Origin of the sequence: Streptomyces sp. NPDC012935, assembly GCF_042900345.1 — a bacterium.
Classification (GTDB): domain Bacteria; phylum Actinomycetota; class Actinomycetes; order Streptomycetales; family Streptomycetaceae; genus Streptomyces.
The window spans coordinates 227,640-282,771 of record NZ_JBIBBC010000001.1 but is presented as its reverse complement, the minus strand read 5'-3'; the positions used below and the strand labels follow the sequence as shown (position 1 = coordinate 282,771).

51 protein-coding genes and 2 pseudogenes (2 of these 53 only partly in view) are annotated in these 55,132 nt (G+C 70.8%); 26 read left to right on the top strand and 27 right to left on the bottom strand.

What is annotated here, in order from left to right; genetic code table 11:
* The 4 genes from ACFY5C_RS01155 to ACFY5C_RS01140 form a co-directional block, all read left to right on the top strand.
* On the top strand, positions 1 to 902 hold the 3' portion of the coding sequence (locus ACFY5C_RS01155; protein ID WP_389439095.1) for a glycosyltransferase family 2 protein. 175 nt of this gene lie to the left of the window's left edge; only the last 902 of its 1,077 coding nucleotides appear in the window; its start codon lies beyond the left edge, outside the window; it ends in the stop codon at positions 900 to 902.
* A gap of 89 nt (positions 903 to 991) precedes the next feature.
* A complete protein-coding gene (locus tag ACFY5C_RS01150; protein WP_389439093.1) occupies positions 992 to 1,444 on the top strand; it encodes a YbhB/YbcL family Raf kinase inhibitor-like protein in 453 nt (150 codons plus the stop codon).
* A 43-nt stretch (positions 1,445 to 1,487) separates the two neighbouring features.
* Positions 1,488 to 1,736: a hypothetical protein gene (locus ACFY5C_RS01145; protein WP_389439091.1), complete on the top strand. Its 249-nt coding sequence runs from the start codon at positions 1,488 to 1,490 to the stop codon at positions 1,734 to 1,736.
* A 3-nt stretch (positions 1,737 to 1,739) separates the two neighbouring features.
* Positions 1,740 to 2,381, top strand: coding sequence for a phosphoribosyltransferase (locus ACFY5C_RS01140; protein WP_389439090.1), 642 nt, complete (start codon positions 1,740 to 1,742; stop codon positions 2,379 to 2,381).
* On the opposite strand, the gene ACFY5C_RS01135 is transcribed toward ACFY5C_RS01140, so the two are convergent.
* Complete coding sequence (locus tag ACFY5C_RS01135; RefSeq protein WP_389439088.1) at positions 2,302 to 3,468, bottom strand: CapA family protein; 1,167 nt, start codon at positions 3,466 to 3,468, stop codon at positions 2,302 to 2,304. The two genes, ACFY5C_RS01140 and ACFY5C_RS01135, sit on opposite strands and share 80 nt — an antisense overlap.
* Positions 3,469 to 3,520: 52 nt before the next feature.
* Positions 3,521 to 3,976 carry an archease gene (locus ACFY5C_RS01130; protein WP_389439086.1) on the bottom strand — a complete coding sequence of 152 codons (456 nt, stop codon included), beginning with the start codon at positions 3,974 to 3,976 and terminating at the stop codon, positions 3,521 to 3,523.
* Positions 3,977 to 4,079: 103 nt separating this feature from the next.
* Between ACFY5C_RS01130 and ACFY5C_RS01125 the strand changes: the two genes are divergently transcribed.
* From ACFY5C_RS01125 to ACFY5C_RS01115, 3 genes are all read left to right on the top strand, one after another.
* Positions 4,080 to 4,535, top strand: coding sequence for a TIGR03668 family PPOX class F420-dependent oxidoreductase (locus ACFY5C_RS01125; RefSeq protein ID WP_389439084.1), 456 nt, complete (start codon positions 4,080 to 4,082; stop codon positions 4,533 to 4,535).
* A 165-nt stretch (positions 4,536 to 4,700) separates the two neighbouring features.
* The gene (locus ACFY5C_RS01120; protein ID WP_389439082.1) at positions 4,701 to 6,038 is read left to right on the top strand and encodes a gluconate:H+ symporter; all 1,338 of its coding nucleotides are present in this window, start codon (positions 4,701 to 4,703) and stop codon (positions 6,036 to 6,038) included.
* A 36-nt stretch (positions 6,039 to 6,074) separates the two neighbouring features.
* On the top strand, positions 6,075 to 7,403 hold the full coding sequence (locus tag ACFY5C_RS01115; protein ID WP_389439080.1) for an enolase C-terminal domain-like protein: 1,329 nt from the start codon (positions 6,075 to 6,077) through the stop codon (positions 7,401 to 7,403).
* Positions 7,404 to 7,417: 14 nt separating this feature from the next.
* Here the strand turns inward: ACFY5C_RS01115 and ACFY5C_RS01110 are convergent, their stop codons facing one another.
* A complete protein-coding gene (locus ACFY5C_RS01110; protein ID WP_389439078.1) occupies positions 7,418 to 7,861 on the bottom strand; it encodes a PaaI family thioesterase in 444 nt (147 codons plus the stop codon).
* Between the two features lie 127 nt (positions 7,862 to 7,988).
* Here ACFY5C_RS01110 and ACFY5C_RS01105 point away from each other — a divergent pair, with 127 nt between their 5' ends.
* The 3 genes from ACFY5C_RS01105 to ppk2 all read left to right on the top strand — a co-directional run bounded on the left by ACFY5C_RS01105 (position 7,989) and on the right by ppk2 (position 9,866).
* The gene (locus ACFY5C_RS01105; RefSeq protein ID WP_389439076.1) at positions 7,989 to 8,417 is read left to right on the top strand and encodes a MarR family winged helix-turn-helix transcriptional regulator; all 429 of its coding nucleotides are present in this window, start codon (positions 7,989 to 7,991) and stop codon (positions 8,415 to 8,417) included.
* A gap of 28 nt (positions 8,418 to 8,445) precedes the next feature.
* A complete protein-coding gene (locus ACFY5C_RS01100) occupies positions 8,446 to 8,910 on the top strand; it encodes an SRPBCC domain-containing protein (RefSeq protein WP_389439074.1) in 465 nt (154 codons plus the stop codon).
* A gap of 74 nt (positions 8,911 to 8,984) precedes the next feature.
* Positions 8,985 to 9,866 (top strand): polyphosphate kinase 2, encoded by an 882-nt coding sequence (gene ppk2, locus ACFY5C_RS01095; RefSeq protein ID WP_389439072.1) that lies wholly within the window; start codon positions 8,985 to 8,987, stop codon positions 9,864 to 9,866.
* A 3-nt stretch (positions 9,867 to 9,869) separates the two neighbouring features.
* Here ppk2 and ACFY5C_RS01090 read toward each other — a convergent pair whose 3' ends face one another.
* From ACFY5C_RS01090 to ACFY5C_RS01070, 5 genes are all read right to left on the bottom strand, one after another.
* Complete coding sequence (locus ACFY5C_RS01090) at positions 9,870 to 10,256, bottom strand: luciferase family protein (RefSeq protein WP_389439070.1); 387 nt, start codon at positions 10,254 to 10,256, stop codon at positions 9,870 to 9,872.
* Between the two features lie 87 nt (positions 10,257 to 10,343).
* On the bottom strand, positions 10,344 to 11,264 hold the full coding sequence (locus tag ACFY5C_RS01085) for a YceI family protein (protein WP_389439068.1): 921 nt from the start codon (positions 11,262 to 11,264) through the stop codon (positions 10,344 to 10,346).
* Between the two features lie 88 nt (positions 11,265 to 11,352).
* Entirely contained in the window at positions 11,353 to 12,435 is a 1,083-nt protein-coding gene (locus ACFY5C_RS01080) for a maleylacetate reductase (protein WP_389439066.1), read from the bottom strand.
* A complete protein-coding gene (locus ACFY5C_RS01075; RefSeq protein WP_389439064.1) occupies positions 12,432 to 13,295 on the bottom strand; it encodes an intradiol ring-cleavage dioxygenase in 864 nt (287 codons plus the stop codon). Before ACFY5C_RS01075 ends, ACFY5C_RS01080 begins: the two co-directional genes overlap by 4 nt.
* A gap of 96 nt (positions 13,296 to 13,391) precedes the next feature.
* Positions 13,392 to 15,131, bottom strand: a complete 1,740-nt coding sequence (locus ACFY5C_RS01070; RefSeq protein WP_389439063.1) for an FAD-dependent oxidoreductase — start codon at positions 15,129 to 15,131, stop codon at positions 13,392 to 13,394.
* 234 nt (positions 15,132 to 15,365) lie between these two features.
* On the opposite strand from ACFY5C_RS01070, the gene ACFY5C_RS01065 reads away from it, so the two are divergent.
* The gene (locus tag ACFY5C_RS01065) at positions 15,366 to 17,147 is read left to right on the top strand and encodes a helix-turn-helix domain-containing protein (RefSeq protein WP_389439061.1); all 1,782 of its coding nucleotides are present in this window, start codon (positions 15,366 to 15,368) and stop codon (positions 17,145 to 17,147) included.
* Positions 17,148 to 17,314: 167 nt separating this feature from the next.
* On the opposite strand, the gene ACFY5C_RS01060 is transcribed toward ACFY5C_RS01065, so the two are convergent.
* Positions 17,315 to 17,860 (bottom strand): hypothetical protein, encoded by a 546-nt coding sequence (locus ACFY5C_RS01060; RefSeq protein WP_389439059.1) that lies wholly within the window; start codon positions 17,858 to 17,860, stop codon positions 17,315 to 17,317.
* A gap of 254 nt (positions 17,861 to 18,114) precedes the next feature.
* Here ACFY5C_RS01060 and ACFY5C_RS01055 point away from each other — a divergent pair, with 254 nt between their 5' ends.
* From ACFY5C_RS01055 to ACFY5C_RS01040, 4 genes are all read left to right on the top strand, one after another.
* Positions 18,115 to 19,335 carry an FAD-dependent oxidoreductase gene (locus tag ACFY5C_RS01055; protein WP_389439057.1) on the top strand — a complete coding sequence of 407 codons (1,221 nt, stop codon included), beginning with the start codon at positions 18,115 to 18,117 and terminating at the stop codon, positions 19,333 to 19,335.
* Positions 19,336 to 19,454: 119 nt separating this feature from the next.
* Positions 19,455 to 21,575, top strand: coding sequence for a molybdopterin cofactor-binding domain-containing protein (locus ACFY5C_RS01050; protein WP_389440632.1), 2,121 nt, complete (start codon positions 19,455 to 19,457; stop codon positions 21,573 to 21,575).
* Positions 21,576 to 21,594: 19 nt separating this feature from the next.
* Positions 21,595 to 22,050, top strand: a complete 456-nt coding sequence (locus ACFY5C_RS01045; RefSeq protein ID WP_389439055.1) for a (2Fe-2S)-binding protein — start codon at positions 21,595 to 21,597, stop codon at positions 22,048 to 22,050.
* 49 nt (positions 22,051 to 22,099) lie between these two features.
* Positions 22,100 to 22,966 carry a fructosamine kinase family protein gene (locus ACFY5C_RS01040; RefSeq protein ID WP_389439053.1) on the top strand — a complete coding sequence of 289 codons (867 nt, stop codon included), beginning with the start codon at positions 22,100 to 22,102 and terminating at the stop codon, positions 22,964 to 22,966.
* Positions 22,967 to 23,015: 49 nt separating this feature from the next.
* On the opposite strand, the gene ACFY5C_RS01035 is transcribed toward ACFY5C_RS01040, so the two are convergent.
* Both ACFY5C_RS01035 and ACFY5C_RS01030 read right to left on the bottom strand, forming a co-directional pair.
* Positions 23,016 to 23,909 (bottom strand): hypothetical protein, encoded by an 894-nt coding sequence (locus tag ACFY5C_RS01035; RefSeq protein WP_389439052.1) that lies wholly within the window; start codon positions 23,907 to 23,909, stop codon positions 23,016 to 23,018.
* A gap of 113 nt (positions 23,910 to 24,022) precedes the next feature.
* Positions 24,023 to 25,216: a CaiB/BaiF CoA transferase family protein gene (locus ACFY5C_RS01030; protein WP_389439050.1), complete on the bottom strand. Its 1,194-nt coding sequence runs from the start codon at positions 25,214 to 25,216 to the stop codon at positions 24,023 to 24,025.
* 121 nt (positions 25,217 to 25,337) lie between these two features.
* On the opposite strand from ACFY5C_RS01030, the gene ACFY5C_RS01025 reads away from it, so the two are divergent.
* Positions 25,338 to 26,270, top strand: a complete 933-nt coding sequence (locus ACFY5C_RS01025) for an NADP-dependent oxidoreductase (protein ID WP_389439048.1) — start codon at positions 25,338 to 25,340, stop codon at positions 26,268 to 26,270.
* A 16-nt stretch (positions 26,271 to 26,286) separates the two neighbouring features.
* On the opposite strand, the gene ACFY5C_RS01020 is transcribed toward ACFY5C_RS01025, so the two are convergent.
* Positions 26,287 to 26,745: a MarR family winged helix-turn-helix transcriptional regulator gene (locus ACFY5C_RS01020; RefSeq protein WP_389439046.1), complete on the bottom strand. Its 459-nt coding sequence runs from the start codon at positions 26,743 to 26,745 to the stop codon at positions 26,287 to 26,289.
* Between the two features lie 156 nt (positions 26,746 to 26,901).
* Here ACFY5C_RS01020 and ACFY5C_RS01015 point away from each other — a divergent pair, with 156 nt between their 5' ends.
* Entirely contained in the window at positions 26,902 to 27,255 is a 354-nt protein-coding gene (locus ACFY5C_RS01015; protein WP_389439044.1) for a hypothetical protein, read from the top strand.
* A gap of 55 nt (positions 27,256 to 27,310) precedes the next feature.
* Here the strand turns inward: ACFY5C_RS01015 and ACFY5C_RS01010 are convergent, their stop codons facing one another.
* The 3 genes from ACFY5C_RS01010 to ACFY5C_RS01000 form a co-directional block, all read right to left on the bottom strand.
* Positions 27,311 to 28,303, bottom strand: coding sequence for a helix-turn-helix domain-containing protein (locus ACFY5C_RS01010; protein WP_389439042.1), 993 nt, complete (start codon positions 28,301 to 28,303; stop codon positions 27,311 to 27,313).
* Positions 28,304 to 28,843: 540 nt separating this feature from the next.
* Entirely contained in the window at positions 28,844 to 29,824 is a 981-nt protein-coding gene (locus ACFY5C_RS01005) for an alpha/beta hydrolase (RefSeq protein ID WP_389439040.1), read from the bottom strand.
* Positions 29,825 to 29,997: 173 nt separating this feature from the next.
* Positions 29,998 to 31,323, bottom strand: a complete 1,326-nt coding sequence (locus ACFY5C_RS01000; RefSeq protein ID WP_389439039.1) for an MFS transporter — start codon at positions 31,321 to 31,323, stop codon at positions 29,998 to 30,000.
* A 56-nt stretch (positions 31,324 to 31,379) separates the two neighbouring features.
* On the opposite strand from ACFY5C_RS01000, the gene ACFY5C_RS00995 reads away from it, so the two are divergent.
* Complete coding sequence (locus tag ACFY5C_RS00995) at positions 31,380 to 32,360, top strand: ArsR/SmtB family transcription factor (protein WP_389439038.1); 981 nt, start codon at positions 31,380 to 31,382, stop codon at positions 32,358 to 32,360.
* 130 nt (positions 32,361 to 32,490) lie between these two features.
* Here the strand turns inward: ACFY5C_RS00995 and ACFY5C_RS00990 are convergent, their stop codons facing one another.
* Positions 32,491 to 32,709 carry a hypothetical protein gene (locus tag ACFY5C_RS00990; RefSeq protein WP_389439037.1) on the bottom strand — a complete coding sequence of 73 codons (219 nt, stop codon included), beginning with the start codon at positions 32,707 to 32,709 and terminating at the stop codon, positions 32,491 to 32,493.
* 114 nt (positions 32,710 to 32,823) lie between these two features.
* Between ACFY5C_RS00990 and ACFY5C_RS00985 the strand changes: the two genes are divergently transcribed.
* Positions 32,824 to 33,729: a LysR family transcriptional regulator gene (locus ACFY5C_RS00985; RefSeq protein WP_389440631.1), complete on the top strand. Its 906-nt coding sequence runs from the start codon at positions 32,824 to 32,826 to the stop codon at positions 33,727 to 33,729.
* 115 nt (positions 33,730 to 33,844) lie between these two features.
* On the opposite strand, the gene ACFY5C_RS00980 is transcribed toward ACFY5C_RS00985, so the two are convergent.
* Positions 33,845 to 34,408, bottom strand: a complete 564-nt coding sequence (locus ACFY5C_RS00980) for an NADPH-dependent FMN reductase (RefSeq protein WP_389439036.1) — start codon at positions 34,406 to 34,408, stop codon at positions 33,845 to 33,847.
* Positions 34,409 to 34,507: 99 nt separating this feature from the next.
* Between ACFY5C_RS00980 and ACFY5C_RS00975 the strand changes: the two genes are divergently transcribed.
* The 4 genes from ACFY5C_RS00975 to ACFY5C_RS00960 are packed head-to-tail and all read left to right on the top strand — an operon-like array spanning position 34,508 to position 38,970.
* Positions 34,508 to 35,182, top strand: a complete 675-nt coding sequence (locus tag ACFY5C_RS00975; RefSeq protein ID WP_389439035.1) for a TetR/AcrR family transcriptional regulator — start codon at positions 34,508 to 34,510, stop codon at positions 35,180 to 35,182.
* Between the two features lie 58 nt (positions 35,183 to 35,240).
* On the top strand, positions 35,241 to 36,275 hold the full coding sequence (locus ACFY5C_RS00970) for a LacI family DNA-binding transcriptional regulator (protein WP_389439033.1): 1,035 nt from the start codon (positions 35,241 to 35,243) through the stop codon (positions 36,273 to 36,275).
* Between the two features lie 48 nt (positions 36,276 to 36,323).
* Positions 36,324 to 37,502, top strand: coding sequence for a 4-hydroxybenzoate 3-monooxygenase (locus ACFY5C_RS00965; RefSeq protein ID WP_389439032.1), 1,179 nt, complete (start codon positions 36,324 to 36,326; stop codon positions 37,500 to 37,502).
* A 31-nt stretch (positions 37,503 to 37,533) separates the two neighbouring features.
* Positions 37,534 to 38,970, top strand: coding sequence for a benzaldehyde dehydrogenase (locus ACFY5C_RS00960; protein WP_389439030.1), 1,437 nt, complete (start codon positions 37,534 to 37,536; stop codon positions 38,968 to 38,970).
* A gap of 9 nt (positions 38,971 to 38,979) precedes the next feature.
* On the opposite strand, the pseudogene trxA reads toward ACFY5C_RS00960, so the two are convergent.
* Positions 38,980 to 39,372, bottom strand: a pseudogene (trxA, locus tag ACFY5C_RS00955) (thioredoxin); the annotation flags it as partial.
* Positions 39,373 to 39,486: 114 nt separating this feature from the next.
* Between trxA and ACFY5C_RS00950 the strand changes: the two are divergent.
* Complete coding sequence (locus ACFY5C_RS00950) at positions 39,487 to 40,920, top strand: dihydrolipoyl dehydrogenase family protein (RefSeq protein WP_389439029.1); 1,434 nt, start codon at positions 39,487 to 39,489, stop codon at positions 40,918 to 40,920.
* A gap of 5 nt (positions 40,921 to 40,925) precedes the next feature.
* Here ACFY5C_RS00950 and ACFY5C_RS00945 read toward each other — a convergent pair whose 3' ends face one another.
* A complete protein-coding gene (locus ACFY5C_RS00945) occupies positions 40,926 to 41,573 on the bottom strand; it encodes a peptide deformylase (protein ID WP_389439027.1) in 648 nt (215 codons plus the stop codon).
* Between the two features lie 161 nt (positions 41,574 to 41,734).
* Between ACFY5C_RS00945 and ACFY5C_RS00940 the strand changes: the two genes are divergently transcribed.
* Entirely contained in the window at positions 41,735 to 43,135 is a 1,401-nt protein-coding gene (locus ACFY5C_RS00940) for a PepSY-associated TM helix domain-containing protein (protein ID WP_389439026.1), read from the top strand.
* 105 nt (positions 43,136 to 43,240) lie between these two features.
* Here the strand turns inward: ACFY5C_RS00940 and ACFY5C_RS00935 are convergent, their stop codons facing one another.
* The 3 genes from ACFY5C_RS00935 to ACFY5C_RS00925 form a co-directional block, all read right to left on the bottom strand.
* Entirely contained in the window at positions 43,241 to 43,588 is a 348-nt protein-coding gene (locus ACFY5C_RS00935; protein ID WP_389439024.1) for a tetratricopeptide repeat protein, read from the bottom strand.
* A gap of 122 nt (positions 43,589 to 43,710) precedes the next feature.
* Entirely contained in the window at positions 43,711 to 44,157 is a 447-nt protein-coding gene (locus ACFY5C_RS00930) for a MarR family transcriptional regulator (RefSeq protein ID WP_389439022.1), read from the bottom strand.
* A gap of 2 nt (positions 44,158 to 44,159) precedes the next feature.
* Complete coding sequence (locus tag ACFY5C_RS00925) at positions 44,160 to 44,645, bottom strand: MarR family winged helix-turn-helix transcriptional regulator (RefSeq protein WP_389439020.1); 486 nt, start codon at positions 44,643 to 44,645, stop codon at positions 44,160 to 44,162.
* 113 nt (positions 44,646 to 44,758) lie between these two features.
* Between ACFY5C_RS00925 and ACFY5C_RS00920 the strand changes: the two genes are divergently transcribed.
* Positions 44,759 to 45,724, top strand: a complete 966-nt coding sequence (locus ACFY5C_RS00920; protein ID WP_389439018.1) for a pirin family protein — start codon at positions 44,759 to 44,761, stop codon at positions 45,722 to 45,724.
* A gap of 490 nt (positions 45,725 to 46,214) precedes the next feature.
* On the opposite strand, the gene ACFY5C_RS00915 is transcribed toward ACFY5C_RS00920, so the two are convergent.
* From ACFY5C_RS00915 to ACFY5C_RS00895, 5 genes and pseudogenes are all read right to left on the bottom strand, one after another.
* Positions 46,215 to 47,126, bottom strand: coding sequence for a transposase family protein (locus tag ACFY5C_RS00915; protein ID WP_389440630.1), 912 nt, complete (start codon positions 47,124 to 47,126; stop codon positions 46,215 to 46,217).
* A 109-nt stretch (positions 47,127 to 47,235) separates the two neighbouring features.
* Positions 47,236 to 47,487 (bottom strand): transposase, encoded by a 252-nt coding sequence (locus ACFY5C_RS00910; RefSeq protein WP_389439016.1) that lies wholly within the window; start codon positions 47,485 to 47,487, stop codon positions 47,236 to 47,238.
* Positions 47,488 to 47,745: 258 nt separating this feature from the next.
* Positions 47,746 to 48,365 (bottom strand): annotated as a pseudogene (locus ACFY5C_RS00905) (IS701 family transposase).
* Positions 48,366 to 48,498: 133 nt separating this feature from the next.
* Positions 48,499 to 48,828, bottom strand: coding sequence for a nucleotidyltransferase domain-containing protein (locus tag ACFY5C_RS00900; protein ID WP_389439014.1), 330 nt, complete (start codon positions 48,826 to 48,828; stop codon positions 48,499 to 48,501).
* A gap of 2 nt (positions 48,829 to 48,830) precedes the next feature.
* A protein-coding gene (locus ACFY5C_RS00895; RefSeq protein ID WP_389439012.1) for a neuraminidase-like domain-containing protein crosses the window boundary here: on the bottom strand, positions 48,831 to 55,132 show its 3' portion. 3,100 nt of this gene lie beyond the right edge of the window; the window shows 6,302 of its 9,402 coding nt (coding positions 3,101-9,402); its start codon lies beyond the right edge, outside the window — the gene reads right to left on this strand; it ends in the stop codon at positions 48,831 to 48,833.

The following is a 55,132-nucleotide window of genomic DNA, read 5'->3' as shown; positions in this document are numbered from 1 at the left end:
CGGACCACGGTGACCTGGGGCATCCCCTCGATGTGCTCGGCGACCTGCGGGCCCGCACCACGGTGGTGCGCGGCGGCGGCCGTGGTCCGGCCGTCGCCCGCAACGCCGGTCTGCGGGGCGTGCGCAGCGCCGACTGGGTCGTCTTCCTCGACGACGACGTGCAGGTGGGTCCGCACTGGTGCGAGCAGGTGGTGCGGGACCTGGCCGAGGCGCCGCCGACCACGGCGGGCGTCCAGGGCGTGATCACGGTGCCGCTGCCCGGCGGGCGCCGCCCCACCGACTGCGAGCGCCGCACCGTGGGCCTCGCCACGGCCCGGTGGATCACCTCCGACATGGCGTATCGCACCGATGTCCTGCGGGAGGTCGGTGGCTTCGACGAACGCTTCCGGCACGCACAGCACGAGGACACCGACCTCGCACTGCGCGTCCTGGGTGCCGGCTGGGGCATCCGGCGGGGCCGGCGCACCACCCGTCACCCCGTCCGCCCCGCCGACCGCTGGGAGTCCCTGCACGACGCGCGCGGCAACGCCGACGACGCGCTCATGGTCCGGCTGCACGGCCCCGAGTGGTGGTACAAGACGGCGTCGCCGCGCGGCCGTATCCGCGCCCACGCGGCGGTCACCTCGGCGGGCGTCGCCGCGTGCGCCCTCCTCGCGGCCCGAAGGCCCGCGGCCGCGGGCCTCGCCGCGGGTGCCTGGACCCTCGGCACCGCCCGTTTCGCCTGGAAGCGGATCGCTCCCGGACCCCGGACCCGGTACGAGGTCGACACGATGCTCGTGACCAGCGTCCTCATCCCGCCCGCCGCCGTCTGCCACCGTCTCGGCGGACTGTGGCGCCATCGCGCGGCCCGCCCGTGGCGAGAGGTGACGGGGAGTTCCGAGCCCACCGTCCCGGCGGACTGACCGGCGCGGTACCCGGCATGCGTCCGCCCCGGCACACCCGAACGGATGCGCCGCGTGTGGTCCGCGTGCCGACGGGTACTGCGGCGCACATGACCGACATCGAACTCAAGAGCTCCGCGTTCGACGACCACGCGATGATCCCGCGGCGGCACGCCCTGGAAGGGGAGAACCTCTCCCCGCCGCTGGCCTGGTCCGGAGTGCCCGACGAGGCGGTGGAGCTGGCCCTGCTGTGCGAGGACCCGGACGCCCCGTCGGGGACCTTCGTGCACTGGCTGGTCACCGGCATCGATCCGCACGCGGACGGGCTGCCGGCAGGGGGAACGACCCCCGGCAGTCACCCGCACACGAACGGCTACGGCGAATCGGGGTGGGGCGGACCTCTGCCCCCCGTCGGCGATGACGCGCACCGGTACTTCTTCCGCCTGTACGCCCTCCCGGGCCCCGTTTCCATACCGGAGGCGGCCTCGGCCGTGGAGGCTCACCGGGTGTTCGACGAGCAGCAGCTGGCCAGCGGAACACTCATCGGGCTCTACAAACGGTGACGGCCGGGCTGCGTTTCCGGCCCGCAGAGCGCATGGTGGTGGCATGAGCACGCGTCCCCTTGTGGTGGTGCAGCCGCCGGCGTCGGACGGCGGGCGTCAGGTGACGATCCGCGGCGAGCCGACGGGCATCGCATACAGCCTGTTCGACGTCATGGACCTGGTACACCGCGCCGGCCTGCCCGGCGAGGACCGGGCCGTCGACGACCCCGACCTGATCGAGTGGCGCGGTGGCGGGCCGTACGACTGGAACGGCACCGACACGTCCGATACGTCCGACACGGCAAACGGGTGAACCATGCGGTTCCGTGATCGCGCAGAGGCCGGGCGGGAGCTGGCCGAGCAGCTGCGCATCCGGCACGACAAGGGCATCCTTGTGCATCCCGTGGTCCTCGCGCTGCCGCGAGGCGGCGTCGCGGTCGCCCGGGAGATCTCCCGGGTGCTGCAGGCCCCGCTGGACGTGCTCGTCGTACGCAAGATCGGGGCCCCGTTCCACGAGGAGTTCGGGGTCGGCGCGCTCGCGGGCGACGGCCCCCCGCTCTTCGACGAGCAGAGCCTGTTCCGGCTCGGGCTGAGCGAGGCCGACCTGGCGCCGGTGGTGGAGCGGGAGCGGCAGGAGCTGCGGCGGCGCGAGGAGCGCTATCGGCAGGGCCGGCCCGCTCCCGAGCTGCGTGGCCGTACGGCTGTGATCGTCGACGACGGCGTGGCGACCGGCTCGACCGCACGCGTCGCCCTGCGCGCCCTGCGCCACCAGCACCCCGAGCACCTGGTGCTTGCCGTACCGGTCTGCGCCCCGGAGGCGGCCGAGGAACTGCGCCGGGAGGTCGACGACTTCGTCTGCCTGCACCAGCCGAGGCTGTTCAGCTCGGTCGGCGAGTGGTACGAGGATTTCGGCCAGCTGACGGACGCCGATGTGCTGGAGGCACTGCGGGGAGAGTGAGCGCCCCGTCCGCTCCGAGCGCAAGGTGGACGCCGTCGCTGATGCGGTCGACAGTGGCGTGCAGCCAGGTGCGGTCCTCGGGCGGGGCGGGCTCGAGGCGCATGCGGCGGGCGAGCAGGGGCACCATACGCAGGCCGGCGAGTTCGCCGGTGTCCGCCGCCACCGTGACGAAGCAGGCGAGCCGCAGGTCGTCGCGGTACTGCTCGTAGCCGGGGATGCCTTCGTAGTCGTCGATGAAGTCGCCGCAGCCGTGCAGGATCAGCCGGTCGCGGTGGACCTCGACGGCGCGGGGGTGATGCGAGGAGTGGCCGTGGACGACGTCGGCGCCGCCGTCCACCAGGGCGTGCGCGAACCGGCGCTGGTCGCGGGGGACGGGATAGCCCCAGTTGGATCCCCAGTGCACGGAGACGACCACGATGTCGCCGGCCCGCTTCACCTGCCGTATGTGCCGTACCGTTTCGGCGGCCGCGGTGTGCGACAGCTCGGGCACGTGGGCGACGCCGGGCCGGTCCGCTGTCGCCGCCCAGGCCGCGGGAACTCCGCTGGTGCTGACGCCGAGGGCGAAGACGACTACGCGGCCGCCGCGGGGGAGCGGGAGTGCCACGGGCGCGTACGCCTCCTCGGCGCTGCGTCCCGCGCCCGCCGTGCGCAGCCCCGCTGCGTGGAGGACGTCGAGGGTCTCCGCCAAGCCCGCGCGGCCGAAGTCCAGCACGTGGTTGTTGGCCAGGACGCACACGTCGGGCCGGGCGACGGTGAGAGCGGGCAGGTTGGCCGGGTGCATGCGGTAGTGGACCGCCTTGCCGGGCTCGAACGCGTCGCTGCGCGTGACCGACGTCTCCAGATTGACGATCCGCACGTCCGGGCCGGTCGACTCCAGCAGCCGCAGCGCCTCGCCCCACGGCCACGACGGATCGACGGGCGCCGGGATCGGGCCGTTCACCGCCTCCGCCATGCTCACGTAGGAGCGGGCGTCCGTGACGTACCCCTCCCGCAGCGCCGGGTCGCCGGGCCGGGCCAGGATCTGGTCGACGCCGCGTCCGAGCATCACGTCACCGCAGACGAACAGCGTCACCGTACCGCCGCTCATGTTTCAACCGTACGGGGTGGGGTGATTGCGGTGACTTCCCGGGGGCGATCCCTCACACGTCCACGGTCACCGCGCACGACCACCCGTACGGATCCGGCCCGATGTGCAGCCCGTGCCAGGACACGCCCTGCGGAGAGGCGCCGGTGACCTGCACGTCCGCCAGGTCGGCGAGCGCGAGCCGTACGTCGAGGTCGCCGTCCGCGGTGTCGGCCTCCAGGTCGACGGGCACCCGGCCGTCCACGTCGAGCCGCAGGACGACCTCGTCGAGCAGGGCGGTCAGCAGCTCTTCGTCGTCCTCCTCGTCGAGCCGTACCCGCTCCATCGAGGTGGGCCGTACCGCTGTGACGTCGGCGAAGCACTCCACCAGGCCCAACGCCGCCTCCACCAGACAGCGCTCCCGGCTCACGCCCCAGGCCTCGATCCGTACGTCGCCCGGGTGCGGCACCGCCCGATGCCCGCTGCCGCCGCGCCGCCGGGTCTGGATGTCGTCGTCCGTGTCGCCGACCATCCGCACCACCTGATCCGCTCATGCCGTTCGGGCCGCTGAGGGCCACACGGATAGGGGTACCCGCCACAGGGCGCGTCGTACCGCAGGGCCGGAGGGAGCCGACATGCCGGACATGGAGCGGGACGAGGCGCGCCGCCGGTTCGCCGGGGCGCCCGTGGCGCGGCTGGCGACTGTCGGCCCGGAAGGCAGGCCGCACCTGGTGCCGGTCGTGTTCGCGCTGCGCGGCGACGAGATCGTCACCGCCGTCGACCACAAGCCGAAGCGGTCCCAGCGGCTCAGGCGGCTGCACAACATCGCCGCGCACCCGGCGGTCTGCCTGCTGGCGGACGTGTACGACGACGACTGGGAGCGCCTGTGGTGGGTCCGGGCGGACGGCGACGCGCGGATTCTGCCGCCGGACGCGACCGACGGCGCAGCGCGTGACGAGTACGCTGCCGCCGTCGAGTCGCTGCGGCAGAAGTACCCCCGCCAGTACGGGGGACAGCCGCCGGCAGGGCCGGTGATCGCGATCACCGTCGTGCGCTGGAGCGGCTGGCGGGCCGCACGGGACGCCGGGTGAAGTCCACCGGGTGAATCACGCCGAGTGAATCAACGGGCGCAGACCCATTGACCTTGACCATCCATGAACATAATCTCCGTCTTCATATGTAGACGACGTCTTCATGTGAGGACCCCGTTCAGCGGGGTGAACTTAAGCGGCCGGCGTTCAAAGGAGAACTGACATATGCCGCTCGTGGTGGTCGGGATCAGCGTCCTGGTCCTGCTCGTCCTGATGACCAAACTCCGGCTGAACGGCTTCGCCGCCCTGCTCCTGGTGGCGGTGGGCGTCGGCCTGGTCCAGGGGATCGGGCTGGAGAAGATCCCGGATGTCCTCGCCGAGGGCATCGGCGACCAGATAGGCGACACCATGCTCACCATTGGGCTCGGTGCGATGGTCGGCCGGGTGATGGGGGACTCCGGTGCCGCCCAGCGCATAGCCGGCCGGCTCCTCGACGTGTGCGGGCCGCGCTGGGTGCAAGTCGCCATGGTGCTGACGGCCATGCTCATCGGCGTCACGATGTTCTACGAGGTGGCCTTCGTCATCATCGTGCCGATCGCCTTCACTCTCGTCCGGGTCACTCGGGCCAACCTGCTGTGGGTGGGGCTGCCCATGTCGATCGCCCTGTCCACCATGCACAGCTTCCTGCCGCCCCACCCGGGCCCCACCGCGGTGGCCGCCACCTTCCACGCCTCCGTCGGACTCACCCTGTTCTACGGCCTGTTCATCGCCGTCCCGGTCGGCGCGTTCATCGCCCTGCTGTGGCCGCGCCTCCCCTTCGTCCGGGCGATGAACCCGTCCATCCCCAAGGGCCTGGTCAGCGACCGGGTCTTCGAGGACGACGAGATGCCCGGCATGGGCTGGTCGCTGTCCGTGGCCCTGCTGCCCGTGGTCCTGATCGCCGGCGCCGCGGTGACCGACCTCGCCTCCTCCGGCGACAACGGCCTGCTGCACTTCATCGCCTTCATCGGGTCCGCGCCGATCGCCCTGCTGCTCACCCTGCTCGTGGCGATCTGGGCGTTCGGCCCGCGCATCGGCCGCAGCCTGGCCGAGGTCAGCGCCTCGTGCAAGGAGGCCGCTCAGGCGATGGCGATGATCCTGCTCGTCATCGGGGCGGGCGGCGCCTTCAAGAACGTCCTCGTCGAGGGCGGCATATCCGACTACATCAAGGACGCCACCGACGGCTGGTCGATCTCCCCGATCCTCCTGGCCTGGCTGATCGCGGCCATCCTGCGCATCGCCCTCGGCTCCGCGACCGTCGCCGTCGTCACCGCCTCCGGCGTGGCGCTGCCCCTGCTCGCGGGCAGCGGCGTCCACCCCGAGGTGATGGTGCTCGCGGTCTCCTGCGGCTCGATCGCCTTCTCCCACGTCAACGACCCGGGATTCTGGATGTTCAAGGAGTACTTCAACCTGTCCGTCCTCGACGCGATCAAGGCGCGCACCACGTACACGACGGTGCTCGCACTCCTCGGCCTGGGCGGCGTACTGGTCCTGGAACCGGTCCTCGACGCCCTCAGCATCTGACCGCCCGCCCCCTCACGAGAACGGCAGCCGCCAGCCATGACCCAGCCCGTCGTCACCAGCTTCTCCGTCTATCCGGTCGCCGGCCACGACTCGATGCTCCTCAACCTCTCCGGCGCGCACGCCCCGTACTTCACCCGCAACGTCGTCGTCATCGAGGACTCCGAAGGGCGTACGGGCCTCGGTGAGGTGCCCGGCGGCGAGAAGATCACCCGGACCCTGCGCGACGCCGCACCCCTCGTCGTCGGTGCGCGCGTGGGTGACTACAAGCGCGTCCTGAGCGCCATCGAGTCCACCTTCGCCGACCGCGACACGGGCGGTCGCGGCGCCCAGACCTACGACCTGCGCACCACCGTGCACGCGGTCACCGCCGTCGAGTCGGCCCTCCTCGACCTGCTCGGCCAACACCTCGAAGTCCCCGTCGCCGCGCTCCTCGGCGACGGGCAACAGCGTGACTCCGTACGGGTACTCGGCTACCTCTTCTACGTCGGCGACCCGGACCGGACCGACCTGGACTACGTCCGCGCACCCGACGCCGACGTCGACTGGTACCGCATCCGGCACGAGGAGGCGCTGACCCCCGAGGCGATCGTCCGGCAGGCCGAGGCGGCCTACGACCACTACGGCTTTTGCGACTTCAAGCTCAAGGGCGGTGTCCTGCCGGGCGCGGAGGAGGTCAAGGCGGTCACCGCGCTCAAGGACCGCTTCCCCGAGGCGCGGATCACCCTCGATCCCAACGGCGCCTGGTCACTGCACGAGGCGGTCGAACTGTGCCGTCCCCTCCTGGGCACCCTCGCCTATGCCGAGGACCCCTGCGGGGCCGAGGGCGGCTACTCGGGCCGGGAGATCCTCGCGGAGTTCCGCCGGGCCACCGGGCTGCCCACGGCGACCAACATGATCGCCACGGACTGGCGTCAGCTCACCCACGCCCTGGCCCTGCAGTCGGTGTCCATCCCGCTCGCCGACCCGCACTTCTGGACCATGCAGGGGTCGGTGCGCGTCGCCCAGCTGTGCAACGCGATGGGACTGACCTGGGGCTGCCACTCGAACAACCACTTCGACATCTCCCTGGCGATGATGGCCCACTGCGGAGCGGCCGCACCCGGCGAGTACAACGCCCTGGACACCCACTGGATCTGGCAGGAGGGGTTGGAGCGGCTGACGGTGGAGCCGGCGCGGATCGCCGGCGGCGAGGTCGCCGTACCGGACACGCCCGGGCTCGGCATCCGCCTGGACACGGACCGGCTCCTGGCAGCACACGAGCTCTACAAGGAAAAGGCGCTGTCGGGCCGGGACGACGCCGTCGGCATGCGCTACCTGATCGACGGCTGGACCTTCGAGGCGAAGCGGCCCTGTCTCGTGCGCTGAGACTCAGGGTTCCGTCAGGCGTCGCGCTCGCCGTCCCGGGCCGGTCCGGTGACCGCGATGCTGCCCTGGGCCACGGCGCACAGGGTCGTGGTGCCGTCGGCGGCGACCGTCGTGAGATCGCAGCGGCACACCGCACGCGTACGGCCGGCCCGGATCACCCGGGCATGGGCGCGCAGCGTCTCGCCCTTGGCAGGGCGCAGGAAGTCGATGGTGAAGCCGGCGGTCATCACACCGAAGCCGACCGCGGCGCCCGCGGCGAACGACAGCGCGTTGTCCGCCGCGTAACCGAGCAGACCGCCGTGGGCGAAGCCGTGCTGCTGCAGCAGATCCTCCCGGAGGTCCAGTTCGAGAGTCGCCTCGCCGTCGCCGAAGGCCGTCAGCCGGGCACCCAGCAGCGCGCTGAAGGGTTGGGCGGCCAGCACCTCGCGGGCGAGGGGCAGATCGAGCGTGTTGTCCACGAGACCACCGTCCACCGTCATCGTCGGTCACTTCGGAAAGGTCACTTCAGAACGGTCACTTCAGAACGGTCACTTCGGTAGTGAAGTGAGGATGGCGCGGGGCCGTCCCGTCTGTCAACATCGGTCCATGCCCGAGCCCGATCAGCGTCTGTTCTTCCTGCTCCAGAGGGCTGCGCACCGGCTGCGCACCGCCTCCGACCGGCGCCTGCTGGCCACCGCCGGGATCACCACGGCCCAGCTCGGCGCACTGTTCGCGATCCGTGACGAGCCGGGCGTCACCCAGCAGGCGCTCGCCCGCACCCTCGGGCTGCGCGAGTCCGCCGTCACCGGGCTGGTCGGCCGGCTCACCGCGGCCGGTCTGGTCGCCAGGCGGGCGCATCCGCGCGAACATCGAGCCGTGGTGCTGGAATTGACCGGCGACGGGGCCGCCGCACTCGACGCCGCGCAGCCGGAGGTCGACCGGTTCAACGCCGAGGCGCGGGCGTTGCTGGGCGAGGAGGGGTTCACGCGGACGGCCGCGGCGATGCGCGCACTGGCCTATGGGGAGTCCCCCTGACCCGCATATCCGCCACTATCGTGAGGCCATGTACTCGACGAGGGTCTCCTGGCATGTGAACGCCTCGCGCGCGGCCGTCTACCGGGCGCTGCTGGACGCTGACGCTGTCGAGAAGTGGCGGGTGCCCGACGGCATGAGCGGGCATGTGCACGAGTTCGAAGGGCGCGAAGGCGGGGCCTTCCGGGTCTCGCTCACCTATGACCTGCCGACCGGCACCGGGAAGTCGGCAGCGCACACCGACACCTACCACGGCCACTTCGTGCGGCTCGTGCCGGACGAGCAGGTCGTCGAGGAGGTCGAGTTCGAGACCGACGACCCCGCCCTGCGCTCCACGATGACCATGACCACCACGCTCACGGACGCCGACGGCGGCACGGACGTCCTCGTCTTGCACGAGGGGATCCCCGACGTGGTACCCGCCGCGGACAACGAGACCGGCACGCGGATGGCGCTGGCCAACCTCGCCCGGCTGGTCGAGGCCGGATCACGCTGATCCGTTCCGGGAGTCACGTGATCTTTGCCTGGGGTTCGCCGCCCGTATGAAAGCGCTCGCTTTCATGGGTGTGTATGGACACCGAACTGCTGTCAGGGTTGCGCGTCGACTACACCGACCAGGACGACCCCGTGCTGATCCGGCCGGACGGAAGCCCGGTGGACACGTGGCGCGAGAACTACCCGTACGACAAGCGCATGGAGCGCCCGGAGTACGAGTGGCACAAGCGGCTGCAGCAGATAGAACTGCTGAAGCTGCAGAGGTGGATCAAGGAGACCGGCCGTCGGCTCGTCATCGTCTTCGAGGGGCGGGACGCGGCCGGAAAAGGCGGCACGATCAAGCGGTTCACGGAGCACCTCAACCCGCGCGGCGCCCGGGTCGTGGCGCTGGAGAAGCCGACCGAACGCGAGCGCGGGCAGTGGTACTTCCAGCGGTACGTCGAGCATCTGCCCACCGCGGGCGAGATCGTGCTCTTCGACCGGTCCTGGTACAACCGGGCCGGCGTGGAACGGGTGATGGGCTTTTGCACGGATGACGAGTACCGGCGCTTCATGCGGCAGGCTCCTGCCTTCGAGCGCATGCTCGTCGACGACGGCGTCGACCTGATCAAATTCTGGTTCTCGGTTTCCCGGGGCGAGCAGCGCACCCGGTTCACCATCCGCCAGGTCGATCCCGTACGGCAGTGGAAGCTCAGCCCGATGGACCTGGCGTCGCTGGACCGCTGGGACGACTACACCGCCGCCAAGGTCGCCATGTTCCGTGAGTCGGACACCGAGCACGCGCCCTGGACCGTGGTGAAGAGCAACGACAAGAAGCGTGCGCGCGTCGAGGCGATGCGCAGCGTGCTGGCCCGCTTCGACTACGGCGACAAGGACGAGGAAGTCGTCGGCACCGCCGATCCCCGGATAGTGGGCGCGGCCGCGGGACTGCTGGAGGCGGGGGAGGACGACTCCTAGACCCTAGCGGCGGGGCAGCACCGTGACCCGGCGGAAGTTGCACTCGTGCCCTGCCGGACGCTTCCCGGCAGGGGACGGCACGTTCTGGTGGGCCTGGAGCGCGGCGCTGACCAGACTCATCAACAGATCGACGTCCGTGTCGCAGTCGAGATGCACGGTCACCCAGCCCGAGCCGGGGACCAGCCTGATCGCGGTGGACTCGCGGAGGTCGTCGTGGAAACGTCGGATGGCCGACACCGTCAGGTGCAGGTCCACATCATGGTCGGAGTGGAAGTGCACGATCTCGCTGTGGACGGCGCGCAGTGCCCGCCCTGCACCGCAACTGGCCGGGCCCGAGCTCAGATCGGGCCAGAGTTCCAGTTGCTTCATGGCGCGCTGGGCCAGTGTCATGCCCCCATAGTCACCCGATCACCGCGTCGCAACCAGAGGTTGAGCAATTCGTAACCGGGGCGTGAGGTACCTCTCAGCCATCCTGGCCTAGTCGGGAGGGGTCGGTGTGTCGTGCGTGCGGTACATCGCCTGGACGTCCAGCTCCAGCTGGACCGTCGGCCCGACCACCGCGATCCCGCGGGCCAGCATGCTGCGCCAGTTCAGGGTGAAGTCCTCCCGGTGCAGCTCCGCCCTGGCCAGCGCCGCACAGCGCAGCTCCTCGCCGTAGCCGCCGTTGACCGACCCCAGGTAGGTGGTGTCCAGTTCCACCGAGCGGCTCACACCGTGCATGGTGAGCGACCCCTGCAGCGTCCACTTGGCGCCGCCGCGGAAGCCGAAACGCGTGCTGGTGAAGTCGATGTACGGGTAGCGCTCGACGTCGAGGAAGTCGGCCGAACGCAGATGGTTGTCCCGGGTGTTGTTGCCCGTGGTGATGCTGGCCGCCTCGATGCGCACCGAGACCTGGGAATCGGCCATGTCGGGTGCCACCCGGATGCCGCCGGTGAACCGCTCGAAGCGGCCGTGGACATGGGCCATCCCGACGTGCTTGGCGATGAACCGGATCGCCGTGTGCGGCGGGTCGAACAGCCAGGTGCCCGCAGTCGGCAGTTCCAGCTGCCGGCCCGATGTCAGCTGGACCCGCGCTGCGGGCTGCGGCGCACCGGCGACGACGTCCAGCGACTCCCGGTGCGGTGTCAGGCCCTCGGCCGTGATCATGAGGCTGTAGCGGCCCGGCGGGAGCGCCGCGAAGAAGAGGCCGTACGGGTCCGTCGTACCGGACGCCACGACCTCGTGCGAGTCCATCGCCGTCACCGTCACGTCGGCGCCGCGCATCGGCAGCCCGACCGGATCCACGACCTCACGGCCCACGACACCCGCACCGGCCGGCACGGGGAACGCGATACCCGGCGCTCCTCGCGAGCGTCGACTCCCTCGGGAGTTCCTGCTCCTGAGTAGACCGAGGGGCATGCTGATCACCTTTTCTTCCGTCGTGGGGGGATCTTCGAGCGTGGGGGCAGGGGGGTGCGTGAGCGGGCGTCCCAGGTCGCGGAGGACGTCAGTGGGTGGCCGAGGCCGGCGCCACGCCCTCGTACGCCGCCCGCAGCAGGGCGAGTACGCCGTCGGCGGTGACCGGGCGGGGGTTTGCGTACGCCTGGTCCGCGGTCTGCGCGGCGGCCGTCGCCAGATCGGCCTCGGCGAGGCCCAGTTCGGCGAGTGAGCGGGGTGCGCCGAGGTGTCCCGCCAGTTCCCACAGGGCCGTCGGTGCGTCGGCCGCGTCCAGGGCGCGGGCCACGGCGGCGGCCGCGTCCGGGGCCGCCGGCGCGTTGTGGGCCAGGACGTACGGCAGTACGACCGTGTGCGTCTCGGCGTGCGGCAGGCCGAAGCTGCCGCCCAGGACGTGGCACAGCTTGTGGTGCAGGCCCATGGTGGTGGCGCCCAGGCAGGACCCGCACAGCCAGGCCCCGTACAGCGCGCGCCCGCGGGCGGCCGGCGACGCCGGCTCCTCGGCCACCGCCGGGAGCGCCCGCGCCATCGCGCGAACGCCCTCCTCGGCCATCAGCGCGACGAGGGGTGAGGTGTCGGGGGCGTACAGGGCCTCGACGGCGTGCGCGAGCGCGTTGATGCCGCTGGTCACGGAGAGGGGTACGGGCAGCGAAAGGGTGAGCTCGGGGTCGTAGACCACACTGCGGGGCAGCACCTTCGGGTCGCGCCCCGTCCGCTTGGCACCGTGGTCGGTCAGGCCCCAGACGGGCGTCATCTCCGAGCCGGAGTACGTGGACGGCACTGCGATCAGCGGCAGCCCGGTGCGCAGGGCGATCGCCTTGCCCAGCCCGATCGACGAGCCGCCGCCCACCGCGACGCACCCGTCGGCGCCCGCCGCGCGAGCTGCCTGTACGGCCCTGTCGGCGACCTCGACGGGCACGTGCATCCGCGCCTGGTCGTGCACGCCGACGCACGCGGGGCCGAGCGCGTCGGCGACCGCCCGCGCGGTGTCCGCGCCCCGCGTCCCGCACACCACCAGCACCCGCCGCAGCCCCAGCCGCCCGACCTCGCCCGGCGTCGCGGACACCGCGGCGCCGGGCCGGAAGACGACCCGGACGGGCAGGGCGTCGTAGGAGAAGTCGAGGGCGTCGTTCACGACCGCTCCAGCACGAGGTCGAAGCGGGCGTGCCGGAACGGGTTCGGCACGCCGAACTCTCTTGCCACGGACGGGTCGTCGACCGGGGCGAAGTCGTTGACGAGGCCCGGCTTGACGGCGAACACCGCGTCCGAGTCCAGGTAGTCGCTGCCCGCCACGAAGATGTGCGTGGTCACCGGAGTGTGTCCGTCGGCCGAGGCGATGAAGTGGATGTGGGCGGGCCGGTAGGGGTGCCGTCCGGTGGCCCGCAGCAGCGCGCCGACCGGCCCGTCCGTCGGGATCGGGTACGGGCTCGGCAGGCACGTACGGAACCAGAACCGTCCCTCGCCGTCCGCGGTGAACAGGCCGCGGCCGTTGCCCGGAGGCTGTACGTCCGGCTGCTGCACGTCGTAGAAGCCGTTGCCGTCGGCCTGCCACACGTCGACGGCCGCGCCGGGCAGCGGGCCGCCGTCCCGGGACAGCACGCGCCCGCTGACCACGCAGGGCTCGCCACCGCCGACCAGGTCGATGTTCGCGCCGAGCGCGCGCACGGGCGAGGCGGTCATGTGGAACGGGCCGAGGACCGTCGACTCGGTGGCGCCGGGACCGTGCCGCTCGTTGATCGTCTCGATGAGCATCGACAGGCCGAGCACGTCCGACAGCATGATGAACTCCTGCCGGGTCTGCGTGCATGCCTGCCCGGTCGCCGTCAGGAACCCGACCGCCCGCTCCCACTCCTCCTGCGTCAGCCGCGACTCCCGCGCGAAGGCGTGCAGATGCCGGACCAGACCGGTCAGCAGCTCCCGCAGACGCGGATCGTCCGTGCCCCGCAGACTCGCGACGACCTCGTCGGTGACCGTGTCCGGCGTGTCACCGGTCATGTCGGCTCCTTCCCGGGCTCTTGTCCAGCGGCTTCTTGTCCTGCGGCTTCGCGTCCCGCCGCTTCCTGACCTTCATCGGCTTCCCGGGCGTCCATATCAACCGTGCCCGAGAATCCGCCGCAGCGCGTCCGTCAGCAACCGCTCGGCGTCCACGGCCGCGCCGGCGTGCCGGAACGCCACGTACCCGTCGGGGCGTACGAGGAGGGCGCCCGCGTCGGAGATCTCGCTCAGGCCGGCCCAGTCGCCGTAGGGGTCCTCGAACTCCTGGCCCGGGCCGATGACGACGGTGGCGATGTCGAGGGGCTGCGCCTCGGCCGCCCGTAGCCACGCCTCGCCGCCGATGCCGGTGAGCAAGGTGAAGCGGCCCCGGCCGACGGTGTCGAGGGTGGACAGGGTTTGGGTTCCGGAGGTGATCCAGGCGTGCGGAAGTTTGGCGCCGGGTCGGGAGGTGGGCTGGTGGTGCAGTTCGGGATCGCGGGTGAAGCCGGGGTCGGGCGTGCCGTCGGGGACGACCGCGTCGGAGGCGTAGCGCTGGTTGAGGTCCACACCGTGGGCGTTGAACTCGTAGATCTTGAAGGCGATCGCCTCGCGCAGCGCGGCCCGTTGCCTGCCCGCCGCCTCGGTGGCGTCCTTGCGGGCGGCGATGTTGGCCCACAACTGCTCCGGCGTCTGCGGCGCCAGTCCGTCGAGAGCCTCGAAGATCGGGGCGGTCTCGGCGATGGACTTGTTGGCGCGGGACACGATCTGCCTGCCGACCGGGGCACGCTCGGCGTCGTAGCTGTCGAGGAGTCGCGGCGAGGCGACGCCGTCGAGGACGAGCTTCAGCTTCCAGGCCAGGTTGTAGGAGTCCTGGATGGAGGTGTTGGAGCCGAGCCCGTTGGACGGCGGGTGGCGGTGCACGGCGTCACCGGCGCAGAAGACCCGGCCGTCGGCATACTTCTGCGCGTACATCTCGTTGACCGTCCACGCCGAGGACGACTTGATGGTCACCGGTATCTCGTCGTCGCCGACCAACTGGCGTACGACGGACAGGGCGTACTCCTCGGTGAGGTCCGGGGCGCCTGCGGTCACGTCGTAGCCCCACACGATCAGCCACTCGTTCCAGGGCCGTACACAGCGCACCAGGCCCGCGCCGATGCCGCCGACCGTGGCGCCGGGTGCGAGGACCCAGTACAGGGTGGAGGGGCGGTGCGCGGTGTACTTGCTCAGGTCCGCGTCGAAGACGATGTTGATGCTGCCCGCGACGCCCATCTGGCCGCCCATCGGCAGTCCGGCGTCCTCGGCGACCTTGGAACGGCCGCCGTCGGCGCCGATCAGATACTTGGCGCGAATCGCGTACTCGTCGCCGCGCAGCCGGTCCTCGACGGTGACCGTGACGCCGGACCCGTCCTGGACGAAGGACTTGTAGACCGTGCTGAACCGCAGGTCGGTGCCGCGCGCGACCGCCGCGTTCGCCAGCACCGGCTCCATCAGGTGCTGCGGCATGTCGCACATCCGCGTCGGGCTGGCCAGCTCGTGCGCCGCCTGCACGAGCGGGTCGTTGCCCCAGGAACGCACCCGGCCGAGCTCGTCACCTGCCAGGCTCGTGCAGAACGTGGTGTTGCCCATCAGGTGCTGGGGCGTCGCCTTGGCGATGACCTCCTGCTCGACGCCCAGGTCGCGCAGCACCTCCATGGTGCGCTGGTTGGTGATGTGCGCCCGGGGCGTGTCGGCGAGGCTCGCGTACCGGGTGACGACCATGTTGCGCACGCCGTAGGTGCTCAGCGCGAGCGCGGCCGACGCGCCCGCCGGGCCGCTGCCCACGATCAGTACGTCGGTCTCGACAACGGTGTGCACGACAGAACGCTCCAGGGGCGAGTCAGGTGAGCGAGCGGATGAGCCATGGCATGAGCCGGATCGGGGCGGGAGTCGAGAACTGCGAACGGACCCACGCCACCGGCTGCTTTTCAAGATCATGGAGCGTCGCGGTCGGTCATGGGTGTCTCAATACGAGACAACCTCCGTCCGCACAGCCTCCGCACAGCCCACCGTCGCCGTGTGCCCGTGGCCCCCGATACGGTGAGGAGCGCCATGACCACCGCGGAACATCCTCCTGCCCTCGCCCCTTTGCGCCATGCCCGCGAACGGTTCCTGACGGGGCGCCCGCTCCCGGCGGGCGTGCCGGACGACGTCGTCGCCGCCTGGCGGCGAGCCCGGTTCTTCGGCGTACGGCCCGATCTCGACGGCCCGGTACGGGAGTCGGCCCACCCCGTCGACTCGCCGCTGCTGGAGGCGGCGCTTCCGGTGCTCGCCCGGATCGCCCCGGCCCTGGACGCCGGACGCTCGGCGCTCGTGCTCACGGACGAACGGCTGAGGGTGCTGTGGTCGACCGGCAGCGCCCCCGGCGACGACACGTGCAGCGACCTGTCCGAGCGCGAGGTCGGCCACAACAGCGCCGCGCTGGCCCTGCGCACCCGGCGCCGGGCCGAGGTGCACGGCCCCGAGCACTTCCTCGACGTGTGGCAGGACGTCTCCGCCGTCAGCGTGCCGCTGCTGTCCCCGGATGCGGAACAGGTGCTCGGCACGGTCACGGTCGCCTCCGGTCTGTGCGCAGGCTGCCGACCGCACCCCGGCGCCGCTCTCGCCGAGGCGGCCGCCGCGGCGGTGGAGGCCGAACTGCGGGCACGCGCGCGCACCGTGGAACGGGCGCTGCTCGACGCGTACGAGCAAGCCGCGCGGGGGCGCGAACGGGCGGTCGTCGCGCTGGACGGCCGTAACCGCCTGATCAGCGAGGCGGCGGCACGTCTTGCTTCGCCGCAGGTGCTGGAGGCGCTGGAGCGGGGCGCGCGGGCGTGGGGGAGTGGGGCCGGCGAGTCGTACGAGGTCTCGTTTCCCGAGGACGCCGGGAGCAGCGTCGAGATCATTCCGGTACGGCACGAGGGGCGTGCCGTCGGCCTGGTCGCCGTGCTCGCGCCCCGTCCCGTGGAGCCGGGGCCGCCGCCGTCCTTGCCCCGCCCGGAGAGCGAACTGGTGGGGAACTCGGTGCCGTGGCGGCACGCTGTCGCGCGGGCGACGGCCCTGGCCCGGACTGCGGGACCTCTGCTCGTCGTGGGCGAACGGGGAAGCGGCAAGACCACGCTGGCACTCGAACTGCTCCACGGCACGGCCCCGTTGGTCGTGGACGCCGCAGAATCACCTGAGCCGGGCCTCAAGGATGACGAGCGGGGCGAGACGGGGGCCGCCCCGGCCGAAGGCTGGGGAACGGCAGGCGCTCGCCCGCTGCTGCTGCGGCACGCCGAACGGCTCGCCCAGTCCGACGTCGCCGCCCTCAACTCGCTCCTGGACGAGCGCCCCGACGCCCGCCTGGTCGTCACCTACACGCCGGGAACGTCACCGGGCCCCTGCCTCCAGCGCCTCCTCGACACCCTTGCGGCCCGTTCGGTGACCCTGCCGGCTCTGCGAGAACGTCCCGAGGACATCAGGGAGTTGCTCCCTGCCCTCGCTCCCGGACCCGCCCCCGGCAGCCCGCCGCTGACCTGGTCGCTGGACGCGCTGCGGGCCCTGGAACGGCATCCCTGGCCCGGCAACGTCACCGAACTCGCACACCTCGTGCGGGCGTTGGCGCGTCAGCGCCGGATCTGCGGACCGGTGCGGCGGAGCGAACTGCCCGATCCCGTCCGGGAAGGGCCCGCGGGACGCAACCTCAGCCCTATGGAGCTCGCCGAACGCGCCGCGATCCTCGAGGCGCTGCGCCGCCACGGCGGCAACAAGGCCCGCGCCGCGGCGGCGTTGGGCATCGCCCGGGCGACCCTCTACCGGAAGCTGCGGGAGTATCAGGGACGGGATGCTGCCATCCGGGGCGGGATGCCGTGACCCGGAGCTCGGTGCAGCGATCGGAAGCGGGGCGCGAATCGGGTCGGTGCCGGCCTGATCGGTGGCAGGGGTCCCGATCGGTGCGGATCGGAATGTTGCGCGCCCATGCGGGGCCGGTCGAGGCTGGGCGGGGCGCTCCGATTGCTCCCCGCCCATGACCGCCGTCCTCAGCGTGTCCCGGTCCAGTTGTGCGCCACGTCGACCACGATCCGGTCGTCGGCCACCCACACCCGGAACGGCAGCCGCGCCCGGACGCCGAGCCCGATCTGCGTGTCCCCTTCGAAGCTGCCGACGAACCGGCCGTCCCTGAAGGTGCGGTAGCCCGTGAGGTCCACGCCCTTCAGACGCTGACCGGCCCGCACGGGATACGTGGGCTTCCCGGTGTCGGGGTCGTAGGCGGGCGCGGTCACTCGGACCTCGAGGACGGCTCCGCCGCCGACTGCGATCTGGTTGCCGGAACCGTCCTGATAGAGGCGGCTGACGTACCTGACGGAATAGCCGAGGTCGCCCTTGCCCGCGCCGGGGACGTCGACGACCATACGGTCGAAGCAGGCGTGCCGGCCGGTCCGTACGTTCGTCACCGATTCCGTCGTGGCGGCGGAGCGGGTCTCGGCCTGGCTGCCCCAGCCGGTGGGGCAGGCCGTGGCGGCCTGGGTGGTGCGGGCGGGGGCTGCGCCGGCAGGGACCGCCGCCACTCCCAAGGTGATGCCCATGAGCGCGACTGTCGCCCATGCCGTTCGCTTTTTTACCATTGCGTCCCCCGAGGAGGCTAACTGTCTGATATCTGATGAGACACCCGGGTCGCGCCAATGGTTGCACTCCTCGCGAGAGATGGCGGGAATCATCCGGAAGACGGCGAGAGCGTCGATGACCAGCGCCCACAGCAGGATGGGGAATGCCGCCGCCGGATGAGGCCCGCCCAGGTCGATGATCGGGCCGGGAACCGACGCCGGTGGGCGGACGTTCCATGAAGTATCTGGGCGACTCACGGGGGTCGTGTGTGTACGAGCGGGGGAGCGACGTGGCGCAGGTGCTGGTCATCGGGGGTGGAATCGCGGGCGCGGGCGCGGCTCTGGCACTGGACAAGGCCGGATTCGACGTCGTCGTGTACGAGGCGCATCCCGACTCCGCGGAGGACATCGGCGCGTTCCTCACGCTCGCGAGCAACGGCATGCGCGCCCTGGCTCAGGTGGACGCCTCGGCCGCGGTGACCGAGATCGGCTTCCCGCTGACGTCGATGCGGGTCCTGGACGACACGGGTGCCGAACTGGCCCAAGTGCCGCTCGGTGAGGCCGGCACCCCGCACCTGCAGTACCGCTGTCTGCGGCGTGGCGATCTCAACGCCGCCTTGCAGGCCGAGGTCACGCGCAGAGGCATCGAGATCCGGCACGGCGCGCGCCTGATGTCGGTGGTCGAGGGTCCGGACGGCGTCACCGCCCACTTCGCCGACGGCACCACGGGGGCCGGCGATCTGCTCATCGGGGCCGACGGCCTCAGCTCCACCGTCCGCCGGCTCATCTCCCCCGACGCGCGGCCGGCTTACGCCGGGCAGTACGTCTTCTACGGCTACACCGGCACGGCCCACGGGCCCGCCCGGCCCGAGACCATCACGATGGTGCGCGGCAGCTCCGTCGCCTTCGGATACGCGGTGTCGCCGGACGGCGAGACGTACTGGTTCGCCCGTGTCACCGACGAGCCCCTGGCCGCCGATACCCTCGCGCAAGGCACCCCCGACCAATGGCGTGACCTGCTCCTGCCGCTGCTGCGTAAGGACTCCACCCCGGCCGCTGACCTCGTGGCAGCCACCCCCGACGACCTCATGGTCACCAACGCCACCGAACTGCCCACCGGAACACCCTGGCGCTCGGGCCGGACCCTGATCATCGGCGACGCGGCGCACGCGGCGTCCCCCGCCACCGGGCAGGGCGCATCGATGGCTCTCGAGGATGCCGTCGTCCTCGCCAAGTCCCTGCGGGACGCGCCGACCACCGACGACGCGCTCTCCCTGTACGAGACACTCCGCCGCCCGCGCGTGGAACACAACATCACCGTCAGCGGCAACATCTCCCGCGGCGCGCGCACCCCGTCGGGCCCCGGCCCCCGGGGCGCGAGTGCGGACCGGCCGGGCGACGACGAGCTCATACGGCACCTGGAGTGGGGCTCCGACCTCTCACAACTCGCGCCGTAGTTCCAAGGAACGACCCACCGGCGCAACCCCGCGGTGCACCGACCCCTCATACAGGTCGAACCAGTCCGGTTCGCGGAGAGGAGTGCCTGTTGGCCCGTCAGTTGTCCCGTCGACAGTTCGTGGTCTACTCACTCGCGGCGACCACCCTGACCGTCGCGGCACCGCTCGGCTGTGACTCCGCGACCGCGGAGGGCGCCGAGCGGACCGCGGACGGCGACCGCCGGCCCTCGGACGTCCTGGTCACCGGCACCGACGCGGAGATGCTCGTCCTGGAGGTCACTCCGGCCAACAAGGTCGTCGTACGGCTGCCCCGCGTCGAGGTCGGCCAGGGCGTCACCACCGCCGTCGCGATGATGATCGCCGAGGAACTGGACGCCCGGCTCGCCGACGTCGACATCCCGCTCGCGGATGCCCGCAACGACGGCAACCAGTTCACCGGCGGCTCCAGCTCGGTCAGTTCGCTGTACGGACCGGCCCGGCAGCTGGCCGCCACCGCCCGTGCCAAGCTCGTGACCGCGGCCGCCCGCCGCTGGCACGTCCCCGCGCGGACCCTGCGCACCCGCGGCACGAGAGTCTTCGCACCGGACGGGCGCTCCGCCACCTTCGGTTCGCTGACCAGGAGCGCCGCCCGGATCACGCGGCCGACCGTGCCGACCGATCCCAAGCCGGCGTCGCAACACCGGGTGATCGGACGGCCGACGACCCGGATCGACGCCCGCGACCTCATCACCGGCAAGGCGAAGTACACCGGAGACCTCACGGTGGCCGGAGCCAGTCCGACCGTCGTGGCCCGGCCGCCGACGATCGGCGGAAAGGTCCTCTCGGTCGATTCCGGGGCGGCCCGCGCCATGCCCGGTGTCCACGCGGTCGTCCAGATCGACGGCGGTGTGGCCGTGATCGCGGAGACCTTCCACCACGCCTTCCAGGCCAGGGACGCCCTGCGGATCAAGTGGGCGCCCGGCCCGCTGGCGAACCTCTCCGACTCCGCGATCCGCTCCCGGCTGCGTGCCGCGGTCCCGAAGCTCGGGGACCCGCCGCGCGGATCGGCGCAGACGGAGGCCGAGTTCGAGTTCGCCTTCGTCAGCCACGCGCCGATGGAGGTCCTCACAGCTGTGGCGGACGTGCGCACGGGGCGGGCCGAGATCTGGTTCTCCTCCCAGACCCCGACGTCCGCGCGGGAGGACATCGCGTCGCGGCTCGGCCTGCCGGTGTCGAAGGTGAAGGTCCATGTGCTGCGCGGCGGTGGCTCGTTCGGGCGGCGGCTGAACTACGACGCCGCGATCGAGGCGGCCGTCATCTCCAAGCAGGCACGGCGGCCGGTCAAGCTCATGTGGAGCCGGGCCGACGACATCCGGCACGGCAGGATGCGCCCGGCCTCCCACCACCGGATCCGGGCCAGCCATGCGCGAGGCAGAGTGGTCGCCTTCGCCCACGCGACGGCCTCGGTCAGCGAGTCCTTCGAGGAACAGGGGCTGTCCACGCAGGGCGGGGTGCGTCCCGCTCGAGTCGGCGCGAACTCGCCCGCACGCGCTCGCGCCGCCGCCCCGCTCCCCAGCGACAGCGGCCTCTACAACTTCGGCCGGCTCTCCGGGAAGTCGGGCTCGGTCGACCTGGCCATGCCCCTCGGCGCCTGGCGCTCGGTGGACTCCGGCACGGTGCGCACCGGCGAGGAGATCGTCGTCGACGAGGTCGCCCGCAGCCTCGGCCAGGACCCCGTCGCCTTCCGCCGTACGACCCTGCGGAGCAAGACCGTCAGGGCCGTCCTGGACAAGGTCGCGAACGCCGGGAATTGGGGCCGCACCATGCCCGGGGGACACGCCCAGGGCGTCGCGGTCCATGAGGAGTACGACTCCTGTGTGGCCTGCCTGGTCGAGATCGACGCCGTCGACCCGGAGAACCCCCGGGTGACCAAGGTGGTGATGGCGGCCGACGTAGGAACGGCAGTCAACCCGCGTGGCCTGGAGGCCCAGCTCATGGGCACGGCCGTCGACGGCATCTCCACCATCCTCCGAGCAGGCTTGCACATCGACCGGGGCGCCGTCCGGGAGAGCAGCTTCGCCGACTTCCACTACGCGCGCCAGCAGCATGCCCCGCAGCACTTCGAGGCGCACATCATGCCCTCCCGGCGCGCTCCCGGCGGCGCCGGTGAACTCGGCGTCCCGGCCGCGTCCGGCGCCGTCGCCAACGCCTACGCACGGGCGACCGGCACCAAGCCGCGCCGTTTCCCCCTCAACTTCTGAGCCACCCGAGAAGGTACCGATGCCGTCCTACTCCTTCACCCTCAACGGCAAGCGTGTCACCGTCGAGGCGCCCGCGGACATGCCCCTGCTGTGGGTGCTGCGCGACCTGCTGAACGTCACCGGCCCCAAGTACGGCTGCGGCGTGGGTGCCTGCCGTGCCTGCACCAGCCATCTCGACGGCGACGAGATCCAGCCCTGCGTCGTCCCGGTCGCCGACTGCGCCGACCGGGAGGTCACGACCATCGAGGGCCTGGCTACCGGCGACCGGCTGCACCCCGTCCAACAGGCCTGGCTCGACTGCGACGTCGCCCAGTGCGGCTTCTGCCAGCCGGGCCAGATCATGGCCACGGCCGCGCTGCTGAAGAAGACACCCCGGCCGACGGACGCGGACATCGACCGGATCGAGAACGTCTGCCGCTGCGGCACGTACGCCAGGATCCGTGAAGCGATCAAGAAGGCCGCCGCCACCAGCTGACCGAGTCGGCGCCTTCGGTACGGCAGGGGGCCGCCGTACCCTGTGGCCCGTGTACGACTCCTTCGACGGCCCTGGCGCCACGGCCGCGCACATCACCGGGCTCCCGGTCACCCGTGAACGCCGGCTCTCCGCAACGCTCGCCGAAGTCACCCTCGCCGGCGGGCAGGTCGTCATGGTCAAACGCGGCGAGGGCGACGGCGCCGCACAGGCCGAGGCGGCCGGGCTGCGCTGGCTGGCCGAAGCCGCCACGGTCCGTATCCCCGCCGTGCACGGCCAGGACGGGCAGTGGCTGGTCACGGACCGGGTGGCGACCGGCACGCCCACTGCCGAGGCGGCCGTACGGTTCGGCCGAGATCTGGCCGCACTGCACGCCACCGGCGCACCGGCGTTCGGTGCCGCACCGCCCGGCGGCCCCGAGGACGCGTACATCGGGCTCGCCCCGATGCGCAACGTCACCGGTCCGGACTGGCCGCGCTGGTACGCCGAGCACCGGGTGCTGCCGTATCTGCGCCGCGCTGTCGACGACGGCACGGTCCGCGGTTCGGAGGCGTCCGTGATCGAGCGGGTCTGCGAGCGGCTCCCCGAGCTGGCGGGCCCCGCCGAGCCGCCCGCCCGGCTGCACGGCGACCTGTGGAACGGCAACGTCCTGTGGGGCGCCGACGAGCACGCCTGGCTGATCGATCCGGCCGCACACGGCGGCCACCGTGAGACCGACCTGGCCATGCTCCACCTCTTCGGCTGCCCCCACCTGGACCGGATCCTGGACGGCTACCAGGAGGCCGCGCCCCTGGCCGCCGGCTGGCCCGACCGGATCGGCCTCCACCAGCTCTTCCCTCTCCTGGTGCACGTCGTGCTCTTCGGCCGCGGTTACGCCGGGCAGGCCATGGCGGCGGCCGAGGCAGCCCTGCGAGGTTGATGGCGCGCTGAACCGGGCCGTACACCCACCAGGAGACTGTGACGCCCGGTCAGCTCCAGCTGCCGGAGGGCCCGTTGGGGTTCCCCTGCGGCACCGGGCGACCCGTGAACGCGTCCAGCAGGAGCCGGTCGGCGAGCGGGCGGTCCAGCTCGACGGTCACCTTCTTCGCGCGCAGGTCGGAGGTGCACGGGCCGTCCTTCATGCCGACGACGTAGCCGGACAGGACGACGCTGCCGGCCGTCTCCAGCACGTCCACGGCGGGTCCGTCGTCGCAGGACCCGTGGTGGGCCAGCACGGTGACGGAGCGGCCGTCCGCGGCCGTCTCCACCAGCCGGTTGAGCTCCCACAGGTCCGAGGTGGGGGTGTCCCGAGCCGGCCCGATGGGCGGCGTGGGAAGCTTCGAGGGGGTCACGGCAACCCGCTTGAGCGGGGTGTCGTAGCCCTCGACGGTGAACAGCCAGGCCGGGACGGTGGCCGGGCCGCGGCTCGTGACCAGCGTCGTCTCGCCCAGCTTCGCCCCGGTCACGACGAGGCGTGGCGCGGGCGCGTCCGCGCGGTCCACCGTCTTGTACGCCTCCCGCGCCCCCATGAGCGGCAGTGTGAGGGAACCGCCGTCCCGCCACGTCACCTTCCCGTCCCGCTGCTCGGAGTCGGGGAGGTCGCCGCGCAGCTCGAAGTTCTGCCGCTCGTAGGCCTTCTTGTCGTCCTCGTTGTGGAAGGCGTCCTCGGGCGGCTGCACCGCGTCCGCCATCGGGTAGTAGCCCCTGCGCCAGGCGTCGGCGGCCGGTGAACCGTCCCAGGCCTCGGCGACCTCGTGGGCGCGAGCCCGCGTCCGCGGGGCCGGGTCCGCGTCGTCGGAGCCTGCCGTGACGGTGCCGCAGCCGGCGGCGAGCAGGCCGAGCATGGTGAGCAGCAAGGCGGTGCGTGAAGCGGTCGTACGCATGGATCCCCCTGAACGGACAGCGGCAGGCACAAGAAGGGCGGTGCCGCAGCCGCCCGACACTGTGACGCACGGAGGGTGGGCCGCGTTCGGTCACACCGGGGGTCGGCCGGTTGTCAGATCACCGCGTCGGCGCGCAGGGCCTCGATCTCCTCGCCGGTGCGGCCGAGTTCGGCAAGGATCGCCTCCGTGTGCTCGCCCACCGCAGGCACCGGGTCCATGCGCGCGGGCAGTCCCGCGAGGTCGGCCGGCGGCAGCAGGGCCTGCACCGTCGCGCCGCCGGGCACGGGCACGTCGCGCCAGCGCCCGCGGGCGGCGAGGACCGGGTGGTCCAGGAACGCGGTGACGTCATTGACCCCGGCGCAGGCGATGCCGATGGACTCCAGCTCCTTGAGGATCTCCTCGGCGTCGGAGCGGGCGCAGCGCTCGGCGACGACCGCGTTGACCTCCTCCCGGTGCGCCACCCGTGCGGAGCTCGTGGCGAAGCGCGGGTCGTCGGTCAGCCCGGGCCGGCCCAGGAAGCGATCGCACAAAACGGCCCACTCGCGCTCGTTCTGGATGGAGAACAGCACCTCTTTGCCGTCGGCGGCCGGGTAGGCGCCGTAGGGAGCGAGCGTGGGGTGCTGGGTGCCGAGCCGCGGGGGCTGGGTGCCGCCGTACCGGGTGTAGTTGGCGGGCTGGCCCATCCACTCGGCGAGCGCCTCGAACAGGGACACCTCCACCGGATGGGCCGTGCCCGTGGTGGCGCGCGTGAAAAGGGCCGTGAGGATGCCGCTGTACGCATACATCCCGGCCGCGATGTCGGCGACGGAGATGCCGACGCGCGCGCTCTCGTCGGGCGTTCCGGTCAGCGACACCAACCCGGTCTGGCACTGCACCAGCAGGTCGTACGACTTCCGGTCGGCCCACGGCCCGGACGTGCCGTACCCGGAGATCGTGCACGGGATCAGCCGCGGCCACCTCGCGCCGAGGGCCTCGACACCCAGGCCGAGGCGGTCGGCGGCGCCCGGCGCCAGGTTCTGTACGAACACATCGGCGTCGTCGAGGAGCCGGTGCAGGATCTCGCGGCCGCGCGGATCCTTGAGGTCCAGCGTCAGGGACTCCTTGGACCGGTTGAGCCACACGAAATAGCTGGAGTGACCGTGCACCGTCGTGTCGTAGCGGCGGGCGAAGTCCCCCTCCCCGGGCCGCTCGACCTTGATCACACGCGCGCCGAGGTCGGCGAGCTGCCGGGTGGCGTACGGGGCGGCCACGGCCTGCTCCAGGCTGACCACGGTGATGCCGGACAGGGGAAGGTGTGGCGCGCTCATGGGGCCATGTGTACGGGCACATCGGAGATCGCGTCAACGCGGGGCCGCCGGCGAGGCCGACACTGAATGTAGATGCATATATTGCACATGCCGATAACAGTCGTGTGGTTACATGGGGATCATGAAGGCCATCACACTGCAGCACTACGGTCAGCCCGAGGATCTGACGCTGGTGGAGCACCCCGACCCCAAGGTCGCTCCGGGCGAGGTCCTCATCCGCGTGAAGGCCGCCGGGGTCAACCCGGTGGACTGGAAGCTCGGGGCGGGGTACCTCGACCCGATCATGGAGATCCACTTCCCCGTGATTCCCGGCTGGGACGTCGCCGGAGTCGTCGAACAGGTCGGGCTGGACGTCGACGAGTTCGAGCCCGGTGACGAGGTGTACGGCTATGTCCGCAAGGACTCCGTGCAGCTGGGCACCTATGCCGAGCTGGTGTCCGCGCATGTGCGGCTGGTGGCACGCAAGCCGGCCACGCTCAGCTGGGAGCAGGCGGCGGGTGTGCCCCTGGCAGGACTGACCGCCTATCAGTCGATCAAGCGCGTGGGGGTGCGTGAGGGCGAGACGGTGCTGGTGCACGCCGCCGCCGGCGGGGTCGGCATGTTCGGCGTGCAGATCGCTGCCGCGCTCGGCGCCCGGGTCATCGGCACCGCGAGTGAGCGCAACCACGACTTCGTCCGCGAGCTCGGCGCCGAGCCCGTGACCTACGGCGACGGCCTGGCCGACCGGCTGCGGGAACTGGCCCCGGACGGAGTCGACGCGGCGCTCGACTTCGTGGGAGGCGATGCCGTGGACGTGTCCCAGCAGGTCCTCAAGCGCCGTGACCGGGTGGTGTCCGTCGCCGACCCCGACGTCCTGGCGAAGGGCGGCCACGTCCTGTGGGTGCGCCCCGACCCGGCCGATCTGACGGCCCTCGGTGAACTGGCCGACGCGGGCCGGCTCGCCGTCCACGTCGACCGCGTGCTGCCGCTCGCCGAGGCCGCCGAGGCCTGGCGGATCAGCAGTGCGGGGCGGGTGCGCGGAAAGCTGGTGCTGTCGGTCGGGGAGCAGGGCTAGCGCGCAGCGAGCCGTCTCAGACGGGGATGCGAAGTGTCTCGACGGCCCGGACCAGTGGGGCCAGCTCGGGGTTGGTCGCGGCTTCGTCGAGGGCCTGGCGCAGCGCCTTGTCGTTGGTGGGGCGTGCCTCTTCGAGGAGCGTCAGGCCTGCTTCGGTGACGTCGGTGTAGATGCCGCGGCGGTCGGTGGGGCAGAGGTAGCGGGAGAGCAGGCCGCGGTCCTCGAGCCGGGTGACGAGCCGGGTGGTGGCGCTCTGGCTGAGGACGACGGCGTCGGCGACCTGCTTCATCTGCAGGTGGCCGCCTTCGCCGTTGTGCTGGCGGCTGAGCACGTCGAGCAGGGAGTACTCGCGCACGCTCAGGTCGTGCCCGGTCTGCAGGGCGCGCTCGATGCGGGCCTCGATCCTCCCGTGCAGCAGGGAGAGGGCGCACCAGCCCTGGGCGAGCGCGGTGAGCGCGGGGTCCGTGGCGGTCATGGCGCCGGAGTCCTCCGTCCCGAGGTGAATGACCTCCAGGATAGGCCATCCGTGAAATTTCCGGCGAGTGCGCGTATAGCGCGCATGCAAACAGTGGGACGTCGCCGCGGAAACTCCGTGGCCGCTCAGTTCGGGGCGCGGATATCGTCACCGGCCATGAGCAGCCCGACCCCGACCACCACCCTGTGGCGACCCACCGGCCCCAAGGAGCTGGACCTCGTCCGCGAGCTGAACTGGCGAGCCTGGCCACCGAGGCTGCCCGAGCAGCCGGTCTTCTACCCGGTGCTCAACGAGGACTACGCCGTGAAGATCGCCCGGGACTGGAACGTCAAGCACGACGGCGCCGGCTTCGTGACCCGGTTCGAGGTCGAGTCGGAGTTCCTCGGCCGCTACCCGATCCAGCAGGCCGGCGGCGAGACGATCCTCGAACTGTGGGTGCCGGCCGGGGAACTGGACGAGTTCAACGCGCATATCGTCGGCACGATCGAGGTCGTCCACGAATTCCGGTGACGGCGGGGACGGCCGCCGGGGCAGTGCGCCTTCGCCGGCATGATCCAGAAAATCCCTAGTTCCGCACCAGGTGCCGCATAGCCAGTGCCAGCCCCAGCCTGAACCTGCCCTGCGGAGTGCGCAGTGGCCAGCCCAGCAGGTGCTCGGCGTGGGTCAGCCGCTCCTGGAGCGTGGAGTGGTGGACGTTGATCTCGGCCGCCGCCGCCCGCAGGCTCACCGTCGAGGCGACCGCGTGCAGCGTGGCGAGCAGCCAGGGCGCGGCGGCCGCGGCCGACTCCAGCGCCTGTACGTCGGGCGGCGGCTCGGCGCCCGGCACCACGAGGTCGGCGAGGAGGGCGATGCCGCCCAGCTCGTCGGCGTGGACGACGCCGGGACCGGGGTCCTGCGCGGTGCCCTCGGCCGTGAACCGCAACGCGACGCCGGCCTGCGACCAGGAGCGCGGCAGGTCGAGCACCGGGACGGCGGGCCCCACGCCCACGCGGCCGGCGGGCGGCTCGGCGTCCGAGTGCGCGGGGAGGATGCGGGGTTGGCCGTCGAGCGGGGCCAGGACGCGAGCCGCTGCGGCGAGGTCGAGCCCCAGGCGGCGGGCCGCGTGCAGCCGCGCCGCCTCCGGTGCCGTGGCGTCGAGGACGGTCTCGACCAGCGCCGGATCATCGGCCGGTGCCCGCCCCCGGGTCCGGTCGAGCACGAGCCGTACGGCCCCGGCGGCCCGCTCCAGGATCACCGCGTCCACGACACTCGGCTGCGCCTCCTGGGCCCGCTCCAGCCACAACGCCGGAACGCCGCCCGGCGTCAGCGCGGCAGACGGCCAGGCGGCATCCGGCGGCACATCACTGTCCCGCCGCGTCCCGTCGACCTCGACCCTCACCTGAACCCGCCGGTCCGCGTCGACCAGCCGAGCCGGCACCCCGGCCAGCACGGCGGCACCGCGCACCAACGCCTCCAGCCCGGCCCGCGACTCGGCGAGCCGGTCGAAGTAGGCGATGACCCGCACGGCCGCCCCGGCATCCGGATCCAACGCGGTCAGTCGTCCGGCCAGCTCTTTCATAGGCCCATGGTGCGGTACGGGGTCAAGGACCGGCCCCCCTCGCACACAACCCCGGCCATGGGGACCGGCCCCGGCCGTGGGGACTGAGCCCGGCCGTGGGGACTGAGCCCGGCCGTGGGGACTGAGCCCGGCCGTGGGGACTGAGCCCGGCCGTGGGGACTGAGCCCGGGCACGGGGATTGAGCCCGGGCACGGGGATTGAGCCCGGCCATGGGCACTGAGCCCGGCCACGGGGACTGAGCCCGGCCACGGGGACTGAGCCCGGCCACGGGGACCCCCCCGGCCGTGGGGACTGACCCCGGCCACGGGGACCCCCCCGGCCATGGGGACTGAGCCCGGCCATGGGGACTGAGCCCGGCCATGGGCACTGAGCCCGGCCACGGGGACTGACCCCGGGCACGGGGACCCACCCCGGCCATGGGGACTGACCCCGGCCACGGGGACCCACCCCGGCCACCCCGGCCATGGGGAACCCCGACGGCGCCTGCCGCGGCGGCCGCGGCGAGCGCGCGACGAGCCACCGGCAACCCGCACCCGCACATCACCCGCTCAACAACCTCTTCAGCCACGCCAGATGAGCCCCCCGGCACGCCTGCGAAACCGCCGCCTGTGGCGCGAAGCCGTCGAACCCGTGGAAACCACCGGGCCACACATGCAGCTCGGCTACCCCTCCGGCCTGCCAGATCCCGGACGCATAGGCGACGACCTCGTCGCGAAAGGTCTCCGCGGAACCGACGTCGAGAAAGGCGGGCGGCAGCCCGGACAGCACCTGCGCACGGGCCGGCGCAGCGTACGCGGAGACGTCGGCACCGCCCCGCCGCTCGCCGAGCAGCGCCGTCCAGCCGGTCTCGTTCGCCGTACGGTCCCAGATGCCGAGCCCGGCCATCTGGTGGGCGGACGGGCTGTCGTTGCGATCGTCGAGCATCGGGCACATCAGAATCTGGCCGATCAGCTCGGGCCCCCGGCGATCCCGCGTGAGCAGGGCAAGTGCCGCGGACAGGCCGCCACCCGCACTGGCGCCCGCGACGACGATCCGCTGCGGGTCGCCCCCCAGCTCCGCCGCATGCTTCGCCGTCCACTCCAGCCCGGCGTACACGTCCTCGATCTGCGCCGGATACGGGTGTTCCGGCGCGAGCCGGTACTCCACGGACACCACGACCGCGTCCAGTTCCTTCGCCCAGGCCAGCGGAACGTCGACGCCGACGCGGTTGTTGCCGATGATCAACCCGCCGCCGTGGACGTGATAGATCACGGGCCGCGGTCCTGCGCCGGCCGGGCCGGCCGGCCGGCAGATCAGCAGGGAGATCTCGGGCGCGCCCTCGGGACCCGGCACCACACGGTCCTCGACCTCGAAGAAGCCGTCCACGGTGAGGTCCAGTTGGGCCAGCATCTCGATCGCCGGACCCTGTCGGACGTCGGCTATCTCGTCCAATGTGAGGCCGGGCGAGATCATGTCCTTGATGAGCTCCAGGGCGGCGGCGAGCTCGGGGTCGAACGGGGGCGGGGGCGGGGCCTGGGTCATGGGGTCTCCTCACACGGCGGTACGCGACGCGGGTGCCGGACGGTTCTGCGGCTCCGTGGCCATGATCTGCGCACCGGTCCCCGCCCAGAGGGCCGCCGTTCGGCGGGACCTCCCCGCCGTCCGGCGGGTGGCATCTGCATGACCCGGGAGCTTGCCAGGAGATGACCCGTTCTTCACCTGTCGTAGGTGAAAGGGATGCAGTCGCTGAGCGTCGACGACCTCTTCGTCTTCGTCCTGAGCATGGGCAAGTTCGCGGTGCCCTCAGCGGGCGCAGGCGCGGGCGCAGGAACAGGCGGAGTCGGAGCGCACGGCACAGGGACGGCGTTGCGACGGCTCACATGGCGCGCGACCGCCACCGCGGTGAGCGTCGCGACCAGTGCACACACGCCGGTCCACCCGAAGCGGCCGTAGGCCCGGGCACCCAGCCATGAGCCGGCCGTGCCACCCAGGTAGACGCAGGTCATGTACGCGGTGTTGAGGCGGCTGCGGACATCCGTGCCCAGGCCGTAGATCCGCACCGTGTTGGCGACCATCCCGGACTGCATGCCGACGTCGAGCAGCAGCGTGCCGACGACCAGCGCGGTCAGCCCGGGCACGCCGCCCAGGCCGCCGAACGCCAGCACCACCGCCGAGGCACCCACCACGAGGAAGCACACGAGGTTGATCCGGTCCGGACCCCGGCGGTCCACCAGCCGACCGGCGACCGGCGTGCACAGCATGGTCGCCGCGTTGACGAGCGCCAGCAGCCCGGCCGCCTTCGCGCTCATGCCGTACACCGGTCCCGTGAGCAATAGCGCCACGCTCGTCCACACCGCGCAGAACCCGGCGAACACCGTGGCCTGGTACAGGCACGAGCGGCGCAGCTCGGGCTCGGTGCGCAGCAGCCGCAGCGGCGCGGCGAGCAGCGCCGGGTAAGGGGCGCGGGCCGACGGCGGCAGTGTCGGCAGCATGCGGGCCAGCAGGGCGGCGACCGTGAAGGAGAGCGCTGCGGCGAGGACGTACGGCGCCCGCCAGCCCAGCCAGTCGCCCAGCGCGCCGCCGACGGCACGGGACAGCAGCATGCCGGCAAGGGAGCCGCTCAGCAGAGTGCCGCTCACGACTCCGCGCCGTTCGGCGGGCACCAGGCCGGCAGCGAGCGCACCGGCCAGCGGCGCGATCACCGTCACCGCACCGACCAGTGCGCTCGCGACGACCAGGGGCAGCAGCGCCCGCGCCGAACTCGCGGCGAGCAGACCGAGGCCGGTCAGCGCGAGCAGGGTGACGAGCAGCCGGCGGGGGCGCAGCCGGTCGCCGAGCGGTACGAGCAGGTAGATGCCGGCCGCGTAGCCGAACTGGGTCGCGGTCACCACCGTGGTGGCCGCGTCGGGGGAGACGCCGAGGCCCGAGGCCACCAACGGGCCGATCGCCTGCGGAAAGTAGACATTGCCCACCGCGACCCCGCAGGCGAAGGCGAGCAGGGCGATCGCCGGGGTAGCCTGCCGGGAGTTGTGATCCGTCATACGCCGAAGTCCACGGCAGCGACGGACGGTTGCCAAAGGATGTAGCCGGAGGCTTAATGATCAGCTTCCTGCTCGACGTCGACGACCTCGCGGACACCCGGTTCGCGATCTCGCCGTTGCGGGAGGTCATGGGCAGCCTGCGGGCCCTGCGCGCCCCGGGCCTCTACCCCCTGCACACCCCCTGGCGCCGCTCGGTCCTCGAACGTCTCGACCCCGCAGACGCCGGGCTGCTGCGGGCCCTGGTCGGCCCGAACCTGACCCTGCCCGACTTCGTGACCCCGCGCCCGACGACCTTCGCGCCCACGCTGACCGACCAGCTCACCGTCGTAGCGGCGACGCCACCGGATCTCGTACGGCGCGACCTGCTCGCCACCCACGCCCCGCACCCCCTCCCGGACGCCCTGCGGCAGATCACCGCTCCCGGCGACGCGCCCGTGGCGGAGCTGTTGGAGGAGCTGTGCGAACTCCTGCAGCGGTACTGGGAGTTGGCGATACGCCCCGACTGGCCACGGATGCGGCTCGTACTGGAGGCGGACATCACGCACCGCGCCCGGCAACTGGCCACGGGCGGAGCCCACCTCCTCTTCTGCGACCTGCACCGCAACGTCCGCTGGCGAGACGGCGTCCTGCGCGTCGACCGGATGATCGGCCGGCACGAGGTGGACGGCTCCGGGCGGGGACTGCGCCTGGTCCCGTCGCTGTTCTCCCACAAACCCGCACCGCCGCTCAGCGCCGACGAAGCCCCGATGCTGGCGTATCCCAGCAGAGGCGCCGCGACCCTGTGGGAACCGCGGCCCGAGCCCGACGCCTCCGCCCTCACCTCGCTGCTCGGCGCACCCCGCACCACGGTCCTGCGGCTGCTCGCCGAACCGCTCCCCACGGTCGAGCTCGCCCGGCGCCTCGGCGTGACGCCCAGCGCGGTCTCACAGCACCTGAAGGTGCTGCACGCGACCGGCCTCGTCACCCGGGCCCGTGACGGACGGCGCGTGCTGTACCGGCGCACCGCACTCGGCGACCAACTCGCCGGCGCGGCCTGACGGCGGTCACGACGACGGCGCGGCATCGACACGGTGATCCTCGGCCCGCGCAGCGGGGAATCGGCAGCCTTCATCGAGAACTTCGCGGCTCCTGCCGTACCGCGGCTGGCCGGGCTCGACTGAACCGACGTTACCGGCCGGGCGAGTGCGCCGGTGCCCCCGTGGGGCGGCTGCGGGAGACGACACGCATGCCGCGGGCGTCCACCATGCGCACCTGCAGCGACCCGCAGGCGCACCGCGTCCACACCGTGCTGCCCGCCGCCGTGGTGTGCCGGGACACGACCTGGTAGGGCTCGGCTCCGTCGGGCCACCCGCAGTGCGGGCAGACGATGCCGGTGGTGCTGGTCATGGCGACTCCTCGTACGTCGTGGCTGGTTGACCGTCGCGACACAGTCAAGGGTGCGATGCGCTTTCTTTCACGTCCAGGTTGACTTTCCGGACATCACCTTGAAGCGTGGGCTTCATGATTGACCTGCGCCGACTGCACGTGCTGAGGGCCGTGGCGCACTACGGCACGGTCACCGCGGCCGCCCGCGCCCTGCACTTCACCCCGTCAGCCGCGTCCCAGCAGATCCGTCAGCTGGCCCGCGACCTGGGCGTCGACCTCCTCGAACCGCAGGGCCGCGGGGTGCGCCTCACCGCGGCGGCCGAGAGCCTGCTTGCGCACGCTGATGCCATCGCTGAGCGCTGGGAGGCGGCCGAGCTGGACCTGCGCGCCGAGTACAGCGCTCCCGCCGGGCAACTGCGCGTCAGCGGCTTTCCGACGGCCGTGTCGGTGCTGCTGGCGCCGATGGCAGTACGGATGCGGGAGCGGCATCCGCAGCTGACCGTACGGATCCGGGAGACGGGGGTGCCGGAGAGCTTCGACCTGCTCTTCGAGGGGGAGGCCGACCTGGCCGTGGTGGAGGTGACCCCGCACAACCCCCCGCTGAGCGACGCGCGTTTCGACCAGCAGCCGCTGCTGGACGACCCGTACGACCTCGTCGTCCCCGACGATCACCGGCTGGCCGGACTCGGGCGCGTCGACCTCGCGGAGGCGGCGCACGAGGACTGGATCGCGCCGGTGCCGGAAAGTCCCTGCCGCCCGCATGTGATGTCGGCGTGCGGGGCCGCCGGGTTCACCCCGGACGTGATCCATCACGCGCTGGACTGGAACGTCACCGCCCACCTGGTCGCGGGCAGGCTCGGCGTCGCCCTGATCCCACGGCTGGCCCAGCTGCCCCCGCAGCTGCCGATCACCCGGGTACGGTGCGTCGGCGACCCGCACCGCAAGGTGCTGACCTGTACTCGCCGGGGCTGCCGGGAGCGGCCGGCGGTGGCGGCGGCGCTGGAGGAGCTGCGCGAGCTGGCGTCGACGGCGGTGGCGTGATGCCGCAGGAGGGGCCGGGCATGCGAGGAGGGGCCGATGCCGCAGGAGGGGCCGGGCATGCGAGGAGGGGCCGGAGCGCTCGGCTCCCGCCCCTCCTTCAGGACCTCGGCTCAGGTCAGGCCGCGACGGCCTCGCCCGCGTGCCCGTGGACGCGCGCGATGACCTCGGTCAGCTGCGCGGCGACCTCGGCGTCGTCGACCGGGTGGGTCTCGGCGAAGCGGGTCACGGAGCCGGGGATGGAGAGCTTGACGTCCTCCAGCACCTTGCCGCCGGCGATGCCCACGGCCTTGCGGGTCTCGTCCTGCGCCCACACGCCGCCGTACTGGCCGAACGCGGTACCGACCACGGCGACCGGCTTGCCACCGAAGGCGCCGGAGCCGTACGGGCGGGACAGCCAGTCGATGGCGTTCTTCAGTACGGCCGGGATGGTGCCGTTGTACTCGGGGGAGAAGAGCAGGAAGGCGTCCGCGGCCTGGGCGGCCTCACGCAGCTTGGCCGCGGTGGCGGGGACGCCGCCCTCGACGTCGATGTCCTCGTTGTAGAAGGGGATGTCGGCCAGGCCCTCGAAGAGCACGACCTCAGCGCCCTCGGGGGCGAGCTTGACGGCCGCCTCGGCCAGCTGACGGTTGTGCGAACCGGCGCGAAGGCTGCCGACGAGCGCGAGGATGCGAACAGACATGCGAACTCCAAGGATGCTGAAACACTGCCGTTACGATCCGGACCGAGGTCCGTTTAGTTTCTAGCACCTTAACCGGACCGCGGTCCAGTTTCATTCCCGATGCTTTACCCTGGCTTCATGTCCGCCGTACTGCCGCCGTTCCCGCGGTCTCAGGAGCCCGAGGGCAAGCCCCAGCTGCTGGAGGTCGGCTCCGCTCCCGACGAGCCCTGCCTGCGCGCCGACGCGGCCCGCAACCGCGCCCGGCTGCTGGAGGCGGCGACCGAGCTGATCGCGGAGCACGGGGCGGCCGGGGTCACCATGGAGGCGGTGGCCGCGGCGGCCGGCGTGGGCAAGGGGACGGTCTTCCGCCGCTTCGGCGACCGCACCGGCCTGCTGACGGCGCTGCTGGACCACTCCGCGCGGAAGCTGCAGGCCGACTTCATCGGCGGGCCGCCGCCACTGGGTCCCGGTGCGCCGCCGGTGGAGCGGCTGCGGGCGTTCGGTGTCGCGGTGCTGTACCGCGCGGCCGAGCAGCTGGACCTGCAACTGGCCGCGCAACCGGAGCCGACGCGCCGCTTCGCCCACCCCTCGTACCGGGCGCTGCACACCCACGTCGCGATGCTGCTGCGGCAGATCGTGCCGGACGCCGACTGCGATCTGCTCGCCCAGACGCTCATGGCCTATCTCGACCCCGGCCTCATCCACCATCTGACCAAACAGTGCGGTATGCCCATGGAGCGGCTGGAGAACGGCTGGTCCGACCTGGTCACCCGCGTGACGCGCACCGAGGTGTGACCGGTCGGGGACCCTAACCCGAGCGCTACGCACAGGTTCTGCAAAGATGCGGTACGTCATGGTGCAGATACCGAAAACGCCCGCGCCCGCTCTGCCCGCACAGCGCTCGGTACCCACGAGCGCCGATGTGGCCCGCCTGGCCGGCGTCTCGCGCGCGACCGTCTCCTATGTCCTCAACAACACCAGCGCCGTCCGGATCAGCGAACCCACCCGCCGCCGCGTCCACGAGGCCGCGAAGGAACTCGGGTACGTCCCGCACGCGGCGGCCCGCAGTCTGCGTGCCGGGCACAGCCGCATGGTCCTGATGCCCGCCCCGAGCTTCCCCGTCGGCTCCCTGTACGGCCGCTTCCTCAGCGACCTCCAGCTGGCGCTCGGCCGCCTCGACTACACCGTCGTGCAGCACGGCAGCGTCGGCCTGCACGGCGACGAGGCCGCCCGCGCCTGGGCCGAGCTGCGCCCCGTCGCCGTCCTGTTCTCGGGCTCCGGCCTCGGCCCCAAGGGCGTGACGGTGCTCAAGCGCTCCGGCGCCCGGGCCGTGGTCTCGCTCGGCCCCGAGTCCGTCGAGGGCGCGCACGCCCTGCTGATGGACTACGAGGCCGTGGGGTACCGCGCGGGCCGCCACCTCTACGACCGCGGCAGGGGCCGAGTCGGCGTCGTCGTCCCCGAGGAGGACGGCCTGGAGTCCTTCTCCACACCACGTCTGGAAGGGGTGCGCCGCGCCCTGCACGGCACGGACGCCACCGTGACCGAGCTGCCCCTCGCCCACGACGAGGAGTCCGCCGCGCGGCTCGCCCGCAGCTGGCGCGACCGCGGCCTCGACGCCGTGTTCGCCTACAACGACGAGTACGCGATGCTGCTGATGCGCGCCCTGCAGGACGAGGGCGTCCGTATCCCCGCCGACACGGCCGTCATCGGCGCCGACGACCTGATGCTCGGACGGCTGCTGCGGCCCAGGCTGAGCACGGTCCACATCGAACTGCCGTCCGGCCGCGACCTTGCGGAGCTGGTCGACCACGCGGTGCGCGACCCCGGCGCCGCGCCCCAGACGCACAAGGTGCTGGGAGCGACAGTGGTGCACCGCGAGTCCAGCTGAGGCAGCCGGCGTCCGGCCGACGTACCGTCGAAGCCAGGGAGGCGTGGAATGCGTACGACGGTCGGCATCATCGGCGGCGGCCCCGCCGGGCTTCTCCTCGCCCGCCTGCTGCACCGCGCGGGCATCGACTGCGTGGTCCTGGAGAGCAGGACACGGGAGTACGTCGAGCAGCGCCAGCGGGCCGGAATGCTGGAGCAGGGCACGGTCCACGCGCTGCACGAGGCCGGCGCCGCCGAGCGGCTGGACGCGGAGGGCCTGGTGCACCAGGGCATCGAGCTGCGCTTCGACCGGGAACGCCACCACCTCGACTTCCCGGCTCTCACCGGCGGCCGTACGGTGACGATCTACGCACAGACCGAGATCGTGAAGGACCTCGTCGCGCTCCAACTCGCCGACGGACCACCGCTGTTGTTCGAGGCCGCCGCGCTCGCCGTCGAGAAGCCGGAGAGCGACACGCCCGTCGTACGGTTCCGGCACGAGGGCCGCGAGCGGACGCTGACCTGCGACTGGGTCGCCGGCTGCGACGGCTTCCACGGCATCTCCCGGGGCGCCTTCCCGGCCGGGATCAGCAGCTCGTACGCGCGCGACTATCCGTACTCCTGGCTCGGCATCATGGCCGAAGTGCCGCCGTCCGGCGACGAGTTGATCTACGCGCGGGGTGAACGCGGTTTCGCGCTGCACAGCATGCGCTCCTCGTCCGTCTCCCGGCTCTACCTCCAGGTTCCGGTCGATACCGATCCCGACGACTGGCCCGACGACCGCATCTGGGACGAACTCGCCGCCCGCTTCGCGATCGACGCCGACTGGACCCTGAACCGCGGACCCATCACGGCCAAGTCCGTGACGCCGATGCGCAGTTACGTCCACGAACCGATGCGCCACGGGCGGCTCCTGCTCGCCGGCGACGCCGCCCACATCGTCCCGCCGACGGGCGCCAAGGGACTCAACCTCGCCGTGTCGGACGTACGGGTCCTGGCCCGCGCCCTCGTCGAGCTGCACCACACAGGGAACACACAACTCCTCGACAGCTACTCCGAGTTGTGTCTCCAGCGGGTGTGGCAGGCGACCCGTTTCTCCGACGACATGACTAGGATGTTGCACGCTCAACCAGACGGGGATGCCTTCGACCACCGGATGCAGCTCGCACGTCTGCGCCGGATCACCGCATCCCGTCACGCTGCCGCCGAACTGGCGGCGAACTACTCGGGACTTCCGCTCTCCCTGTGAGTCCCGCCGGTGATCGAACGGAGAGTCGCACATGCCGTTGCTCGACCCCAAGGCCTGGCAGTCCCGCCCCCTGTCGGGAGACGCGTACACCGTCACCGAGCCCGCCACCGGCGACACGCTCGGCACCGTCACCCTGGCCACCGCCGAGGACGTCGCCACGGCCGCCGAGGCCGCCCGCGCCGCCCAGGGCGAGTGGGCCCGCGTCCCGCACTTCGTGCGCGCCGGGGTGCTGCGCAAGGCCGGTGACCTGTTCGCCGCGCACGCCGACGAGCTGCGCGAATGGCTGGTCCGCGAGTCCGGGTCGATACCCGGCAAGGCCGACTTCGAGCTGCACGTCGCCGCCCAGGAGTGCTACGAGGCCGCCGCACTCGCCTCCCGCCCGGCCGGGCACGTCCTGCCCAGCGAGGCGCCCCGACTGTCGTACACGCGCCGGGTTCCCGCGGGTGTCGTCGGCGTGATCGCGCCGTTCAACGCCCCGCTGATCCTGTCCATCCGCTCCGTTGCCCCGGCCCTCGCGCTCGGCAACGCGGTCGTGTTGAAGCCGGACCCGCGCACCGCGGTCTGCGGCGGGCTCTCGCTCGCCGCCGTCTTCGCTGAGGCGGGTCTGCCCGAGGGGTTGTTGCACATCCTGCCGGGCGGCGCGGAGGCGGGCCAGGCGCTGGTCGCCGACCCGCGGGTGCCGGTCATCTCCTTCACCGGGTCCACGGCCGCGGGACGGGCCGTGGGCGAGGCCGCCGGGCGCCATCTCAAGCGCGTCCACCTGGAGCTGGGCGGCAACTCCGCCCTGATCGTGCTGGAGGACGCCGACCTCGACGCGGTCATCTCCACCGCCGCCTGGGGCTCCTTCTTCCACCAGGGCCAGATCTGCATGACGACCGGCCGCCACCTGGTCCACCAGTCGCTGTACGAGGAGTACGTCGAGCGGCTCGCGGCGAAGGCCGACGCCCTCGCCGTGGGCGACCCGCACCGTGCCGAGGTCCACCTCGGTCCGCTCATCGACTCGGGTCAGCTGGGGAAGGTGCACGGCCTGGTGGAGGCCAGCACGTCACGGGGGGCCAAGCTGGCCGCCGGCGGCAGCCACGAGGAGCTCTTCTACCGGCCGACCGTGCTCGCCGGCGTCGACGACGCGACCCCGGCGTACACCGAGGAGGTCTTCGGGCCCGTCGCGCCGGTGCGCCCCTTCACCAACGCCGACGAGGCCGCCGCACTCGCCGCGGCGAGCTCCTACGGCCTGTCCCTGGGCATCGTCACCAGGGACGCCGCCCGGGGCCTCGACCTGGCCGAGCGCATCCCGACCGGCATCGTGCACATCAACGACCAGACCGTGAACGACGAGGCCGTCGCGCCCTTCGGCGGCATCGCCGCCTCCGGCACCGGCGCCCGCTTCGGCGGCGAGGCCAACCTGGACGCGTTCACCGACGTGCGCTGGACGACGGTGCGTGGTGACGTGGCGGCGTACCCCTTCTAGAGCAGGGTGTCACTGGCCGTTCTGGTCGGCCTGCTCCTGCTGGGCGGCGACGGCCTTGTGGACCTCGTCCATGTCGAGCTTGCGGGCCTGCCCGATGACGTCCGCCAGGGCGGCCTCGGGCAGGGCACCCGGCTGCGCGAACACGGCGACACGGTCACGGACGATCATCAGCGTCGGGATCGACTGGATACCGAAGGCGGCGGCAAGCTCCGGCTGCGCCTCGGTGTCGACCTTGCCGAACACAAGGTCCGGGTTCTCCTCGGCGGCCTTCTCGTAAACGGGGGCGAACTGACGGCACGGCCCGCACCAGGACGCCCAGAAGTCGATCAGGACGAACTCGTTGTCCGTGACCGTCTCATCGAAGTTCTCCTTGGTGAGCTCCACGGTGCTGCTCATGGCGTTTTCCCTCTTCCTGGTGTCGGGGCGGTGCCGTCGGCGTCAACAGGACCGTACGGCCGCGTATTCCGCGCGCGTACCCGTGTGGCCACTGCGCACACCACCCGTAAGACTGACCACATGACGGAAACGGATTCCAACGTGTACGACGTCGTGGTGGTCGGAGCCGGACCGGTGGGGGAGAACGTGGCCGACCGCACCCGTGCGGCCGGTCTGACCACCGCGGTGGTCGAGAGCGAGCTGGTCGGCGGGGAGTGCTCGTTCTGGGCGTGCATGCCCAGCAAGACACTGCTGCGCCCGGTCATCGCACAGGCGGACGCCCGCCGCCTGCCGGGCCTCAGCGACTCGGTGCAGGGCCCCCTCGACGCGGCCGCTGTCCTCGCCCGGCGCAACGAGTTCACCTCGAACTGGAACGACGACGGCCAGGTCCAGTGGCTGGCCGGCATCGGCGCCGACTTCCACCGCGGCCACGGCCGCCTCACCGGGCCCCGCACGGTCGAGGTGACCGGGCCCGACGGCGCGCGCCACGTGCTGACCGCCCGGCACGCCGTCGCCCTGGCCACCGGCACCCGCGCCATGCTCCCCGACCTGCCCGGACTCGCCGAGGTCAAGCCGTGGACCAGCCGCGAGGCCACCAGCGCCCAGTCCGTGCCCGGCCGGCTGGTAGTGGTCGGCGGGGGAGTGGTCGCCACCGAGATGGCAACGGCCTACCAGGCACTCGGCTCCCGCGTCACGCTCCTCGTGCGCGGCAAGGGCCTGCTCAACCGCATGGAGCCCTTCGCCGGCGAGATGGTCGCCGACGCGCTCACCGAGGCGGGCGTAGACGTCCGCACCGGCACGTCGGTCGAGTCGGTGAGCCGTGAGAACGGCACGGTCGTGGTCGTCACCGACCGCGGCGGCCGTATCGAGGCCGACGAGATCCTCTTCGCGACCGGGCGTGCCCCGCGCACGGACGACCTCGGCCTGGACACGGTCGGTCTGACGCCCGGTTCCTGGCTGGAGGTCGACGACAGCCTTCGCGTCACCGGCAGCGAGTGGCTCTACGCGGTGGGCGACATCAATCACCGCGCCCTCCTCACCCACCAGGGCAAGTACCAGGCCCGCATCGCGGGCGCGGCCATCGCCGCACGCGCCTCCGGAGTCCCGCTCCTGGAATCCGACCCCTGGGGCGCCCACTCCGCCACCGCCGACCACGCCGCCGTCCCCCAGGTCGTCTTCACCGACCCCGAGGCCGCCTCCGTGGGCCTCTCCCTGGCCGAAGCGGAACAGGCCGGTCACCGCGTCCGCGCCGTCGACTACGACCTCGCCTCGGTCGCGGGGGCGTCGGTGTACGCCGAGGGCTACCGGGGCCGCGCCCGCATGGTCGTCGACCTGGAGCGCGAGATCCTGCTCGGCGTCACGTTCGTCGGCCCCGGCATCGGCGAGCTCATCCACTCGGCGACGATCGCGGTCGTCGGGCAGGTGCCGATCAGCAGGCTGTGGCACGCGGTTCCGTCGTATCCGACCATCAGCGAGGTGTGGCTGCGGCTGCTGGAGTCGTACCGGGACAACTGACGTACTCAGTGCGGCAGTTCGAAGCCGAGTGCGCTCGCTGCCTCGTCCGGGGCGGGCTGGGCCCAGCGCTCGGCCATCGCCTGGTTCGAGGACAGTGAGCGCAGTTCCGCCCGGTCCAGGTAGAGCACGCCGTCGAGGTGGTCCGTCTCGTGCTGGACGATGCGGGCGGGCCATCCCGTGAACACCTCGTCGACCGCGTGCCCGTGCTCGTCCTCGCCGGTCAGCCGCACCTCGGCGGGCCGGGCCACCACCGCCTGATAGCCCGGCACACTCAGACAGCCCTCGAAGAACGCGGCACGCTCGCCGCCGACTGGTTCGTACGACGGGTTCACCAGCACCCGGAACGGCTGCGGCACCCGCCCGCGCACCAGCCGCACGTCCTGAGGCACCGGCGCCGGGTCCTCGATCACCGCGATCCGCAGCCCCACGCCGACCTGCGGCGCGGCGAGGCCGACGCCCGGCGCCGCGTGCATGGTGACCCGCAGCGCCTCGACGAAGCGGGACAGCAGCGCCGGGTCCAGCTGGCCGTCGAAGCGCTCGGTGGGACGCCGCAGCACCGGGTCACCGGCCGCCACGATGGGCAACGGCCCTTCGGCGGCCAGGAGTTGCTCGACCTGCTCGGCCAAGGGTGCGCGCTCGTTCGGAAGTGCCATCGCGCCAGCATGCCACGGCACCCGCGACACTCGCCGACTCCCTTGTGACGCACGTCACTTAATATGCCTGGAACTCGACGGCCCCTTCGTCCGACTACTGGACCACAGCAGCACAGAAGGAAACGTCCCCACTCCCCGTCCCACCCCCGGAGAAGCCGCCGATGTCCACCGCTCCCGCCACCACCACGGAGGAGGCGACGCAGCCCGACGCCCAGGCGTCGCCGCCCCGCAGATGGGCACCGCTGCGCCCGCTGATCCTGCGTCTGCACTTCTACGCCGGAGTGCTCGTCGCACCGTTCCTGCTCGTCGCCGCGGCCACCGGCTTCCTCTACGCCGGAGCGTTCCAGGCCGAGAAGCTCGTGTACGCCCACGAGATGTACGTCCCCGTCGGCGACGCGAAGCTGCCGATATCCGAGCAGGTCGCCGCCGCGCGCAAGGCCCACCCCGAGGGCACGGTCTCGGCGATACGGCCCTCCCCGGCCGACGACGAGTCGACCAGGGTCATGCTGTCCGGCGTCAAGGGCGTCGACGCCGAGCACACCCTGGCCGTGTTCGTCGACCCGTACACCGCGGAGGTGCGCGGCGCCCTCGAACAGTACGGCTCGACCGGCGCGCTGCCCCTGCGCACCTGGATCGACGAGTTCCACCGCGACCTGCACCTCGGTGAGACGGGCCGCTATTACAGCGAGCTCGCCGCCAGCTGGCTCTGGGTCATCGCCGCCGGCGGCCTGGTGCTGTGGTTCTCCCGCCGCCGCGCCCTGCGCAAGGTGCGGGGCACCAGCGGGCGCCGCCGCACGCTCGGCCTGCACGGCACCCTCGGTGTCTGGGCCGCGATCGGGTTCTTCTTCCTCTCCGCGACCGGCCTCACCTGGTCGGCCTACGCCGGCGCCAACATCGACGAGCTGCGCACCTCCCTCGGCCAGGCGACACCGTCCATCTCGGCGACGGCGGGCGGCGAGCACGGGGGCCACGGCGGCGCCGCCGGCACGGGCGGCAGCGGCGAGCACGGCGTCGGCCTCGACAAGGTCCTGGCGTCCGCTCGCGCCGAGGGCCTGAGCGATCCCGTGGAGATCGTGCCGCCCGCCGACGACTCGTCCGCGTACGTGGTACGGCAGGTGCAGCGCAGCTGGCCGACGAAGCAGGACTCGGTCGCCGTCGACCCGGCCGGCGGCCAGGTCGTCGACGAGCTGAGGTTCGCCGAATACCCGGTGCTCGCCAAGCTGACCCGCTGGGGCATCGACCTGCACACGGGGGTCCTCTTCGGTCTGGTCAACCAGATCGCCCTCATGGCACTCGCGCTCTCGCTGATCCTGCTGATCGTGTGGGGCTACCGCATGTGGTGGCAGCGCGGCCGCGGCTCCGCGTTCGGCCGGCCGATCCCGCGCGGTGCCTGGCAGCAGGTGCCTCCGCAGGTCCTGGTCCCGCTGGTGGCGGTCGTCGCTGTCGTCGGTTACTTCGTGCCGCTGCTCGGCATCTCGCTTGCCGCGTTCGTCGTCGTGGACGTCGTCCTCGGTGAGGTGGCCCACCGGCGGGAGAAGCGGGGAGCCGCGGAAGTGAACTAGGCGGGCGGGAAGCCGGCCGCAAGGGTCGACGGACGAGACGAGGGCCCGGTTCCGAGATGGAACCGGGCCCTCGTGTCGATGCCGCTCAGAACCGCTCGGCAGTGCTCAGAGCTGCTCGAAGTCACCCGCGAGCGCCGAGGCGAGGCGCAGGTGCGGCTCCGCCTCCTCGTCCCGGCCCTGCCTCTGCAGCGTGCGGCCCAGCATCAGCCGGGCGTAGTGCTCGACCGGGTCGCGCTCGATGACGATCCGCAACTCGCCCTCTGCGCGCCGCAGTTGGGCCGAGTGGTAGTAGGCGCGTGCCAGCAGCAGCCGGGGTCCGGTCTGCTCCGGCACCTCCTCGACCAGCTTGCCCAGGACGCGGGCCGCGGCCGCGTAGTCCTTGGCGTCGAAGAACATCCGCGCACGCTCCCAGCGCTCGGCCGGTGCTCCGTGGTCGTAGTACGTCGTGTCCACTCGTGACCTCCTTCGAGGCCGTCAACGGAGCGCGGTGGTTCAATATTCCACTACTTGGTGCCGGGTGCCGGGTGCCGGGTGCCGGGTGCCGGGTGCCGGGTGCCGGGTGCCGGGTGCAGGGGCTACCCGTTCATGGCGGCCAGCTCGGCGTTGGCCCGCTCGGTGATGAGGGTCAGTACTCGTCCGGCGGCGGCCAGGTCCTCCGTGGGGATGTCGGCGTATACCCGGGCCGAGATGGGGGCGGTCTCGGCGGACGTCCTCTCGTACAACTCCCGTCCGGCGTCCGTGATCCGCACCTGGGACGGCTCCTGCGGAACCAGCAGCTGGGCGGCGATCAGCTCGTCGACCACGGAGTGGGCCTGCGCGGCGTCGATCTTCAGCGCGCCGACGACGCCGTCGACGAGGTGGTCGCGCTCGAGGGGTCCGTCGGCGACGTTGACCAGCCGCAGGGTGACGGACTGCTGGAACGTCGCGCCATGGCGGGCCAGCACACGCTCGAGAAGCGCGCGGCTCGCGTAGTGGGCCAGAGCTATGACTCGGGGGTCGAGCAGGGGAGTGGTGGTGGTCATGACTACTCCTTGTCGGACTCACTGTCTGGGGCAGGCAGGTCAAGAGGTGCGTCGAGCAGGACCGCGAGGTCACGGGTGAACTCCCGTGCCCGCGAGCTGTCCAGGCCGCCGAGGGGTGCCAGCAACTGCTGCAGGAGCCTGTGCACGACCTCGATCGCCTGCCGGGTCCGCTCCCGGCCCTGCTCGGTCAGCGTCAGCTGCACCGCGCGCGGGTCGCGGGGGTCCCGGGTGCGTTCGAGGAGGCCGGCGCTCTCCAGCGAGCGCGCCAGCTTGGACACGTACAGCGGCTCGAGTCCGGTGTGGTCGGCCAGGCGCCGCTGGCTGGGGCGCTCTCCGTGGCGCTGCATGCCGTACAGCGAGGCCACCAGCGCGTACTGCGCGTGGGTGAGCCCCAGCGGGGCCACGGCTCGATCGACCGCGACCCGCCACTTCGTGGACAGGCGCCACACCAGGAAACCGGGCGTGGCCTTCTCGGAACCCTTGCTCATGGCCAATACAGTACATGGCTACTATATCCATGGCTACTATTTTCTGGACGGCATCCGGACACCGCAGGGTGACGGACTGACGTGATGGCCCGGACAGGGCTAGTTTGGGCGCCATGAGCAATCTTGATCGCGAGGCGGTGCCCGCCATCTGCGGCGGCCGCGGTTTCGTCGTGGCAGAGCCCGTACGCGAACTCCTCAGCCCCCGCCGCGTCAAGCTCGGCGAATCCACCGAAGTCCGCCGCCTGCTGCCCAACCTGGGCCGGCGCATGGTCGGCGCCTGGTGCTTCGTCGATCATTACGGTCCCGACGACATCGCCGACGAGCCCGGCATGCAGGTGCCGCCGCACCCGCACATGGGTCTGCAGACCGTGAGCTGGCTGCACGAGGGCGAGGTGCTGCACCGGGACTCCACGGGCAGCCTCCAGACGATCCACCCGCGCGAGCTCGGCCTGATGACCTCCGGCCGGGCGATCAGCCACTCCGAGGAGAGCCCGAAGTCACACGCCCGGCTCCTGCACGGCGCCCAGCTGTGGGTCGCCCTCCCGGACGGCCACCGCCACACCGACCCGCACTTCGAACACCACGCCGACCTGCCGGTCGTCACGGCGCCGGGCCTGCGGGCCACGCTGATCCTCGGCGGTCTCGACGGCGCGACCTCGCCCGGCACGACGTACACCCCGATCGTCGGCGCCGACCTCACCCTGTCGCGCGGCGCGGACGTACGCCTCCCCCTGGAGCCGGACTTCGAGTACGCCGTCCTGTCCATGTCCGGCGAGGCCCACGTGGACGGCGTGCCCGTACTCCCCGGCTCCATGCTCTACCTCGGCTGCGGCCGCACCGAACTCCCGCTGCGCGCGGAGTCGGACGCCGGCCTGATGCTCCTCGGCGGCGAGCCGTTCGAGGAGGAGCTGATCATGTTCTGGAACTGGATCGGACGGACGCAGGAAGAGATCGAACAGGCCCGCCACGACTGGATGGAAGGCTCCCGGTTCGGGGAGGTGAAGGGGTACGACGGGGCGCCACTGCCCGCACCGGAACTGCCGCCGGTGCCGTTGAAGCCACGGGGGAGAGTGCGCTGACCTGCTGAAACGCGTCAGCGTTGGTGGCCGGAAGGCGGAAGGCGGTCGGGTAATTCTCACGGTCTTCCACCTGCTTGCCGGGAGGCGTCTGAACAGCTGGCTGGCTCCGTCCGGTGCGGTTGGCGATTCCACAGTGTGGCTGTCTGTGGGTGGCTGTGGCAGGACTCTTGCTGACCTAATGCTGACTTTGCCGACGCCCCGTCAGGTTCGGGTGAGGGCCTCATTTCCAAGCTCCGGGGCGTGCGGAGGCGTTTGCAGGTCCGGTGGTGTCCGGACCGATGCTGACCTGGCTGGCGGTCGAGTCGGGCGTTGCGGGAGGATAGCGTCGCTCACGCTGCCGACTTGTGGAGGTTCTACAAGGTTCCGACGTCACCGCCGCATATGGGCAGCGCCACTCGTGTCCGATCCAAAAGGCGCCGCGCGGGAGAGTGACTAACGAGTTGGTGCGTGATAGCGGGTGGGGCGTGTTTGGGGTGGTCGTGGCCTGATCTCAGACGTTGCGGGTGCGGTCGGATACGAGGCTGGCGATGGCGCGGTAGGTGTCAGGCAGGCGGTCTCGGCGGTGGGTCCAGCGGCTCAGTTGCTTCCAGCGTTTGTGATCGGCGAGGGCGTGTTCGACGGTGATGCGGTCGGATGAGTGCCCGTGGCGGTCACGTTCCCACTGTTCAACTCTGCCGGGCAGTGCTCCTGGACGCGGCTTTCTGGGCGGTGTGAGTGCTTGCCCGCGGTGGTCGCGGCTCAGGCCGAGATAGCCGTCGTCCAAGAGGACCTCGACATTGGGGAAGTGCTGGAAGCAGACGGCGATGCCCTCGTTTCGGGCAGCCGTGGCATCGTGCATACGGCCAGGCCGCAGGGCATCGGTCCATAACGTGCGGCCACGCCAGTCGGCGATCACGGTGGCCTTCATGGTGTTCTGCTTCTTCTTCCCGGAAACAAACGCGCGCCGGCCGCCGCGTCCGGCTTGGGGACGGCGGACCTGGATCTCGGTGGCGTCCAACCGCAGCTCGACGCCCTCGGCCTGGGCGTAGGCGAACACGTCGGGAGTCCGTAATCGCAGGCCGGGACGGTCGGGAACCGCGCGCCCCCGCTCGGCCAGGAGCGTGCGTACTTCTGCGATCGCACGAGTGATGGTGGAGCGGTCGACGCCGAACAGCAGCCCCAGCACCGAATGCGGCAGATCGTGCCGCAGATGGATCAGCGTGGCCACCAGCCGGTCGACGAACACCAGCTGGTGACGGGCACCGGCACCCGCGGCCCGCTTCCTGACACCACCCCGTGCAGCATGGCGACGACCCTCGACCTCGGCTTGCCACGGCACCGCCAACTCTTCTACCAGGCGCGCGAGATGACGCCGAGAGATCCCCGTGAGCAGCCGATGCGCCAGCACCGCCCGATTGACCATGATCGCCACAGACGGATCATGCCACCGGCCAGGCACGACGCCTCACCCGCTATCACGCACCAATTCGTAAGGGGTTGGTGGCAGGTGGTGCAGGTGCCGGTCCAGCAGTTCAGCAGGTCTTGGAGGGTGTCGAGGATCTGGTAGAGAGTGAGTTCGGTGTGTCGGCTTTTGGGGTCAGTCGCAGCTCGGTGAGGAAGGCGTGGGCGGCGGTGACCAGGGTGGCGTGGTGGTGCCAGCCGGTGAAGGAGCGGCCTTCGAAGTGGTCCAGGCCCAGGCCGTGCTTTAGTTCGCGGTAGTCGTGCTCGATGCGCCAGCGTATCTTCGCCAGGCGGACCACACGTCGGGCAGGACGCCGTCCCACCGGCCGTGCTCGGCCACCGCGGCCTGCTGGGCCAGCCGACGCGGACGCACCCCGGCCGGCCGGACCCGCACGGTGAGGAAGCGGAGGTCATCGGTCCCCGGGAGCCTTCCCGTCAGGTCACTTCCCGGAAGGCGTCCGGTCCGGCCGCCGCGGCCAGTTCCGCTACCAGCACCGGTGGCTGCCGGTAGCGGGGCACCGGCGGGCGTCTGGTGCCGGCAAACGCCGGCGCGGCGCGGTGCGCGTTATGCGGCTGGGCGGTCAGATCGCCCCGGATGCCGACCAATACGGGATCTCCCGCTCGGCCAGGGCGGTGCGGAAGTCGGCGTTCTGGCCGTAGCCGGCGTCGGCCACCACGACCGGCGGCACCAGTTGCCATGTGGCCAGTTCGTCCAGGGAATCAGGGCCAGCCGCCACTTCTCCCGGTGTCCGACGTCTGCCGGGACGCCGGTGCGTCCGCGCCGGACGGTGTCCTTGGCCCACTCCTTGGGCAGGAACAGCCGCCAGTTCAGCGGGCACGAGGCCGTGTCGGAGAGTGCGTGCACGCTGACCGCGACCTGGCAGTTGGCTTGCTTGCCCAAAGCGCCGCAGTGCTGGTGGGCGACGCCGACCGACATCCGTCCGTCTTTGGGGAAGGACACGTCATCGACCGCCCAGGCGTCCGGGCCGATCCGCGGCACAATCCGCTCGGCGATCCGCCGGCGCACCGGTACCGGATCCCAGGTGGACTGGTTCACGAACTGCTGCAGGTTCTGCTCGTTGCCGTCCGGCAGCCGCGACGCCATGGCTTGGATGGACTTGCGGCGGCCGTCCATCATCAGTCCCTGCAGGTAGCAGTCGCTCTTGGCCCGCTGGTCCTTGCGCGGTATCGCGGCGAACACATCCGCCACGAATAACGTCAACGTCGCCCGGACTCGGTTCACTTCATGTGCGTCACACACTCCTCATGCCCCTGAACACGGCCATCAGACAGACCTAACGGAGTCCTTTAATAGTCCGTCTCGATTGGCTTGCCTAGCGATCGCGCTCGTAGAGCGTGTTCCCCGACCGCAGTACCGAATGCAAGAAGTGATGCTCCTCCCGGCCATACTCCTCAAGCTCCTCGACTGTGACGAAATGCAAGTCGACTGGCACGGCCCAGCCGCCCAGATACGGTTCCACCTCAGATGCCCGCACCAGGGCCGGCGCATCTGTTGGCATCACGACCAGCAGGTCCAGGTCACTCTTCACGGTTGCCCGACCCTTGGCGTAGGAGCCGAACATGACGACACGTTCCGGCCGTGCTACCTGGACGATGCGTCCGACGATCAAGTAAATTTCCTCGTCCGTAAGGAGTCCTGTCATGGTCAGTCCACCGTGTAGTTGAGGATGAGGAAGAGCTCGTCGACCGCGTCCGCGGGCAGCGAGTGGAAGTCCGACGCACCGGCTTTGCGGATCTTCATCGTCCTGCTGGCCATTGACGCCTCCTGGCCGGTGAGATCCTTAGCAGCGCGGTGCATGCCCCGGTATGCGGCGTCGGGGGCTAGCGTGAGCAGATCGCCGGGCCCGGAGCCCAGCGGCGTTAGCAACACCTCGTACCTCGCCGCGTCCTTCATCCGCGCGGCGACTTCCACGCGCCGCACCTTCGTGGTGGCGAAAGCGCGGGTGACCGACGGCAGCCGATTGGTGAGGTCGCCGAGTTCGATGGCCTGGTCGTCGGTCGGGTTCGCGGGATGCAGGAACTGGTAGAACTCGTCCGGGAACTCACGCTTGAGGTCCAGCACTCGATACAGACCATCACGCCTGCCGCCGGCCGCAGCAACGGAGGACAAGGCCTTCTCAATGTCCTTGAGCGCTTCGGTGCGCAGCGGTCCGCCCCCCTCGCGCGCGGTGTACTGGAGGTGGATCACCACATCCGAAATTGAATCCGCGTCGAACTGCGCGATCTCGGAGTTCAGCCGCAGGTGCCAGGAGCTGATTGCACCAGCCCCCTCGAAGGGCAGGTACCGGTGGTCGTCAAACCGCACGTCGAACACTCCAGCGTCATTGACGGCGGAGCTGGTGGCGATCGACTGGACCGCCGTCACGTCGTCGAGGAACCGGGTCTCGCCCGCAGCTTGCCTGGGGTACTTCTCGTTCAGCAGGGTGGTGTCCTTGCGCAGGCTGTTCGCGGTCAGGGTGAGCGTGCACCCCACCATTCCGTAAGGTGCGACGACGCACGGGATGGACAGCGACACCGTCTTGAGTCGGCGGAAGTAGTGCCCGGGGTGGTCGAGGTCGAAGATCGCCTCGGGGATGTCCGTGAAGCACTCGCCGTTGGTCTTCAGCTGCAGCAGTGCGACGGGATCCAGCTCAGCGAGTGAAATGTGCTTGGTCAGCTCATACTCGCGCTTGTGGAGCTCCCGATAAGCGGCGTCCAGTCGGCGCAGATCTTGTCCGAGGCGTTCGCCAGCCAGTAGGCCTTTCCGCAGGCTATCCCAGTAGCCGTAGCGGACATAGTTCGAGTCGGAGAGCCCCAGCTCGTGCCGGAAGCACCGTTCAGCACGCTTCGCCAAGTCGAAGGCGAGCTGGTAGCTCTGGAAGTACGTTGCAGACAGCTGGTTGAGCATCCAGTTGGACAGTTCATTGCTGGTGAATTTGGCGCGCTGGAACTCGTCCTCGGATGCTGCGTTCGCCCGCTGCTTGTTGTGGTGGCGCAGTTCCTGTTCGGCGATCTGGTACCTGATGTCCGCAGCCAGAATCTGCTGGTCGATCTGCGGGAGCTCAGTGGCGGCCATCGTCCTTTGGTGTTCCAACTCCTGCACGCGCCGAGCGTGCGGGGCCAACACGCTGGTCACTCCTGTGCGCTTGCTGGCCGCAGCGGCCAGGGAGCGCAGCACGGCGACCGCTGCCTCTGCCGCGCCCTCGAGCTGTTCACCGCCGATTGATGCCGACACCGCGGGCGTTCCGCCGAATTTGGCAGCGCTAGTCAGCAATGTGGGGATCAGTTTCAGCCCGCCTGACAGGATGGACTCGGCCGTGGCTGAATCCTCCAGGCCCGGCGAAATGCCTGACAAGGCCAGCGCATAGTCCTCTTGAGTGATCAGGCCCTCGTCGAGCAGCCGCTGTTGGTATGCCCGCCGAAGCTCGACCACACTGCGGCTGCGTCGACTCGCTTCCAGGCTCGCCCGTGCCTCGGCCACCTGGCTCGTGAGGACATCTCGCAGGAGGTCGAGCAGTGCGCTCTCATGGCTTGACCGCAGGGCGGTGAACGCCTCAATGTCGCGCTTCTCCAAAGCGCCGAGTATGGCCGTACCGAGGTTGCTGACCGCAGCGCACACCTCCCGCGCGCGCTGGAGCATGACCGAGAAGCGGTGCGTCGGCATTGGCGCGTTGATGTCACTAAGCGTAGTACCGATGTCCAGGCCGGCCGCCTTGGCATTGACCAGCAGGGCGGGGTCGATCGACGGTTCGGACAACGGCAGCTGACGGGCTTGTCCGCCGCTGTTCATGCAATGCCTGATCTTGAACAGCCGGTCATCCACGGTGTCCCACAGCGTGAGCAGCTTCTCGTTGGTCGGGATGCCGAAATACAGCACATCCAGGCGCGGCAGTCCTGGGCCGTCGGGGACGGGTGCGGACGCGGCGGGGACAACTGGTAGCAAATTTTCCACCTGCCGCAGCGCATTGCCGAATTCGTCGTTACCAGCCGCCTGCAGCTGGTAGAAGGTCCGCACCAGGTTCGGCACTCGGCGGGGCATTTGCTTGGGGCGAGGCCCGAGCAGCGTCGCGGCCAGCACGTACAGCTGAGTCGCCTCGTTGTTGGATTCGATGGTGTCCTGACGGAAGAGCTGGTCACCCCAGGCGATCAGCGTCTGGATGTATTTGATCATCACGTTCTTTTGGTACGCCAGCCCGCGCATTCGCGCGATCAGATGCGGATTGAACGGGTGACCGCGCCATTCGGCGACCTGGGCTAGAAGCTCGGCATCGCCGTGGGCGATGACCTTCATGATGTTCTCACTCTTATGCTGGTAGTACTCGGCCTTGGTCGTCTCGTAGAACGGCTTAGTGATCCAGAACTTCTGCTGCGGGATGTCCGGATCCGGGGTCGCGGTGTCGGTGCTAGTCGGGTTGAACACAGAGTGGTACCACTCCAGTGCTTCCTCGAACCGCTGGTTGGCGGCGAGCTTGCCCGCGATGAACATTGGCATGTGGAAGAACAGCTCCCAGTTGTACGCCGCGTACGCCCCGGCGTAGTGGAAGTCCACCTCCTCCTTGGGCCATGGAGGCACAACTGTGTCGTTGTTGGGCTGGTAGGTCGCGAACTTGAATGGCTTCGCGCTGCCCGGAACGGCTTCCGGGCTGACCTGGATGCGCCGGTTCAGCAGGCCCGGCAGGCCCCAGGTGTTCAGTTCCGTGATGAAGAGTTCCACAAACGGGTGGTAGTGAGGTTGGAATCTGAACGACGAGATGGACCAGTTGTGCCAGGCCCGGGAGGAATACGTCCAGTAGTCAACGAAGTAGGTCCGTGCGGGATCCCAGGTGAAGAAGGAACCGATAGCGGCGAACCCTAGAGCCTGTGAGTCGATCACCGTCCAGGTGCGGCCCGGCACGATGTTTTGCAGCAGCAGGATCGACTGGGCGTTCACGTGGGACTCAACGCGGTGCGGAGGAATTTTCGGCAATTCAATCTCGGATGAGTAGTAGAAGTACTGAGTCGGGGTGAGATGCTGGATCAAGTTTCCGCTGAATCGGCTGTGCGGTGGCGAGATGAGGTGCTCGATGCTGCCCGTCGCACAAGGCGTAATCTGCGGGCCTAGCTTCTCAAAGCCGTCCCTGCCATTCGGTGCAAGTAGGTTCGGGAGCGGACTCGTGAAAAGGCATGTCCGAATCGTCGGTGCCGTTCTCGTCCGGAATGTGATCTGATCCAGCAGGTCGCCAGCGGTCTCTAGGTGCGAAACCTGCAATGGGGTGTCCGACAAGATTTTCGGTGTCCACTTCTCTTGCTTAAGCTCGCTCCAGTACAGCCGGATGTCCCAGTACTTCTCCGGCGTCGGCAGATTGAGGGAGTCGTTCGCGCCTGGGGTCGGCATGCTAGCGGGCACTGTTGCCTTCTCCAGGAAATGCGGCCAGAACATGTAAAGACGGCGGTTGTGCATGCCCAGCGTCAGATGGTCCGACTCGATCTCCAGGCCGACCGGCTGCCACGGGGTCCAGCGGGCCTTGTTGACCCTGGTCCGGTAGAAGTACTCGGGCCTCTTGCTGCTGCGGGTACGCCCCATCACGTGGAGCACCGACTCCTCGCCCATCCGCTCCTCGTACATCGCGCGGATCTCAAGATTGGCCACCCGGTCCAGCTTCTCGAGGTAGCCGCGGTAGGCCTGCTCGGCGGTCTCCGCGGTGACGTCGTTCTGTTGAAGATCATTTTCGAGATCGACGAAGAACGGTGATTTCTCATCGCGCAGTTCAGGCTCGATCCAGTTCTCTGGGTAGAGGAAGACCTTGCGGTTGGCTTCCCAGACCCGGTAGCGGCGCATCCATTGCCACTGCTTCCACTTGGGATCCATGACGGTACTCGCCACGATGTCTGGCTCGAGACCCAGCAACACCCGTTGGACGAACAACTGTGCGGAGCCGGTGGCCTGCTTCAGACGGGACGTCAGCGCGTAGACGCTCATCTCGACGTCGATCAGGAGATGGCCGTACAGGCCGTTCGCATCGGTCCAGTGCTGGCCCAAACTCGAGTCGGGGTGTGCCAGCAGCCAATCCACCAGAATATTGCGGCGTCGTTCGCGCAACGCGTCCTGCACCCGCTGGTTGGCCTCCAGCCACTGCGGGAGTTCGTATCGCGTCTTCAGCGCGTGCTTGATGTCATCGGCAACCGCGGCGCTGGGCGTGGCTTGGGCCCAGGCGACGGCCCGCTTCGCTTCGACACCCAGCCGGGTCAGCACCGCCATGCAGTTCGCGACACGACGGAGGTTGGGGGCCTTCGCCAGCTGGGCCTTGACCTGATCCACGCCCGTTGGCGCCAGCCAGCCGAATGCGGTTACCAGCGCGGTGATGTCCTCGGCCTGCCAGGCGGTCAGATTGGCCAGCGCGGTGATCGTGGTGGTGGACGGCCCAGTGGGGGAGAGCAACTCGTCGGCAAAGGCTAGTGCTGACAGACTTGAAGCGGGTAGTTGGGACTTCCAGCGGAAGAACCACTGCATCGCCGTCCAGCGGCCGATCGCGATGGTGGTGTTCTGGGCGCTGCCGAGCACGTCGGCCTGGATCCAGCCGAGGCGTTCTGCGTGGTCGCCGGACAACCACCAGCTCACCTCGGTGGGCTTCATGTTCAGCTTGCCGATGAGGGTCGCGACTTTGTGCAGGAGCCGTAGGGCCTTATAGGTGTTGGAGAAGGTCAGCTCGTCCAGTGGGAACTGGAAACTCCCGTCAGTGGCCGCCACGAGCAGCTGTGGGTCGTTGATCACGTTGCGCAGGTCAGCGGTCGAGCCCGGCAGGTGCAGCCTGGTCAATGCCATCGTGGCAGAACGTTCGTCGATTCCGAGGAGTGCGGCCACCTGTTGGTCGATGTAGAGGTCCTTCTGGGTGCGGAGCAGGAACGCATGCAACGGCGGCATGACGCAGGCGAACCGTGCGTCGATTCGCGTCTGGTGCTGGGCCGGTGTTTCACCGGCCGGCATTTCGGCCAGCTTTGCATGGGCTTCGGCCAGATCGTTGAAAAGGACACCGAAATACCGGTCGATGAGAGCCTCGCGTTCGGCAGTGGTGCCTGCCCAACTGCCGTTCACGAGGGCCAGGGCGGTCACCAGATCGGCGTCGGCGGCGAAGGTGGGTACGAGCCCCAGACGGGTGGTGACGTAATCGGCGTCGGTTTCGTCCTTCTGTCGTGCCAGTCGGTCGGCGATGTCGGCGAGGCCCTGCCTGAGCTGCTTCAGGAAAGCCAGCATGGTACGGTCCTCCAGCGCAACGCCGGAATTGACCGTGAGGTGGTGCGTCAGCAGATAATCGAGGTCGGCGACGGAGAACGTGGATGACGTCACCTGATCGACCAGGCTGCTGAACTCCACGGCACGGGTCGGCGAGGCGAAGGGGTCGGCGTCCCACATTCTCCTCAAGCGTAGGAATTCGCCGATGGTGAGGCCCAGTCCTCGGCTCAGCACGGTGATGCGGTGCAGCTCCGCGAGTACCCCAGCGTTCAGCGCGGATTCAAGGGTCAGCGATCGGTCGGCCAGGATCAGGCCGAAGTCGGCCTCGCTGAGACGGAGTCCGGCGAGCAGGCCGGGTACCCGCTGTCCGACCGTTCCGCCGAGGTCGGCGGCCCGCGGCGGGAAGTCGCCGGTTGCGTCCACCAGCCGGTTGCGAAAAAGCCGCTGATAGACGGTCTGGACGGGAATCCCACCGTCCGAGGTGTGGTCGACGTACTCGTGGTCGTCGAAGCCGGCGAACACCGTGACTAGCGTGGACCAGTCCAGCCCGGTCCGCTCCTGCAACCGCCGAATTGAGGCGATGCTGCGCAGCCCGGTGTCGCTGAGCGGCCATGCGGCGAGGTAGCGGTCGAGTTCCCACATCGGAATGCCGAGCCGCCGCCAGAGCCGCACGAAACAGTGAATCCGGCCCAGTGCGTCCGCGGTCAGGCCACCGATCGCCAAGGAGGAGGTGTCGCAGGCGGCCGCGTTCGGGTCGG

Coding starts and splice junctions, on each gene's coding strand:
- ACFY5C_RS01085 (WP_389439068.1), bottom strand. CDS start 11,264: ATGCCCCTCGGTCTACTCAGGAGCAGGAACTCCCGAGGGAGTCGACGC.
- ACFY5C_RS01140 (WP_389439090.1), top strand. CDS start 1,740: ATGCGGTTCCGTGATCGCGCAGAGGCCGGGCGGGAGCTGGCCGAGCAG.
- ACFY5C_RS00980 (WP_389439036.1), bottom strand. CDS start 34,408: ATGTCTGTTCGCATCCTCGCGCTCGTCGGCAGCCTTCGCGCCGGTTCG.
- ACFY5C_RS01025 (WP_389439048.1), top strand. CDS start 25,338: ATGAAGGCCATCACACTGCAGCACTACGGTCAGCCCGAGGATCTGACG.
- ACFY5C_RS01100 (WP_389439074.1), top strand. CDS start 8,446: ATGTACTCGACGAGGGTCTCCTGGCATGTGAACGCCTCGCGCGCGGCC.
- ACFY5C_RS00940 (WP_389439026.1), top strand. CDS start 41,735: ATGTCCACCGCTCCCGCCACCACCACGGAGGAGGCGACGCAGCCCGAC.
- ACFY5C_RS01030 (WP_389439050.1), bottom strand. CDS start 25,216: ATGAGCGCGCCACACCTTCCCCTGTCCGGCATCACCGTGGTCAGCCTG.
- ACFY5C_RS00990 (WP_389439037.1), bottom strand. CDS start 32,709: ATGACCAGCACCACCGGCATCGTCTGCCCGCACTGCGGGTGGCCCGAC.
- ACFY5C_RS00925 (WP_389439020.1), bottom strand. CDS start 44,645: ATGAGCAAGGGTTCCGAGAAGGCCACGCCCGGTTTCCTGGTGTGGCGC.
- ACFY5C_RS01105 (WP_389439076.1), top strand. CDS start 7,989: ATGCCCGAGCCCGATCAGCGTCTGTTCTTCCTGCTCCAGAGGGCTGCG.
- ACFY5C_RS00900 (WP_389439014.1), bottom strand. CDS start 48,828: ATGACAGGACTCCTTACGGACGAGGAAATTTACTTGATCGTCGGACGC.
- ACFY5C_RS00970 (WP_389439033.1), top strand. CDS start 35,241: ATGGTGCAGATACCGAAAACGCCCGCGCCCGCTCTGCCCGCACAGCGC.
- ACFY5C_RS01115 (WP_389439080.1), top strand. CDS start 6,075: ATGACCCAGCCCGTCGTCACCAGCTTCTCCGTCTATCCGGTCGCCGGC.
- ACFY5C_RS01015 (WP_389439044.1), top strand. CDS start 26,902: ATGAGCAGCCCGACCCCGACCACCACCCTGTGGCGACCCACCGGCCCC.
- ACFY5C_RS01045 (WP_389439055.1), top strand. CDS start 21,595: ATGCCGTCCTACTCCTTCACCCTCAACGGCAAGCGTGTCACCGTCGAG.
- ACFY5C_RS01090 (WP_389439070.1), bottom strand. CDS start 10,256: ATGACACTGGCCCAGCGCGCCATGAAGCAACTGGAACTCTGGCCCGAT.
- ACFY5C_RS00930 (WP_389439022.1), bottom strand. CDS start 44,157: ATGACCACCACCACTCCCCTGCTCGACCCCCGAGTCATAGCTCTGGCC.
- ACFY5C_RS01060 (WP_389439059.1), bottom strand. CDS start 17,860: ATGGGCATCACCTTGGGAGTGGCGGCGGTCCCTGCCGGCGCAGCCCCC.
- ACFY5C_RS00960 (WP_389439030.1), top strand. CDS start 37,534: ATGCCGTTGCTCGACCCCAAGGCCTGGCAGTCCCGCCCCCTGTCGGGA.
- ACFY5C_RS01010 (WP_389439042.1), bottom strand. CDS start 28,303: ATGAAAGAGCTGGCCGGACGACTGACCGCGTTGGATCCGGATGCCGGG.
- ACFY5C_RS01130 (WP_389439086.1), bottom strand. CDS start 3,976: ATGGTCGGCGACACGGACGACGACATCCAGACCCGGCGGCGCGGCGGC.
- ACFY5C_RS01000 (WP_389439039.1), bottom strand. CDS start 31,323: ATGACGGATCACAACTCCCGGCAGGCTACCCCGGCGATCGCCCTGCTC.
- ACFY5C_RS00915 (WP_389440630.1), bottom strand. CDS start 47,126: ATGGTCAATCGGGCGGTGCTGGCGCATCGGCTGCTCACGGGGATCTCT.
- ACFY5C_RS01055 (WP_389439057.1), top strand. CDS start 18,115: ATGAAGTATCTGGGCGACTCACGGGGGTCGTGTGTGTACGAGCGGGGG.
- ACFY5C_RS00995 (WP_389439038.1), top strand. CDS start 31,380: ATGATCAGCTTCCTGCTCGACGTCGACGACCTCGCGGACACCCGGTTC.
- ACFY5C_RS00945 (WP_389439027.1), bottom strand. CDS start 41,573: ATGGCACTTCCGAACGAGCGCGCACCCTTGGCCGAGCAGGTCGAGCAA.
- ACFY5C_RS01020 (WP_389439046.1), bottom strand. CDS start 26,745: ATGACCGCCACGGACCCCGCGCTCACCGCGCTCGCCCAGGGCTGGTGC.
- ACFY5C_RS00985 (WP_389440631.1), top strand. CDS start 32,824: ATGATTGACCTGCGCCGACTGCACGTGCTGAGGGCCGTGGCGCACTAC.
- ACFY5C_RS01120 (WP_389439082.1), top strand. CDS start 4,701: ATGCCGCTCGTGGTGGTCGGGATCAGCGTCCTGGTCCTGCTCGTCCTG.
- ACFY5C_RS01065 (WP_389439061.1), top strand. CDS start 15,366: ATGACCACCGCGGAACATCCTCCTGCCCTCGCCCCTTTGCGCCATGCC.
- ACFY5C_RS01125 (WP_389439084.1), top strand. CDS start 4,080: ATGCCGGACATGGAGCGGGACGAGGCGCGCCGCCGGTTCGCCGGGGCG.
- ACFY5C_RS00965 (WP_389439032.1), top strand. CDS start 36,324: ATGCGTACGACGGTCGGCATCATCGGCGGCGGCCCCGCCGGGCTTCTC.
- ACFY5C_RS00950 (WP_389439029.1), top strand. CDS start 39,487: ATGACGGAAACGGATTCCAACGTGTACGACGTCGTGGTGGTCGGAGCC.
- ppk2 (WP_389439072.1), top strand. CDS start 8,985: ATGGACACCGAACTGCTGTCAGGGTTGCGCGTCGACTACACCGACCAG.
- ACFY5C_RS01005 (WP_389439040.1), bottom strand. CDS start 29,824: ATGACCCAGGCCCCGCCCCCGCCCCCGTTCGACCCCGAGCTCGCCGCC.
- ACFY5C_RS01145 (WP_389439091.1), top strand. CDS start 1,488: ATGAGCACGCGTCCCCTTGTGGTGGTGCAGCCGCCGGCGTCGGACGGC.
- ACFY5C_RS00920 (WP_389439018.1), top strand. CDS start 44,759: ATGAGCAATCTTGATCGCGAGGCGGTGCCCGCCATCTGCGGCGGCCGC.
- ACFY5C_RS01075 (WP_389439064.1), bottom strand. CDS start 13,295: ATGACCGGTGACACGCCGGACACGGTCACCGACGAGGTCGTCGCGAGT.
- ACFY5C_RS01035 (WP_389439052.1), bottom strand. CDS start 23,909: ATGCGTACGACCGCTTCACGCACCGCCTTGCTGCTCACCATGCTCGGC.
- ACFY5C_RS01150 (WP_389439093.1), top strand. CDS start 992: ATGACCGACATCGAACTCAAGAGCTCCGCGTTCGACGACCACGCGATG.
- ACFY5C_RS01135 (WP_389439088.1), bottom strand. CDS start 3,468: ATGAGCGGCGGTACGGTGACGCTGTTCGTCTGCGGTGACGTGATGCTC.
- ACFY5C_RS00975 (WP_389439035.1), top strand. CDS start 34,508: ATGCTTTACCCTGGCTTCATGTCCGCCGTACTGCCGCCGTTCCCGCGG.